Below are 57671 nucleotides of genomic sequence, written 5' to 3'. Positions count from 1 at the left end.
CGCCCGCCGACAGCGAGCTGATCGACCAGGGCATCGACCAACGCCGGCGCTGCCGCAGTGACCACGATGGCGTCGTACGGGCCATGTTCCGGCCACCCGATGCGGCCATCGTCATGCTTGCTGCGCACGTTCATGCCCAGATGGCGGAAACGCTTGCGCGCCTGCCGCAGCAGGTCGCCGATGCGCTCGACGGTGTAGACCTCCAGCCCCAGCGCGGCGAGGATCGCGCCCTGGTAGCCGGAGCCGGTGCCCACTTCGAGCACCTTGGTCGGCGCTACCTGCAGCACCGCCTCGGTCATGCGCGCGACCACCCAGGGCTGCGAAATGGTCTGCCCGTGGCCGATCGGCAGCGCGGTGTCTTCGTAAGCGCGCGAGGCCAGCGCTTCATCGATGAACAGATGGCGCGGCACGGTGCGCACCGCGTTGAGCGTGGCTTCGTCCTGGATGCCGGCCTCGCGCAGGCGCTCTACCAGCCGGTCACGCACGCGCTGGGAGGTCATGCCGATGCCGACCGACTCCGGTTGCAGCAGGCGCAGCCTCGGCGTCATGCCGGCGTATCCAGCGCAGCGGTCAGCCCGCCGACCCAGCCAGCCACCGTCTCCAGCGCCTGATAGCGGGTGAGATCGACATGGATCGGGGTGATCGAGATGTGGCCGGTGCGCACGGCATGAAAGTCGGTGCCGGGGCCGGCGTCCTGCTCCGGTCCGGCCGGGCCGATCCAGTACACGGTCCGGCCGCGCGGGTCGCGCTGCGGTACGCAGGGTTCGGAACGGTGGCGGTTGCCGAGCCGGGTGACTTCGAAACCGAGCACATCCGACCAGGCCAGATCCGGCACGTTGACGTTGAGGATGGTGTCGGCGGGCAACGGGTCGGCCTTCAGGCGCGCCACGATCTCCACCGCTGCGCGCGCAGCGGTTTCGTAGTGATGCGCTTCGTGGTTCTGCGTCACCAACGAAACCGCCACCGCCGGCAGGCCCAGGAAGCGGCCTTCCATCGCGGCGGACACGGTGCCCGAATAGATCACGTCATCGCCCAAATTGGCCGAGTTGTTGATGCCGGAGACCACGATGTCCGGGTCGTAGTCGAGCATGCCGGTCAGCGCCAGATGCACGCAGTCGGTCGGCGTGCCGGCCACCGCGCAGGTCTGCGCGTCGATGCGGCGGGTGCGGATCGGCAGATCCAGCGTCAGCGAATTGCTGGCGCCGGAGCGGTCGCGGTCGGGAGCGACCACCATCACTTCGTGACCGGCATGGCGCAGCGCCTCGGCCAGGATCTGGATGCCAGGGGCGTCGACACCGTCGTCGTTGCTAACCAGTACGCGCATGAGACTCCTCGGAAAACCGGACCATGATACCGGATGCGTCCGTGCCCTTCGCGCTTGATCTTCGCTTGCACCTGAGGTGGGGCACGTTACGCTGTGACCATGTCGCACCCTGAAGACGAAGACGACGGCGCGTTGTTCCGCGCGGCGATCGGCGCGGTCAAGCCGATTCGTGAAGTCGCGCCACCGGCCAACGTCAAGCCGCGCCCGAAGCCGCGTGCGCGCATGGCCGAGCGCGACGACGCCGAAGCACATACCGAATTCGCACGTCTGCTGCGCGACAGCGCGCCGTTGGAGGCAGGCGATACCGCCAGCTATCGACGCGAGAATCTTCCCACCCGTTTGTTTCAGCGGCTCAAGCGCGGTCAATTTTCGATCCAGGACGAACTGGATCTGCACGGTGCCACTGCCGCGCAGGCCGAATCCCTGCTGCGACAGTTTCTGCTCGAAGCGCATGCGCACGAACACGGTTGCGTGCGCATCATCCACGGCAAAGGCTTGCAGTCCGATACCGGCGCGCCGGTATTGAAGAATCTGATGGACCGCCTGCTGCGTCAGCGCAACGATGTGCTGGCGTTTCATTCGGCGCCGCCCACGCAAGGCGGCACTGGCGCGCTGCTGGTGTTGCTGGCACGGCGCTAGACCGATTGGGCAACGCTGCCGCATTGCCGCGTTGGAAGCCGCCTGCGCCCGCTGACGCGTCAGCGGGCTTGCCGATCGCGGCCTAGGCGGCTGCGACGCGCGAGGCAGCGCGCGCGAGGCAGCGGTCGCAAGGCGACATGGCACCAAGCAGATGCCAATCGTGACCGAGACTGCCTGCCTGCATGCATCGGCACGCCAAGATCCTCCTTGCTGACAGGCAGTGCGGCGGCAGCAGCCCGGCCGCCTTACGCGTCGGAACGCACGCTGACGTTGAGACGGCCAGCGTCGCCGACCTCGCCGAGTTCCCACAGCACCGCGGTGGCATAGCAGCCCGGCGGCAATGCGAATTCGATCTGCAGGCTGTGCGTGTCCAGCCAGCGGTACTGCAGCTGTTGCGGACGCAAACGCAATGCGCGGCGCTCCTGCTTCAAGCCGGCAGCTTCCAGCCCCTCTCGCAGCGCGCTGGATTGCGGATCGGACAATGCCCCCCGCTCCAGCGCCGCAGCCTGATCGGTCGGGCGCAGGTCGCCGACGCCCCACAACGGCCCGCTGGGATGGATATCGAAGCGCGCCAGGCGCTCGGCCAGCACATCGCTAAACGGCTCGGGGCCGAACACGCTGCGCGAGCCGTCCAGCATCCACGCCTCGCCCTCCAGCGCGGTGTCCCAACTGCCCTGCTCCACGCGTGCGGTGAGCACACGATTGAACAACGCCGAGCGCGCCGCCGACAGCAGCATCGAGCGCTGATCGTTGCGCAGCCGCCGCTTGGATGCAGGGGCCGCGGCCAACGTGCCGTCTGCAACTTGCATGTAGCCGAACATCGCCAACGCAGCGACCACGTTGCCGCCATCGCGGCCGAAGCGTTGTTCGCCGAACCAGTTGGGGATGCCGCGCGCTGCGATCGCCTGCAGGCGTTGCTCGATCGCCTCATGCGCGCCCTGCACCTGGCGCAGCGTCAGCTCGAAGCGATTGCCCGACAGTGCGCCGCGCTGCAGCTTGCGGTTGTGCCAGGTGCTGTCGATCACCTGCATGTCGTCGTCATCGAGCGTGGCGATTTCCGGCGCGATGCGCTTGGGCAGATGCACGCTGAAGCGCTGCGTGGTCACCGCATGGCGGTCTTTCAGCCCGGCGTAGCTGACGCCCATCTCGGCGATCCCGGCCCACTGCGCGAGCTTTTTGGCGATGTAGGCGGTGTTCTGGCCACGCTTGCGGATGGTGAGCAGCAAGTGCTCGCCCTCGCCGGAGGGTTCGAATGCAGGCAATTCGTCGACCTGAAAATCTTCCGGCGTGCTGCGCATTGCCGCGCTGAGGACCGCAGCGCCATGCGCGCGCGGCAGAACAAAGGTGTCGCTCATGTTGTGATTTACCCTCGCGCCGACAGGTCGAGCGCTGTATGCCGAATGCCTCGGCGCGGTGGTGTCGCGTTGCAACGCCAGGATCAGCCCGGCGCAGGTAACAGCGATTTGGAGCGGCTAGAAAACCTGGCCGGCAGTATCAGATGCGTATGGACGGCACGCTTGGAACCGCAGGGTATGCGTGATGATCGCCGTGCATAGCGCCGACCGCACCCGATCGGCGATGAGAGCAGGCGCTGTGTTAGCCGCCGTCAGGCAGCGATTTTGCCGAGCAATACCGCCGCTTGCGCAGCGATGCCCTCGCTGCGGCCGGTGAAACCGAGTTTTTCGCTGGTGGTGGCCTTGACGCTGACTGCATCGAGCTCGATCGCCAGCAGGCCGGCGATGCGTTCGCGCATGGCCAACGCATGCGGGCCGACCTTGGGACGCTCGCAGATCACGGTCACATCGGCATTGCCGACACGCCAGCCACGCTCGCGCAGCAACGCATCGCAATGCTGCAGGAACTGCGCGCTGTCGGCGTCCTTCCAACGCGCGTCGGAGGGCGGAAAATGCTGACCGATATCGCCCAGCGCCAGGGCACCCAGCATCGCATCGCACAGCGCATGCAACACCACGTCGCCATCGCTGTGCGCGAGGACGCCGTGGCTGTGTGCAACACGCACGCCACCCAGCATCACATGGTCGCCAGGACCAAACGCGTGGACGTCGTAGCCCTGGCCGATTCGAAAATTGAAAGACATGGCAAATCCGCAGGTGATTAAAGGGCGTCGGCGTCGTGGTTCGCACGGGCAGCCAGTGCTGCATCGCTGCGTGCGGCCTCGGACCCACCATGCGACAAGGCGACAGGCGCATCGGCCTCCATCGCGACGCCGCGCCGGGCGAGCTCGAATTCGAATCGCGCCAGATCCGATGGCGTGGTGACCTTGAAGTTGTCTTCGGCGCCTTCCACCAGCAACGGGCGCAGACCGAGCCGCTCCATTGCCATCGCCTCGTCGGTGACGTCCACAGCGGCGGCCGACGCCTCGGTGAGGCCGCGAATCAATTGATGTCGGCGAAACAGCTGCGGGGTCAATGCACGCCACAGCCTCTCGCGCGGCTCGGTGGCATCGATGCCGCCATCGTCGCCCGCGCGCTTGAGGGTATCGCGCACCGGTGCAGCCAGGATCGCGCCGACCGGATCGCCACGACCGATTTCCAGCAAGCGCTCCAGGTCGGCCAACGCCAGATTCGGACGCGCCGCGTCGTGCACCAGCACAAAGTCGTCCGCACGCACGCTCTCCGGGAGGGCCAGCAAGCCGGCCAGCACCGACGCGGCGCGCGTGGCACCGCCGACGCAGGTGCGCACCGGCTTGGACTGCACCATCGTCCAGCCCGGCCAGTCGGCATCGTCGGGCGCAATCGCCACCACGATGCCGGCCACCACCGGGTGCGCGGCCAGCGCCGCCAGCGTGTAGGCCATCAGCGGTTGCCCGCCTGCCTGCAGATATTGTTTGGGAACCTGCCCGCCAAACCGCGTGCCGCGCCCGGCCGCCGGCACGATCGCCCAGATCGAACCGGTCATGGCTGTTCCGCCGGCGCGTCCGCTGCAGGCGGCCCGTCCGATGGCGCGCCCACTGCGGGCGGTAGCGGCGGCGCATCCTCGACCACGCGATAGAACGTCTCGCCGGGCTTGATCATGCCCAACTCACTACGTGCGCGTTCCTCGATCGCCGCCTCGCCGTCTTTCAAATCCTTCACCTCTGCTGCCAACGCCTGGTTGCGTTGGCGCAGACCTTCGTTGTCCTGTGTCTGATGCGCGACCTGGGCTTCCAGCATCATCACCTCGCCGGAATTCCCGGGCCCGAACCAGAAGCGGTACTGCAGCCAAGCCAGCAGCACCGCCAGCACCAGCAGTAGCCAGCGCCAGTTGCGCACGGCTTATCGCTTGATCGAAACGAACGCGTCGCGGCCGGCGTAACGCGCGCCGGAGCCCAACGCCTGTTCGATGCGCAGCAACTGGTTGTACTTGGCCACACGATCGCTGCGGCACAGCGAGCCGGTCTTGATCTGGGTGGCGGTGGTGGCCACGGCGATATCGGCAATGGTGGTGTCTTCGGTTTCGCCGGAACGGTGCGAGACGATGGACGCGTAGTTGGCCGCATGCGCCATGGCGATCGCTTCCAGCGTTTCGGTCAGGGTGCCGATCTGGTTGACCTTGATCAGGATCGCGTTGGCGGTGCCCGAGTCGATGCCCTGCTTGAAGATCTTCGGGTTGGTGACGAACAGATCGTCGCCGACCAGCTGCACCTTCTTGCCGACGCGATCGGTGAGCAGCTTCCAGCCGGCCCAGTCGTCCTCGGCCAGGCCGTCTTCGATGCTGATGATCGGGTACTGCGCCACCCAGTCGGCCAGGAAGTCGACGAACTGCTCGCTGGTCAGGCGCTTGTTCTCGCCGACCAGGTTGTACTTGCCGTTGTCGTAGAACTCGCTGGAGGCCACGTCCAGGCCCAGCAATACGTCTTCGCCAGCGGTGTAGCCAGCCTTGCCGATCGCTTCGAGAATGGTGTCCAGCGCTTCGACGTTGCTGCGGAAGTCCGGCGCAAAGCCACCTTCATCGCCCACCGCCGTGCTCAGGCCGTGGCCCTTGAGCACCGACTTGAGCGCATGGAAGATTTCGGTACCGGCACGCAGCGCTTCGGAGAACGAGCTGCAACCGACCGGCAGCACCATGAACTCCTGGAAATCGACGTTGTTGTCGGCATGCGCGCCACCGTTGATGATGTTCATCATCGGCACCGGCAGCGCCACATCCGATTCGGTGATGGTGGACAGGTACTGCCACAGCGGCTGCTTGCGCGAGGCGGCTACGGCATGCGCGGCGGCCAGCGAGACACCCAGCAGCGCATTGGCGCCCAGGCGGCCCTTGTTCTCGGTGCCGTCCAGGTCGATCAGGCGACGATCCAAGCCCTGCTGGTCGGCGGCATCGAAGCCCTTGAGCGTGTCGGCAATGGTGCCGTTGACGTTCTGCACCGCGTGCAGCACGCCCTTGCCCAGGTAGCGGGTCTTGTCGCCATCACGCAGCTCCACCGCTTCCTTGGTGCCGGTCGAGGCGCCCGAGGGCACGGCAGCGCGGCCGAACGAGCCGTCTGCCAGCGTGACTTCGGCCTCCAGCGTTGGATTGCCGCGAGAGTCGAGGATTTCGCGGGCGAGGATCTTGGCGATAGTGGTCATAGGTCGATCGGTTACCAGTAAGGGGGAAGTACACCGGAAACAAGCTGCCGGATTATCGCTGCACACCGGTCCATTGCCAAATCGCATGGGGCCGGATGCGTGACTGACCGGCAAGACTGTGCAGCTAGGCCTTCAGGCCCAGCAGCGACAAGCAAAACAGCAGTAGCAAGAGCAGCAGCAGCGCCAAGCCCATGGCTGCAGCGCCCGGCTGGCGACGCAGCGAGAACGCGACCGGGCTGGCGACAAGACCGCCCAGCGTCACCAGCACGCCGACCAACAGCGTGACAAACATCGGAATGCGGGTGGCCTGCATCGCATGGTTGCCGTCGCCCGGCATGCCGATGCTGGCGGTCACCAGGAAGGCCATGACGGCCAGGCAGGCCCACGCAGCGAGCGACAGACCCAACGCAATCCAGCCCCAGGGCCAGTGCCGCCACTGCCGGCGTTGGCGATGCGATGCCGCCAACGCCCAGGGATCGGAACTCATGCGAAGCGCGCGAACCCGTGCTTCTTGGTCACTGCATCCAGTTCCATCAGCGTTTCGAGCAGCTCTTCCATGCGATCCAGCGGCCAGGCGTTGGGACCGTCCGACAAGGCCTTGGACGGATCCGGATGGGTTTCGGCGAACAGGCCGGAGATGCCCACCGCCACCGCAGCGCGCGCCAGCACCGGCACGAACTCGCGCTGGCCGCCGGAACTGCTGCCCTGACCGCCCGGCAACTGCACCGAGTGGGTGGCGTCGAACACCACCGGGCAGCCGGTGTCGCGCATCACGCTCAGCGAACGCATATCGCTGACCAGATTGTTGTAGCCGAACGAGGCGCCACGCTCGCAGACCATGATCTGCTCATTGCCGGTCGACTTGGCCTTGTCCACCACCGGCTTCATGTCCCACGGCGCCAGGAACTGGCCCTTCTTGATGTTGACCGGCTTGCCGGCGGCGCAGACGTTCTTGATGAAGTCGGTCTGCCGCACCAGGAAGGCCGGGGTCTGCAGCACGTCGACGACGGCGGCGACCTCGTTCATCGGGGTGTATTCGTGCACGTCGGTGAGCACCGGCACGCCGATCTGCTGTTTCACCGCATCCAGCACCTTCAGGCCTTCTTCCAGGCCAGGGCCACGGAAGCTGGTGCCGGAGGTGCGATTGGCCTTGTCGAAGCTCGACTTGAAGATGAAGTTGATCCCCAGCCTGCCGGTGATCTCCTTGAGCTTGCCGGCCACGTCGAGTTGCAGCTGCATCGACTCGATCACGCAGGGGCCGGCGATCAGGAACAACGGCTGATCCAGGCCGACTTCGAAATCACACAGTTTCATCAGGTCACCTATTGATTAAGCCCCTCTCCCATCAGGAGAGGGGTTGGGGTGAGGGTACGGTTGCTAGGCACTGGTAAAGCCAGATGGTTTGCCTTGGCTGGCGCGTGGCGACGCGTTCGTCGTGGCTGCCATCTTGCGGTGTGCTGCGGCGCCCCTCTCATCCGGCGCTTCGCGCCACCTTCTCCCGATGGGAGAAGGGATCCGCCACCCGTTTTTGATTTAAGCCCTTCTCCCGACGGGAGAAGGAACGGCTCATGCACGCGCTTCCTTCAACAACTTGCCGCCCGCCTTCTTCTCGCGCGCAGCGCGCACGAAGCCGATGAATAGCGGGTGCCCGTCGCGCGGGGTGGAGAGGAATTCCGGGTGCGCCTGGCAGGCCAGGAACCACGGGTGCGCCTCGCGCGGCAGTTCCACCATTTCCACCAGCGTGTCGTCCATCGACTTGGCGGAAATCACCAGACCGGCGTCTTCCAGCTGGGTGCGGTAGCGGTTGTTGAACTCGTAGCGATGGCGATGACGCTCGGCGACCACGTCCTTGCCGTATACCTCGCGCGCCAGCGTACCCGGCTTCAGGCGCTGCTCCTGCAGGCCCAGGCGCATGGTGCCGCCCAGATCCGACTTCTCGTCGCGCTTTTCGACTTCGCCGCTGGCGGTGCGCCACTCGGTGATCAGGCCGATCACCGGATGCGGCGACTGGCGATCGTTCTCGGTGCTGTTGGCTGCGTCCAGATCGGCCACGTGGCGCGCATAGTCCACCACCGCCGCCTGCATGCCATAGCAGATGCCGAAGTACGGCACCTTGTGCTCACGCGCGTACTTGGATGTCTGCACCTTGCCTTCGAAACCGCGATCGCCGAAGCCGCCCGGTACCAGGATGCCGTCGACATCCTGCAAGGCGGCCATGTCGCTGCCTTCCAGGTCCTGCGCTTCCAGCCACTTCAGGTTGACCTTGGTGCGCTGGCGCAAACCGCCGTGCCGCAATGCTTCGGCCACCGACTTGTAGGCGTCCTGGTGATCGACGTACTTGCCGACCACCGCAATGGTGACTTCGTCCAGCGGATGCTTGACCGCATCCACCACTGCGGCCCACTCCGACAGGTCGGCAGCGGCGACCTTGTCGCGCAGCTTGAACTGATCGATGACCAGCTCGTCCAGGCCCTGGCGGCGCAGCTCCAGCGGCATGCCGTACAGCACGTCGATATCGGGGCAGCTGATCACCGCGCGTTCGGAGACGTTGGTGAACAGCGCGATCTTGCGGCGCTCCGAATCCGGCACCGCCTGCTCGGACCGGCACAGCAGCACGTCCGGCTGGATGCCGATCGAGCGCAGTTCCTTGACCGAGTGCTGGGTCGGCTTGGTCTTCAACTCGCCGGCCGCAGCGATATACGGCACCAGCGTGAGATGCATGAACATGGCCTTCTCGGCACCACGTTCGGTGCGCACCTGGCGGATCGCCTCCAGGAACGGCAGCGACTCGATATCGCCCACGGTGCCGCCGATCTCGATCAACGCCACGTCGAAGCCGGCGGTGGCCTCGTCGATGCAGCGGCGGATCTCGTCGGTGATGTGCGGGATCACCTGCACGGTGGCGCCCAGATAATCGCCACGACGCTCCTTGCGGATCACGTTCTCGTAGATCCGGCCGGTGGTGACCGAGTTCTTGCGCGACAGCCGTGTACGCACGTAGCGCTCGTAGTGACCCAGATCCAGGTCGGTCTCGGCGCCGTCGTCGGTGACGTAGACCTCGCCATGCTGGAACGGGCTCATCGTGCCCGGGTCCACATTGATGTACGGGTCCAGCTTCATCATCGTGACCTTGAGGCCACGCGCTTCCAGAATGGAGGCAAGCGAAGCGGCGGCAATGCCCTTGCCTAGCGAGGACACTACGCCGCCGGTAACGAAAATCAGGGGGGTCATGGGGCTTGAAGCCTCCCGGAAAGCCATAGTTTAGCGGGTGACGGGCGAATGCCCAAGGGTTGTGTGACGCCGAAGCCATCCCGCGAGCGAAAGCTGCCGCGGGCGCATGCCGTAAATGCAGACGCCCCGGCCGAAGCCGGGGCGTCCGTGTGGCGCATCGCCGAGGCGCAGGAGCATCAGCGCGCCGGCTTTTCTTCTTCCTCTTCCTCGCGCGGAGCGCTGTCGGCCTTGGGCTTTTGCGCCGCAGCGGCGGCACGGCGCTCGGCCTTGCGCTCGGCTTCGGTCTTGGCCTTGGCGTCTTCGGCCTTCTGTGCGCTGGCGCCCTGACCGGTCTGCTGCGGGGCAGCCTGGGCCATGGCAGGAAGCGCGGCCACTGCGGCGGCACCGAGGGTGAGCATCAGGATGTGTTTGAACTTCATGGGTTCCTCCGGTTTCGGTGACATCCTCAGGTGGGGACGTTTGGTTCCGAATCCAGCGCCAGGGTATCCAGCCGCACCCAGCCCTGCACTGAACGCCTGTCGCGTGCAAAAAATCGCCCCAGCCCCCACACTTGCGCGTCGTTTCACGTGCCAACGAGATGCATGAACACCCGTTATAACGCCGCCGATATTGAAGTCCTGTCGGGTCTCGACCCGGTCAAGCGCCGCCCTGGCATGTATACCGACACTGCGCGCCCGAACCATCTGGCGCAGGAGGTGATCGACAACTCGGTGGACGAGGCGCTGGCCGGTCACGCCAAGCAGGTCGACGTGACCCTCTACAAGGACGGTAGCTGCGAGGTGTCCGACGACGGCCGCGGCATGCCGGTGGACATGCACCCGGAGGAGAAGATTCCCGGTGTCGAGCTGATCCTGACCCGGCTGCACGCCGGCGGTAAGTTCAACAACCGCAACTACACCTTCTCCGGCGGCCTGCATGGCGTGGGCGTGAGCGTGGTCAATGCGCTGTCGACCAAGGTCGAGCTGTTCATCAAACGCGAAGGCAACGAGCACCGCATGGAGTTCCGCGACGGCAACGCCGCCTCCAAGCTGGAAGTGGTCGGCACCGTCGGCAAGAAGAACACCGGCACCCGCCTGCGCTTCTGGGCCGACCCGAAATACTTCGACACGCCCAAGTTCAACGTGCGCGCGCTGCGCCATCTGCTGCGCGCCAAGGCCGTGCTGTGCCCCGGTCTGACCGTCAAGCTGCACGACGAGGCCACCGGCGAGCAGGACAGCTGGTACTTCGAGAACGGCCTGCGCGATTACCTCAAGGGCGAGATGGCCGAGCACGAGATGCTGCCGGCCGACCTGTTCGCGGGCAGCCTGAAAAAACACACCGAGATCGTCGATTGGGCCGCGGCCTGGGTGCCGGAAGGCGAACTGGTGCAGGAAAGCTACGTCAACCTGATCCCCACCGCGCAGCACGGCACCCACGTCAACGGCCTGCGCTCGGGCCTGACCGATGCGCTGCGCGAGTTCTGCGACTTCCGCAACCTGCTGCCGCGCGGGGTCAAGCTGGCGCCGGAAGACGTGTGGGACCGGGTCACCTTCGTGCTCAGCCTGAAGATGACCGACCCGCAGTTCTCCGGGCAGACCAAGGAGCGGCTGTCCTCGCGCCAGGCCGCCGGCTTCATCGAAGGCGCCGCGCACGATGCCTTCAGCCTGTATCTCAACCAGAACGTGGAGATCGGCGAGAAGATCGCGCAGATCGCCATCGACCGTGCCAGTGCGCGGTTGAAGACCGAAAAGCAGATCGTCCGCAAGAAGGTCACCCAGGGTCCGGCTCTGCCCGGCAAGCTGGCCGATTGCATCAGCCAGGATCTGTCGCGCACCGAACTGTTCCTGGTCGAAGGCGATTCGGCCGGCGGCTCGGCCAAGCAGGCGCGCGACAAGGATTTCCAGGCGATCCTGCCGCTGCGCGGCAAGATCCTCAATACCTGGGAAGTGGCGTCGGGCAGCGTGCTGGCGTCCGAAGAAGTGCATAACCTGGCGATCGCGATCGGCTGCGACCCGGGCAAGGACGACATCAGCGGGCTACGCTACGGCAAGGTGGTGATCCTGGCCGATGCCGACTCCGACGGCCTGCATATCGCCACCTTGTTGACCGCGCTGTTTCTCAAGCATTTCCCGGCGCTGGTGGCGGCTGGACACGTGTTCGTGGCGATGCCGCCGCTGTTCCGCGTGGATGTGGGCAAGCAGGTGTTCTACGCGCTGGACGAAGAGGAAAAGACCACGCTGCTGGACAAGATCGCGCGCGAGAAGATCAAGGGCCAGGTCAGCGTCACCCGCTTCAAGGGCCTGGGCGAAATGAATCCGCAGCAGCTGCGCGAATCGACCATCCATCCGGACACGCGCCGGCTGGTGCAGCTGACCATCGACGACGGCGAGCAGACCCGTTCGCTGATGGACATGCTGCTGGCCAAAAAGCGCGCGGGCGACCGCAAGCAGTGGCTGGAAACCAAGGGCGACCTGGCCTCGCTGGAAGTCTGAGCGCCGCTAAGCACGACGCCTGCGCAGCCGCCGGGCAGGCGTGCCGGTGCTCGGCATCGGCATGCACCACGCGTGCATTCGGGTTCCTGCGCGCCATGCGCACCCGCCTGGGGGCTGCTCGCGGCGCGCCGTTACCGGCTCCAAGACCAGCGAGACCCGCACGCCGTTGTCGCGTGCAGGCCATCTTCGAGACCAACCTGCGCGATCAAGCGAACCCTTGAGCGAGGCAGCCGCTCTTGCACCAAGCGCCAAAGCGACGCGCCGGACCCCGGCATTGCCCCATCCCGCATGCCCACGCCCCAGTCCCGGCCCCTCAGCGCTCGAACTTGGTGGACAGAATGATCGACGTGGTCGTGCGCTCCACGCCGTCGATGGCGCCGATGGCGTCGGTGAGCACGTCCATTTCGTTGACGCCGCCGACCACGCCCAGGGCGATCAGGTCGTAGGCGCCGCTGACCGAGTGCAGCATGCGCACTTCCGGGATATCGCGCAGCGCCTTGACCACCGCAGGCATCTTCCTGGGCAGCACCGTGATCAGGATATGCGCGCGGATGCGGCCCTGTTCGTAGGCGTCGTGGGTGCGCACGGTGTAGCCGCTGATCACGCCGTCGCGTTCGAGTTTTTCAATCCGGCTCTGCACGGTGGTGCGCGACAGCCCGAGCCGGCGCGCAATCTGCGCGGTGGAGGCGCGCGCGTCCTCGCGCAACAGCGACAACAAGCGTTCGTCGGACGGGGTGATTTTCACTTTTGCGTATTCTTTTCGGCGAATCGCCGAAAATACCGCACTTCCTGCCCAGATTCACGCTGCCAAACGCCGATCTCCTGCCGATAATAGAAAGACAACGCCACCGCTCAAGGAGATGCGCCATGTCCGTCCTCGCCCCGCTCGCCCCGCTGCGTGCCCATGCCGGCCGCCGCCTGACCGATGGCCTGGACGATGCCAGCATCGCGCGTCTGGCTCCCAATCACCCGGACCTAGCACAGGCCATCGCCGCCGCCGCCGCCGAATACACGCTGGTCCGCGACGACGTGACCGACCTGCTGGACCTGGATGAAGACGCGCAGATCAGCGCGGTGCAGGACGGCTACATCAACTTCTATGCCGACGATGCGGTGACCCCGTATGTGGCGCTGGCTGCGCGCGGCCCGTGGGTGGTCACGCTCAAGGGCGCGGTGCTGTACGACGCCGGCGGTTACGGCATGCTGGGGTTCGGCCACACGCCGGCGCCGGTGCTCGATGCCATGGCGCGGCCGCAGGTGATGGCCAACGTGATGACGCCCAGCCTGGCACAGCGCCGACTCGACCGCGCCCTGCGCGCGGAGATCGGCCAGACACGCGGCGGCTGTCCGTTCGCGCGGTTCATGTGCCTCAATTCCGGTTCCGAGGCGGTGGGCCTGGCTGCGCGCATCGTCGATACCAACGCCAAGCTGCACACCGATCCGGGCGCGCGCCATGCCGGCGCGACGATCAAGCGCGTGGTGGTCAAGGGCAGTTTCCACGGCCGCACCGATCGTCCGGGGCTGTATTCCGATTCCAGCCGCAAGACCTATACCAAGTACCTGGCCAGCTACCGCGACGAAGAGTCGGTGATCGCGATCGCCCCCTACGATGTGGCCGCGCTGCAGCGCGCCTTCGAGGAGGCTGCGCGCAACCACTGGTTTATCGAAGCGGTGTTCCTGGAGCCGGTGATGGGCGAAGGCGACCCGGGCCGTGCGTTGCCGGCCGACTTCTACGCCGCCGCACGCGCGCTGACCCGTACCCATGGCAGCCTGCTGCTGGTGGATTCGATCCAGGCCGGCCTGCGTGCGCATGGCGTGCTGTCGGTGGTGGACTATCCCGGCTTCGAACAGCTCGATCCGCCGGATATGGAAACCTATTCCAAGGCGCTCAACGCCGCGCAATATCCGCTGTCGGTGCTGGCGGTGACCGAGCATGCCGCGCAGGTGTATCGCAAGGGCACCTACGGCAACACCATGACCACCAATCCGCGCGCGCTCGACGTGGCCTGCGCGACGCTTGCGCTATTCACGCCGCAGGTGCGCGAGAACATCCGCCTGCGCGGCGCGCAGGCGATCGCCAAGCTGCAGGCGCTGCAGTCCGAGCTGGGCGGGCCGATCACCAAGGTACAGGGCACCGGGCTGCTGTTTTCCTGCGAACTGGCGCCGCAATTCAAGTGCTATGGCGCCGGCTCCACTGAAGAATGGCTGCGCCATCGCGGCGTCAACGTGATCCACGGCGGCGAGAATTCGCTGCGCTTCACCCCGCACTTTGCGATGGACGAAGACGAACTCGATCTGCTGGTCGGATTGATCGGTCGCGCGCTGAAGGAAGGTCCGCGTCAATCGCAGGCCGAGGCTGCGTGACGCCAGCGGTGTGAGGTGGCGATTGCGCATCTGAATCGATGCGCAATCGTTCGTTCGCCCCGAGGGGGCCCTTGCTCCGCGCCGGTGCCCGCGAACGATGGCGGTGCGCCGCATTGACCACGTCTGCGCATCGCCATCCGACCGCTCAAATCGGCACGGCGCTCAATTTGCGCCGCAGATAATTGGTCAGCGCGCGACGCGGTGATTTGCCGCGCCACGACGCCCAGCACAGATGCGAACCGACCGCGAGCGCGCCGCCGCGATGGCCCAGTCCGAACCAGGTCCGGTCCGGATGGAAGACATTGCGCGGCGGGAACACGATTCCGCTGAACCGGTCACCATGGGCGTTGTAGAAGCGGGTCAATCCGCGCGGACCGGAGATCATCGGAATCTGCCGGTGGTCTTCCAGCGTTTCCGGCGCATGCGCGGTGAAGATGTGCTCGATGAAGGCGCGCCAGAACGGATGCCCTGCCTCGGAGCCGAATACCGCATTGCCGATCTTGAAGTCTTCGTTGCTAGGCGCACCCTCTTCGATCGGCAGGACGCAGTGCTGAGACAGCACATCCGCACCGAGCGGACGCAGCAATTTGTAGTCGGTGTCGAAGTAGAAGCCGCCATGTGCGTGCATGTAGGCGCAACGCGCGATATCGGCCTTCATCACCCCGAAGCGGATTTTTTCGTAACGCTCGGCGAACTCGGGGAACGCACGACGCATCAACTCCGAATTGTCGGCATCGTCCCAGACATAACAGATCCAGTCCGGTAACAGCCGCTGCAGGCGCGCCTGGACTCTGCGCTCTTCCCACAGCAAATGCTTGGTTGGCGCAGTCAGATGAAAGACGTGGGGAATCATGGGGGCATCTCGGGAGCTGGGGGAACCAGACCCCACCGCAGCACCGCCCAACGCGGATTTCCCGGATGGAGATCCGGCTAAGCGCACCCTAGCTCAAACTTTTATGTGACGTAAATCTCATTTTTGGATCGGCATGCGCAATACAGATTCACAGAATCAATGGATAAGCGAAGTTTCATCACACTGACCTCATTCGCATCCACCGTCATGGCAACGCTCGTCACCGCATCGCAGCAGCCTCATTCCCAGCAGCGATCCGCCCGTCCTTTGAGCGTTGCACTGCGCGGACAGTCGCGCGGCGCGATGCGCCCTTCCTGGTGCTCGATCAGCCGTTTGCTGCCGGCGGTATCGCGCTTGAGTTCGAATGCATCGTAAAGCCGTCCGGTCGCGGTGCGCGATTCGTAGCTCAGCGACTGGGTGTCGATCCGCAGCACCTGATACAGCTGCGTGTCTTCGCCCACCGGACGCATGGTGTTGCGCGCCATCTCCGACAGCCGGTATTGCTTGGGCCCGGCAACGGAGACCACGAATACCGGCGTCGCCTGCCCGGCCTTGTCGCCACGCCGGCCATAGGTGTGGTCGTGGCCCTGCAGCACCAGATCGACCTTGTGGCGGCGGATCACCGGCAACACCTGCTGGACCAGCTTCTCGTTCTCGCGATCGGCACGCGGCGAAAAGAACGGCTGATGGATCAACACGATCGACCACGGATGCGGATTGTCGGCCAGTACCTTGTCCAGCCATTGCGCTTGCGCCGGGCCGGTGCCCAGATCCAGCGCCGAGGTTCCGTCGAGGACGGCAATGCGCACACCTTGATAGTCGAACCAGTAGCTGGTGCGCGCCGTGGCCGATGGCCCGTTGCGCGGCAGCGCGAAGGTCACCGGCCAATGGCTGCCGAGCACGCGCGTGGCCTGCGGGGTGTCTTCGCCTTCTTCGTGGTACTCGTGATTGCCCGGTGCCGGCGCCACGGCGGTGCCTTCCAGCAACCAGCGGCCGGCCTCGAACCACTCGGCCCATTCGTTGTCGTCCTGGGCATCCTTGCCGCTGACCAGATCGCCTGCGAACAGGGCCAGCCGCGCCTCCGGCGCCGAGCGCCACGCCTGGCGGATCACCCGCGACACCAGGCTGAGGTTCTTGTTCTGGGTATCGCCGAAATACAGCAGCGTCAGCGGCGTATCGGCGCCGGCGGCGGTGCGGAAATGATTCCACGCGCCCCAGCTGTCGTGGCCCTGCACGCGGTAGGCGTAGAGCGTGTCCGGCTTCAATGCATCGATATCGGCGCGGTGGTGGTGCGAGCTGCCATTTTCGCTGGCCAGTGTCGTGGTGCTGGCACGAATGCGGCGCGGGGTGCCCACGTCGGGCGAATCGCCGGCAATCACCAGCTCCAGCCACGCTTGGCTGACGCTGGCATCGGTGCGCCAGGCCACGGCGAAGCCGCTCGCTGCATCCTGCGCAGGCGTGGCGACGATGCGGTCCGGGAAGCCATCGGCGACATAGTGGGTGGAGCCGGCCGGCACCTGGGTATTCGGTTCGGCGGCGCGCTCGGCTGCCGGTAGCTGAGCGCTCGTCATCGCGACCAGCACCAGCAACGCTGCACGCGCACCACTCATGGCGCGCAATCTTTCAGGCGCAATGTCCGCGCGATATCGCGCCAATCGAACGCCGCCACCGCCTGGTCGTCATGCAATGCGTAGAACACGCCCCCCGGAAAGCGGGCATCGCCGCGCTGATCCAGCCACACGCCGTCGGTGTTGGCGGTCACCCGGCCAGCGAAGGCGCCGACGTGCGCCAGGCTCTGACGATCGAATACCTGGAACACGCTGCGGTCCTTGAACTGATCGGTGGCGATCCAGTACCCGCTCCCGTCCCTGCATTCCATCAGCGTCATGCCTTCGGCCTGCGCCTTGAACAAACCGGTGCCGACATTGCGGCCGCGATAGCGCCCGTCCATGCCGTATTCGCGTAGCTGCGTGCCCACCGCCACATCTTCTTCGGCGATCATCAAGCGCGCATTGGCTTCGTCGCCGAACACCGACTCGGCAATGCGCACCGCGCCTGCGTCGCTGGTATCGCCGAAGCTCTGGGTCAGCCGCGTTTGCCAGCCCTGCCCTGCCGTACTCACCTGATAGCGGCGAAAGCGCTGACCGAGGTCGGCCAACGGCGGCGGCACGTCCTTGTTGGCCGGCGACATGTAGTTGTCGCTGACCACCACCTCGTAGCCGCCGTCATGCTTGCGCACCCACAGCCCATAGGGCTCGCGCAGTTCCTCCTGGCCGAAGGCGGTCAACGGCTTGAAATCCGGCAACGCGAACACCTGCACGCGGCGGTTGTCGCGCTCGACCACGAACAGCAGGTCATCGACCACCGAGATGCCGTTCGGGCGATCCAGTTTGCCCAACGCCTTGCCCTTGCCGCCGACCACGCGCAAGCGCTTGCCGGTGTCGCCATCGAACACCACCAAGGCATGCGTGGCCTTGGCGGTGGCGATCAACCAACGACCACCGTCCGGTGCTCGCCAGCTGGCCGGCGAGTCCAGATTGTCGGACGGCGTCGGGGTCGTGATGAAGGCTTCCGGCACCACCGCGTGCGCCACCTTGGCCTCGCTGAGCAAGGGATCTTTCAGCAAGGCTTCGTCGGCTTCGCGGTCGGCGGCACCCGGTGCCGTGGCGCAGGCGCTCAGCGCGCCGATCAGTGCGAGCGTGCCGCACCGCAGGATGCCGGCCCTCACAGGTTCACCCGCAGGCCGATGCCGTAGGCGCGGCCGTATTCTTCCATCTGCTGGGTGTGCGAGCGCGTGCCCTGGTAGCGCTCCAACGGTTCGTCGAGCAGATTGGACGCCTCGAAGTACAGCTGTACATCGCTGGTCAATTGGTAGCTCAAGCTCAGGTCCAGCTGGGTATTGGGTGCCACGAAGATATCGTAGGCGCGCGACTGGCCCAGCTCGTCCAGATATTCGCTGCGATGCACGGCCGACACGCGGGTGGAAATGCCGTGTTTCTCATAGCCGAGGAAGGCGCTGTAAACGTTGCGCGAGGCACGCGGCAAGGTGAAGTCCTCGCCGGCACGATCTTCCAGGCCAGGGTCGAAATCGGTGTGCAACCAGGTGCCGCTGACGCCGGCCAGCAGACCGCTCCACACGCCCGGCAGAAAGTCGAACTGCTGCTGCCAGTTGAACTCGGCGCCGTACACCTTGGCCTTGTCGCCGTTGATGGCGGTGGTGACGTCGTACCCGGCGAACTCGGCATTGTTGTTGACGGTGGTGTTGACGATATAGCCGTCGATCGATTTGCCGAACAGGCCGAGCGAGACGATGCCGTTCTGGCCGATGTATTTTTCGAACGCCAGATCCAGATTGGTGGACTCGTACGGATCCAGCTGCGGATTGCCCAGCGTCACTTCGTTGTCGCCGGTATTGATGGTCGCGCTCGGCGCGATCTGCCCGAAGCCCGGCCGCGACACGGTCTTGTTCACCGACCCGCGCAGCGCCCAGCTGTCGCCACCGTCCCAACGCAGATGCAGGCCCGGCAGCACGTTGGTGTAACTGCTGTCGGCACGGCGCCCGGTCACGGTGAACGACTCGCCGTCATCGGCCACATCGACCTGGTTGCCGGTCGCGGTGAAACGGGTGCTTTCCACGCGCACACCGGCGATCACCCGCAGCGACGGGGTCAGGTCCCAGGTTCCCATCGCGTAGGCGGCCAGGATGTCTTCCTTGGAGGTGTAGTCCTCTGCCAGCTGCGCCACTGCATTGCTGCCCACATCGCCATCGTCGGCGCTGTAGAGGTCGCGGTTCTGGTTCCAGTAGGCGCGCATGGCCGAGGAACTCAGCGCCTGGCCAAGGCTGTTGCGACGATGCGCCGGTGGCGCCACCGTCCAGCTGGTCGGGTCCACTGCCGGACCTTCGGACAGCTCGATTTCATTGCCATCCACTTCGCGCTCGCGCCAGCGCCCGAGCAGGCCGACCTTGTAGCTGGCGTTGTCGGCATCGAAACGCGCGTTGATGCGTGCACTGCGCTCGGCATCGTCGGTCTGGCCCGGCGACAGCACGAATTTGTCGAACGCGTAGTTACCGTTGTCGATCCACGAGGCGTCGGCCATGCCGAAGACCGGCAGGCGGCTGTTCTGGTCGATGCTGCCGTCCAGATCGCCGTCGTAATCGAAGCGCGCTTCCATCTCGTCCTTCACCCGCTCGCGCGTCTTGGTATAGCCGAGCTGGTAATCGACCACCGCGCCGACCAGCCGATGTTCGGCACCGAAGCTCGTCGCCAGCGTGTCCTGGTCCTTGGTGCGATTGCGCACGCGCTTGCTGAGCGTGTCGTACGGCGCCGCGTAGGTGCCGTCGCCATTGGCCTGGATATCGTCGGGGTCGAACGCCAACACCGTGTTCTGGCGCGTTTCGGCATCCTTGAAACTGCTGAACAGGCTGCGCAGGTAATACCGATTGTCCTGGTCCGGATGCCAATCGAGATTGAGGTTGGCGCCGGCACGTTTGCGGTCCACGTAATATTTGCGGCGCTGCTGCTCGACCATGACCATGTCGCCATTGTCGATGGCGTCGTACTCGCCTTCGGTATTGTCCGACTGGAATTCGCGGTCCTGATAGTTCACGCCCAACGCCACCCCGAAGGTCTGATCGGCAAACAGATCGCTGTAGTTGAACGAGGCCTTGGGGCTGGTCTTGCCGCTGAGTTGCTGATGATTGGCTTCCACCTTGGCGCGGATGGCGCGGCCTTGGCGATCGAACGCCGACGCCGATTCGACCAGGATCGCGCCGCCGATCGAATCGCCCGGCATGTCCGGCGTGGGCGACTTCACCACTTTCAGCCGCTCGGTGGATTCGGAAGGAATCACATCCATCGGTGCGGCGCGGTTGTCGCTCTCCGGGGTGCCGATGGCGATGCCGTCCACGCTCACGCTGTTGAGTGCCGCATCCAGGCCACGCACCACCACAAAGCGCCCCTCGCCCTGGTCGCGCGTCACACTGACGCCCGGCAGGCGTTGCAGCGACTCGGCAACGTTCTTGTCGGGATAATTGCCCATCGCATCGGACGACACCGCATCCAGGATGGCATCGGAACTGCGCTTGAGATCGATCGCACGTTCCTGCGCCATCAGCTGCGGCAGCACCTTGACTGCATCCAGCGTGGTCGCGTCGGTTGCCTCGGCAGCACCGTCTGCTGCATGCGCCAGCGGTCCCCACGTGGCCGCAGCCAGCGTCAGCGTGATCGCCAGACAGAGCGGAGTCTTGTTCGACACGGTGCATCCCCAATCGGTTAAGAATGGGTGTGCACACTATGTCTACGACATTTCACTGACATGACATATGCCATTGCGGTCACACCCGATGTGTGGCGACGCCACGCACAGGTGCGGCACACTGTGTCTCTCTCCTGCCTGTCGCCGCCCCATGCATATCGTCGAAGTCCGCCACCCCCTCGTCCAACACAAGATCGGCCTGCTGCGCGACGCCGCGTTGAGCACCAAGGGTTTCCGCGAACTGGTCACCGAACTGGGCACGCTGCTGGCCTACGAGGCCACCGCCGATCTGGACACCGAATCGCACCTGCAACCGGGTTGGGCCGGGCCGGTGGAGGTGCAGCGCATCGCCGGTGCCAAGATCACGCTGGTGCCGATCCTGCGCGCCGGCCTGGGCATGCTGCCGGGCGTGCTGGCGCTGATTCCGACCGCCCGGGTCAGCGTGGTCGGCCTGCAGCGCGATGAAGAAACCCTGCAGCCGGTGCCCTACTTCGAGCGCCTGACCGGTCGCCTGGAAGAGCGCGATGCGCTGATCCTGGACCCGATGCTGGCCACCGGCGGCACCCTGATCGCCACCATCGACATGCTCAAGCGCGCCGGCGCGCGGCGCATCAAGGGCATCTTCCTGGTCGCCGCACCCGAAGGCCTCAAGGCGCTGGAAGCCGTGCACCCGGACGTGGAGGTGTATACCGCCGCGATCGACGACCATCTCAACGACAAGGGCTACATCCTGCCCGGCCTGGGCGACGCCGGCGACCGGATCTTTGGCACGCGGGTGGAGTGAGCCACACCCGCACTTAGCGCGTGTATACCTGCAAGGCAGCGGTCACATAGACCAGCGGCGCATTCCAGTTGATCGCCACTTCGTTGCTGGCATAACTGCATTCGTGATCCAGGTAGGACAGCGCCGGCAGCGTCGAGCGATAGGCGACGCTGCAATCGGCTGCGTCCTGCCGGCCCGGTTGTGGGCCGCCGACCAGCAGCCCCGGCACCGGCGCGGCGACGCCATCGGCCATCGAGATGTTCTGGTGGATGCGCAGCGGCGCGCGCGCGCCTGTTCCGGTGACGAAGGACATCCCCAGCGGATTGCGCCCCAGCACATAATCCAGTTGCGCTTGCGCCGCATCCAGATAGCGCCGCTGCGGCGATAGACGGTAGCCCTGCAGCAACATCATCGCCTGGTTCAACGCCACCGAATTGCTGCCCCATACGAAATCGCCATTGAGCATGCTGACCCGCCACGGCGATGTCTGCCAACGCTCGGCAAGGCGCTCACTGAGTGCGGTCACTTCGCTGGCGATACGCGCCTGATCGGCATGCGCGGTCAGCTGTGCACGGTGCGTGGCCAGCGACATCCAGGCCAGACCGGCGACATTGCCCCATGACGGCACACTGGCCGACACGTTGCGCGCGATCATCGCGTCGTAAAAAGCATCCTCGCCGGTGGCGATGTACAGCTCTGCAGCCGCCCAGGCAAATTCGTCGTTGAGCTGGGTATCGCCGTATTCGCCGGTGACGATATCGGCAGGCTGCCTGTAGAGCTTGATCGAATTCTGCCGGGTCCAGCCCCAGGCAGCGCGCGCGGCCGTCAGCATGCGTGCCGATGCGCCGGGATATTGCGCCTCGTACGGCGCATAGATGCGGCTGGCGGCGGCCATCACCGCAGCGAAGTCCAACGCCGCGGCGGTGGTCTTGGTCACCACATAGCGCGGTTTGGTCGCCTGCGCGGGCATCAGCTTGTAATCGAATTGCTTGTTGGTGAGCTTGTGATACACACCGCCATCGGCCGGATCCTGCATCGCCAGCATCCACTGCAGATTCCACCAGGTCTCCTGCAAGATGCCCGGCACGCCGGGCGCCTGATCGGGAATCTGCAAGGCCTGCGCCTGGAACAACGCCGGATGATGCTCGTAGGCGGCCAGCAGCGTATAGGTCGCGATGCCGGAATTGACGATGTATTTATTGTAGTCGCCGGCGTCGTACCAGCCCTTGGGCGCGGCGATCGAACTGCCCTCCGGACGCGTGGCCGATGCTGCAGAGGCGTGCACCAGCACCGTGGTATCCGGATGCCCGGCCGCACGCGCGTAGCTACCTGCGAACTGCTGCGGCAAGGCGGTGCTGGCGCGATTGAAGTAATACGCCTTCAACGCAGCGTCCAGCAGCGGCCGGTAGGCAGCCGCATCGATCGAGAACGGATCCGACAGCGGCAGACCGTCGACCTGCACCCGGTAACTGCCTGGAGAACGCAGTGCCGAAAAATCGGCCACCCGGGCCGGCATCGCGGCCGGCGACCACGTGGCGGACGGCTGCAGGCTGCCTTCCAGCACAGTCAGCCCCCGCGCATCCTGTACCGTGAAACGCGCGGCATTTCCCGCCCCACCGATCACTGCCATCTTGCCTGCAGTGGGCAGATACCCGACCTGATTGAGGTAGATCGCATCGGCCGCATCGGCAGAAGCAATGACCGACGATAGCGAGAGGAAGACCGTCAGCAGTAGGGGGCGCGCGTTCATGCCTGCATCGTCGCTGCGACCTCTCCAGACGACAAGACACGCCATCACAAAATCAACATGCAAGGCAATCGATGCGCATCGCGCTCAAGGTCTTACGTTCGCATCTGTCGGACGGCTGTCACAGAAACCAGCACTGCCCTGTGATCGATTGCCGCAGCGCAGCCGGCGATCACCGCGCTGGCCGATGCCCACATTCTGCAAATGATGCAAGCCCGACAAGACCCGACCGCTATCGCCGGAGCGCGACACGCGCGGCAGCGGGAACCCGATCACGCAGACGCTCACGTCTGCAGTGACCAAGCCTGCAATGCGGTCAATGGGTGGTTGGTGACGAACCGGCCTTTGGCATCGCGCGCCAGCCGCGCGAGTGCGCAATCTGGATCGTGGGTGAAAAACAGCTGCACGTCGCGTGCGAACGCGTCTTCCAGAAACGCACGTTTTTCATCGATCAACAGTTCGGCGTTGCGGTCGTATCCCATCGTGATCGGCACATGCACCCAGGAGCGCCCCGGGATCAGGTCAGTGCAAAATGCCACACCGCCATGGGCCTGCCCATCGGCGTGTCGGGCGCCGACGATTTCGGCGAGCATCAGTCCGGGGGTATGTCCGTCGCTGAAGCCGAAGCGCACCGTCTCACCCAATGTCTGCGAAAAAGGCCCCTCGACCAGTTCCAGTCGCCCGCTGGCTTCGAGCAACCCCGGCAGTTCTGGAATGAAGCTGGCACGGTCGCGCGCATGCGGTTGTAGTGCGCGTTGCCAATGCCTTGCACCGACCAGGAAGCGCGCGTTTGGAAACAGCAACGCCGGTGCCGCGCCCTCGCGCCACGGCGCCAGTAATCCGCCAGCATGATCGAAGTGCAAATGGCTCAACACCACGACATCGATATCGGTATGCGCAACACCGGCCTCGCGTAACGAATCCAGCAAGACGTGGCGCTCTTCCTGTATGCCGTAACGCGCGCGCAATGCCGGCGCAAAGAACGCGCCGACACCGGTCTCGAACAACACCGTTTTTCCGGCCAGGGGCCGGGCCAATAAGGCACGGCAGGCCAACGCGATCCGGTTGGCCGCATCGGGTGTGGCCCATTCCTGCCACATCGCCTTGGGCGCATTGCCGAACATGGCGCCACCGTCGAGTTTTTGCGTATTGCCTTGGATGGACCAGAGTTTCATTGGCAGTAAACGGGAAGTGGAAGAAGGCGCGCAGGCGGATCCGGTCATGGTAAGCGTGCATGCGGGCGCGACGCGGGAAAATTTGGCCATGGATCGGCGCCCAGACCGCATGAGGCAGTTCCGCCGGCGGCATGACTCGATGCCGCCACACGCCCATTGTGGCATTGCCTTGCGCACCGGCAAACGCGCCGCCCTCGGTTGAGCTCCTTTCAACGCATCTATCGCCTCGGCAGCGATCGCGCGCACTTTTTATGGCAGCTGCGTCGCGTTATTTCCGCACTGGCGCCGTGTTGTCCGCCCACACCGTGCAAATGCCGCCGATCTGCGTCAACACGCGGCGACATTCCATCGAAACGTCTGCAATTCCCGTGGTTTACACCAATTATTCGCCGCAACGCCGACCTACCGTGGCGTTGCGGCAACTGCCGCACGCAACACCGCAACGCTCCGCCCTGCCTGACGCTCCAGGCAGCTGCAGGCCCTGAAGCACAGCCTTTCTCACTGCCAAGGAATCAACCAATGACGACCCAACCGATCGCCTCCCTCTTTCGTCCCGACCGCAGCGCAGCTCGGCCGCATTCTGCGCAACGGCATCGACGCTTGGGCACCGGCGTCGCCGCAGTGCTGTCGCTGGGGCTGCTGAGCCTGAGTCAGGCCGCGCTTGCCACCAAGGTATGGAATGCCAGCCCCAATAAGATTCAGAACAACTGGATTTCCGGCATGTACGACAACATTACCGGCCCGCTGCAAACAACCTTGCGCCAATGCCAGAACGCGCCGCAGGCCACCTGCGAGGTGACGATTCAGGCAAATGGTGGCGTCCATACAAGTGCCAGCGACGACACGCAACACTTCACCCTGCGCTTCACAGGCAATGCCGCTCCCTACGCGGCTTGCCACATCTATCCGCTAGTGCCTGGCACTCCCGGCGATAAACGTCTGCAGGGCGCTACCTGCTACGACGCGCAGCACAACGGCACCTACATCAAACTCAACTGATGCAGGCCGCGGTCGTTTGCGGCCCACGGTGCAGACTCGCCGCAAGCCCGGCGTAGCCGGTCGCAGCCAAACGACGCAGGGCGGACGTTCGCCCGCCCTGCGTTGCCAACCCTCGTTACCGCGTGTCTCTGCTTGGGGAGTGCGCGCGGTAGATCTCCTTACCTCACTGCGCAGGCGTCGCCAGCTGCACCTGCGCCTTGCCCACCGGATTACGCGGATCGCTGCCGCCGCTGAGCACATTGCTGCGCTTGTCCCATTCCACCGTCTGGAAGTTGCCCCAGACGTGGCTGGACCCGCGCCCGCCGGCGGCAGTGTCGCCCGGCAGCTTGAGCGCATGGCCCATCGCTTCCAGCGCCTTGGCGGTTTGCGGCGAGAACGCATCGGTTTCGGCATCGATGACGTCCGGCAACCACTGGTGGTGATAGCGCGGCAACGCGGCGACCTGCTGGGCGCCAAGTCCATCGTCGTAGCCCAGGATGCCGAGCAGCACCATGGTGATGATGCGGCTGCCGCCGGGAGTGCCGAGCACGACGACCTTTTCGGCCGATTCCATGAAGGTCGGGGTCATCGAGCTGAGCATGCGCTTGCCCGGCTTGGGCGCATTGGCCGCATAGCCCATCACCCCGAACGCGTTGGGCGTGCCCGGCTTGAGCGCGAAGTCGTCCATCTCGTTGTTGAGCAGCACCCCGGTGCCCTTGGGAATCAGCCCTGAGCCATACAGCAGGTTGACCGTCTGGGTGGCGCCGACGCGGTTGCCTTCGCCATCGATGATGGAGAAATGCGTGGTCTCGTCGTCTTCCAGCGGGGTGGGATTGCCCGATAGCAGATCGCTCGGCGTGGCCTTGTCCGGATTGATCGTGGCGCGCAGGCCTTGTGCGTAATCCTTGCTGGTCAGCACGCGCTGCGGCACCTCGACGAAGTCGGGGTCGCCCAGGAAGAAGGTACGGTCGCGGTAGGCACGGCGCATCGCTTCCACCACCAGGTGGGTACGGTGCGCATCGTCCAGTTTGCGCAGGTCCCAGCCTTCCAGGATCTGCAGCATCGCCGCCAACGCAATACCGCCGGAAGACGGCGGCGGCGCGGTGCTGATCTTCCAGCCGCGGTAATCGAACTGGATCGGCGTGCGCTCCTTCACCCGATACCCGGACAGCTCTGACGCCTTCCACTGCCCGCCGGCCTGCTTCACGCCGGTCAGCAGCTTCTTGGCGGTCTCGCCCTTGTAAAAGCCGTCGAAACCCTTGTCGCCGAGCAGTTGCAGCGTATGCGCCAGCTCGGGCTGCTTGAAGATGTCGCCTTCTGCGATCGGCTTTCCGCCGCGCAGATAGACCTCGCGCGTGCCGGGATAGCGCTCCATCACCTCGCGCCGCGACGCATAGCCCTTGGCCATGCGCGCATACACCGGGAAGCCCTCGCTGGCGATACGGATCGATGGCGCCAGCGACTGCTGCAAGGGCAGCCGGCCATGTTTTGCCGCCAGTTCCACCAGCGCTGCAGGCAGGCCGGGAATGCCGGCCGACCACGGGCCATTGACCGAGCGGTCGCGGTCCAGCTCACCCTTCTTGTCCAGGAACTGCGCTTCGGTCGCCGACGCAGGCGCGGTTTCGCGCGCATCCAGCATCACGTCCTTGCCGGTCTTGGCGTCGTGCAGCAGAAAGAACCCGCCGCCACCCAACCCCGAACTGATCGGCTCGACCACCGCCAATGTGGAAGACACCGCCACCGCCGCATCGAAGGCGTTGCCGCCTTCGCGCAGAATCTGCAGGCCGGCATCGGTGGCCAGCGCGTGGCCGCTGGCAATCGCCGCACCCGGCGGATGCGCGGCCACCGGAGAGGTGGCAGCCGCCGCAGGTGTTGCGCCATCGGCAGACCAGGCCTGCGGCGCCAGCACAAAGGCCAGCAGCAACAGCGCGCGCGAAGAGACACGTCGGGGGAATACGCTCACGGGGCGGGAGGCTCCTGTTCGTAGAGTTCGGGGTGATCGCGCTGCAACTGGATCAGCTTGGCGAGCAATTGATCATGGGTTTCCGGGATGGCCGGATCCGGGTCGATGCATTCGACCGGGCACACCACCACGCATTGCGCCTCGTCGAAATGGCCCACGCATTCGGTGCAACGCGCCGGGTCGATGACGTAGATGGTTTCGCCCATCGAGATGGCCTGATTCGGACATGCCGGCTCGCAGACATCGCAGTTGACGCAGAGCTCGTTGATTTTCAGCGACATATCGGCAACACCATGCGATGCGAGGCAGCGCGATTCAACCGCAGTCGCTGGAACGCAACGTACTGCTGCAGGCGGGCGCACATGGCGCCGATCAACCAAGGGACAACGCCGTGGGCGCTGTCGGAGACCGGCCTGACACGACCGGTTCCGGTGGCACGCGAATTCAGCAGCATGCCGCTGGATCCGCGTACTGCGGCCGGATGCGCCCTCCCGCGCGTCCGGCCTGGTACGGCATTACTTGGCTTCAACGAAGGTGTATTCCACGCCCTTGGGCTGGACGATGGTCTGCACGCGAGCATTCTCGGCCGCATTGCCGATGAACAACACGCGCACGCCCTTCATCGAATCGGCCGGCACGTCCTTGAACGCAGCGTCGATCAGGTCGGCCATCTTGGTCGAGGCCGACGACCCGAAGGCCAGCATATTGCCCGGCTGCACGCCACGCGCGAGCGCGGTCTTGACGCTTTCCAGCTGACGCTCGTAGCTGCCAGCGAACTCGGCATCGGACTCCGGCGGCAAGTAGTACAGGAACGGGCTATTGGTGGTGGCGCCCAGGTTCTGGCCGACCACTTCCTGCAGGTATTTCTTCCAGCCGGCGTTGTCGTCCTTGGCCGGCGCCTTCAGTGCAGCAGGAGCGGCAGCAGCGGTCGGCGCCGGCTCTTCCTTCTTGCAGGCGGTGACCGCCAGAGCGGCGATCGAAGCGAGCGCCAGAGCGCGCATGGTGTGTTTCATGAAACTCCTCCCTTTGAAAAGCATGGTGATGGAACGACAGATGAGATCAGGCCTGCGCGCGGGACTCGCGCACCTGCCGCAAGGCCTCGACGACCGAAGCCGGAACGAAACCGGACACGTCTCCGCCCAGCCGCGCGATTTCGCGCACCAGCGAGGACGAGATGAAGCTGTACTGCTCGGCCGGGGTGAGAAACAGCGTTTCCACCTCCGGGATCAGATGGCGGTTCATGCTGGCCATCTGGAATTCGTATTCGAAGTCGGACACTGCGCGCAGGCCGCGCAGCAGCACACCGGCGCCCATGTCGCGCACGAAGTGGGCCAGCAACGTATCGAAGCCGCGCACTTCCACGTTGGTGTGGGCGGCCAATGCTTCCTGGGCCAGCTCCACGCGTCGTTCCAGCGGCAAGGCCGGCCCCTTGGACGGGCTATAGGCCACGCCGACCACCACGCGTTCGAACAACGGCGCGGCGCGGTTCACCAGATCGATATGCCCGTTGGTGATCGGGTCGAAGGTACCGGGATAGACGGCGGTGCGGCTGTTGGCCACGCTCATACGGAAACTACCGGGGTCGGATCGCCGTTCAGTGTAGCAGCGGCCCGGCGGTACAGCGCATAGCGCACCTGCTGGGTGGCGCCCTCGCGGTGCAGGTGCCAGCCGGCCGGCACCTGCGGCGGCACCTCGGCAGGGGCTTCCAGATACAGCCAGGCATCGGCCGCCATATGCGCAGGCAGGCGTTCCAGCACACTGGGCCACAGGCCGGCAGCGAACGGCGGATCGACGAACACGATGTCGGCCCTGGTCGCAGGCGCACGCTCCAGCCAGCGCAGCGCGTCTTCCTGCAGCACCTGCACCTGGCTGGCCGCGTCCAGTTTGGCCACATGCGCGCGCAACCGTTGCGCCAGGCCTGGGTCGCGTTCGATCAAGGTGGCATGGGCGGCGCCGCGCGAGACCGACTCCAGGCCCAGCGCGCCGGACCCGGCGAACAGGTCCAGCACGCGCGCACCGGGCAGGCGCGGCATCAGCCAGTTGAACACCGTCTCGCGGACGCGGTCGCTGCTCGGGCGCAGGCCTGGCAGATCGGGCACCGCCAGCTTGGTATTGCGCCAGCGCCCGCCGACGATGCGCACCTGCCCCTCCGTGCGCCCCGGCGCCTGCCCTACCGGGCGGCTCATCGCAGCGCTCCTGATGGATCGGAAACAGCGCATGACAGTGGCAGGACGCGTGGCGGCATGGAGCAACACGGAAAGTGGGGCCGCCATGATAGCGCCGCCGGGCCTTGCCGCCATTGCCACCGCCATTGCCACCCGTGCCGAACGCACACCCCGCCTTGAAAAATCGCCATGCGACCTCATCCCCAGGCCATCGGCCGCGTTGCGGCCTGGTCCACCACGGAGCGCGAACCCAATGACCGTTGATACCGACAAGCAGACGCTTGGCTTTCAGACCGAGGTCAAGCAGCTGTTGCAGCTGATGATCCATTCGTTGTACTCGAACAAGGAAATCTTCCTGCGCGAGCTGGTTTCCAACGCTGCTGACGCCGCCGACAAGCTGCGTTTCGAAGCCTTGGTCAAGCCCGAGCTGCTGGAAGGCGGCAGCGAACTGCGCATCCGCGTCGACTTCGACAAGGACGCGCGCACCGTCACCATCGACGACAACGGCATCGGCATGAGCCGTGAGGATGCGGTCTCGCATCTGGGCACGATCGCCAAGTCCGGCACGGCCGATTTCCTCAAGCATCTGAGCGGCGACCAGAAGAAGGACGCCAGCCTGATCGGACAGTTCGGCGTGGGGTTCTACAGCGCCTTCATCGTCGCCGACCAGGTCGATGTGTACTCGCGTCGCGCCGGCCTGCCCGCCAACGAAGGCGTGCATTGGTCCTCGCGCGGCGAAGGCGAGTTCGAAGTCGCCAGCGTCGACAAGCCCGAGCGCGGCACCCGCATCGTGCTGCACCTGAAGGACGGCGAAGACAGCTTTGCCGATGGCTGGACGCTGCGCGGCATCCTCAAGAAGTATTCGGACCACATCGGCCTGCCGATCGAGATGCGCAAGGAGCACCACGGCGAAGCGGCCGACGCGCCCGCCGAGCCGGAGTGGGAAGCGGTCAATCGCGCCAGCGCGCTGTGGACGCGGCCCAAGTCCGAGATCAAGGACGAGGAATATCAGGAGTTCTACAAGCACGTCGCGCACGATGCGGGCAACCCGCTGGCGTGGAGCCATAACAAGGTCGAAGGCAAGCTGGATTACACCTCGCTGCTGTTCGTGCCCGGCCGCGCGCCGTTCGACCTGTATCACCGCGATTCGGCCAAGGGCCTGAAACTGTACGTGCAACGTGTGTTCGTGCTGGATCAGGCCGAGCAATTCCTGCCGCTGTACCTGCGTTTCATCAAGGGCGTGGTGGATTCGTCCGACCTGTCGCTCAATGTCTCGCGCGAGATCCTGCAATCCGGCCCGGTCGTCGATTCGATGAAGTCCGCACTGACCAAGCGTGCGCTGGATATGCTGGAGAAACTGGCCAAGGACAAGCCCGAAGAGTATGTGACGTTCTGGCGCAACTTCGGCCAGGCCTTGAAGGAAGGCCCGGCCGAGGACTATGCAAACCGCGAAAAGATCGCCGGCCTGCTGCGCTTCTCGTCCACCCACGACACCACCGGCGCGCAGAGCGTGGGTCTGGCCGATTATGTGGGCCGCTTGGCCGAGGGCCAAGACAAGCTGTACTACCTGACCGGCGAAAGCTACGCGCAGATCAAGGACAGCCCGCACCTGGAAGTCTTCCGCAAGAAAGGCATCGAAGTGCTGCTGCTCACCGATCGCATCGACGAATGGCTGATGAGCTATCTCACCGAGTTCGACGGCAAGTCGTTCGTGGACGTGGCACGTGGCGACCTGGACCTGGGCAAGCTGGATTCGGAAGAAGACAAGAAAGCGCAGGAAGAAGTCGCCAAATCCAAGGAAGGCCTGGCCTCGCGCATCAAGGCCGCCCTCGGCGACGACGTGGCCGAAGTGCGCGTCTCGCACCGCCTGACCGACTCCCCGGCGATCCTTGCCATCGGCCAGGGCGACCTGGGCCTGCAGATGCGTCAGCTGCTGGAAGCCAGCGGCCAGGCCGTGCCGGAGACCAAGCCAGTGTTCGAGTTCAACCCGGCCCACCCGCTGATCGAAAAGCTGGATGCGGAACAGGACATGGACCGCTTCGGCGATTTGAGCCGGGTGCTGTTCGACCAGGCTGCGCTGGCGGCGGGCGATAGCCTCAAGGACCCGGCTGGGTATGTAAAACGGTTGAATAAATTGTTGTTGGAGTTGTCTGCGTAAGATTTACGACACATTGGCGATACACCAAGACCGGCGCATGCGCCGGTCTTTTTTTATGTCTATGCTGGCTCATGGAAGAAGCTTCATCGTCGCAGATCACTTAACCGCTTTGAAAGTCATCACCAGAGCATTGAGCGCGCACCAGTCGGCACTGTAAGTGCAGCAGGCATGCCACCTGCACTCGCGGCATGGCCAGCACACAAAACAATCGAATTGACCTGACTCCGGCGATGCAACAAGGCAGAACTGCAATGATGAACCATCGCTTCCTACTTGTCGTGCTCGCCGCTTCGGTCGCCGCATTCCCGGCATGGAGTTCGGATATCGGCGATCCGGCGACTTGGCAATCATCGCGTTCCGTCGAACTCAATCAGACGCGCGACTTGCCGAAGTTGACCGAAGCATTGATCGCCATGATCGATCCCGATGGCGAAACTGTTCCACCAACCGTCGGCGAAGCGCAATTCATCGATCTTGATGACGATGGCACGTTGGAGCTTGTCGCGCTGGTCGACTATTCGGGACGACCATTTTTCAGCACGATTATTGTCATCACGACCAGCGATGCAACGCCGGTCGTGGTGACATACCGCAGCAACGGCGCCAACATGGATCGCCTGGGCGAGCGCGTCATTACAGAACCTGGAAACACCAAGAAATTGATCGTCGCAGACCGTTTCATCGGTGGATACAAAGGGTCAATTGCAAGCGCCAAAGAACAGCGACTTCTGGAACTCAGATCGGCCACACTGGAAGATGTCAGCACGCAATATCCCAGCTACTACCTAACCAAGCGTCTACCCGCGCTGGAAAAACAGGCGCGCATGTCTGCTCCAGTCGATAAAGCAGACGACGTCGGGCTTGGCTCGATGAATGCCGACGAGAATAGGCGCGTGCTCAGGCAAGAGATAGAACGGGCTCGGGAACAGTCGCTAGGCAAGTGATGCATTGGTTCCATCCGTGCCTGGATTTGAGACGCTCCCATAGAGTATCCCCAGCTGCTGCGGCGTAGATGGATCGATTGGCTCGTCCACATGCCGCACCGCGTAGGTCGGGCTGTCGATGGGATGACTCCCTCTCATCGTGGATTGTGAGCTTGGGTCGGCACAAGTTCACGCCGACTCCAACACCCAACACCCGAACGCCGGGCCGGCCGAGTAGCCGGTCTCCGGTTCGATGCGAATTTGCAGGGTTGCGCGGCCTGCCACTGCTGCAGGCAAGGCGTAATCCACATCGACGAAGTCCAGGCCGCGGTTGCCGTCCAGGCGTTCGTTGGCGATGAGTTCGCCGTCGGCGAGGATGCGGAAGCGGCGGCGGGTTTCGTCGCCCCAGTAACGCAGGCGCAGAATGCGGGCCTGGGCGGTATTGCGCAGGGTGAAGGCGATGAAACCGCCGGTGCGGGCGTCGCGGCCGGCGCGGCGGCGGTAGCTGAGTGCGTAGGAGCTGTCGCTGGTGAGGCCGTGTGCCTTTTCCGATGCTTCGTCGCCCAGGGCGATGCGATCCAGTGCACGCGCGTCGAGTGCGCGTTGCGCCGCGTCGGCTGCCGCCTGCTCGGCCTGGCGTTGTTGCCAGGCAGCGGCATCGCGGTGTTCCAGGTAGACGGCGCTGCGGCGATCGAACTGGGCATAGAACGGGGAAAACTGCCATTGCTGGGCGCCATCGGCATAGGCGTAGTGGCCATGGGCCGGTAGCGGCTGCAGGCGTTGCAGGACGTCATCGCCACCGACCAGCGCCGGGGTCTTGTTGCTCCATGGCAACGCGGCGTCGCCGAGGTCGGCCGCCAGTACCAGCGGGCCGCGCATGACGGCCACCCATGCCGGGTCGTCGGGCGTGGGTTCCAGGCGCAGCGGCATCTCCAGCTGCAGCGACACGGTGTCGCCGGCCTTCCACACCCGTTCGATGCGCAGGTAACCATCCATCGGCTGCAGTGTTTGCAGCTGACCATTGACCTGCAGCGTGTGCGCGCCGGCCCAACCGGGCACGCGCAAGGCAAGCGTGCGTGCGTCCGCAGGCGCGGCGTCGATGCGCAGCGTCACCTGGCCTTGTTCTGGGAGCGTGCTGCGCAAGCTCAGTGCGAAGCCTGCTGCGTCACGTACGCTGGAGGGCACATACAGGTTGACGTAAACGCCCTGCCCGTCTTCCCAATAGATCGAGTCGCCGAACTGCGCATGTGCCTCCATCCCACTGCCAACGCAACACCAGAAATCGTCGAACGGCGATGACCAGCCGCGCGCTTCGCCGGCCAGCAGCGGTGTCATGTAGGTGAACATGCCGGTGCGCGGATGCTGCTGGGCCATCACGTGGTTGAGCAGCGTGCGTTCGTAGTAATCGAAATGCGCGGCTTGTGGGCCCCATTGATACAGGTGCCGGGTGAGCTTGAGCATGTTGTAGCTGGCGCAATGCTCGCAGGTCTGCTCGGTGAGAAACTTCGAGATGCTGTCCGGCTGCTGGAAGTATTCGCGGTCGCCGTTGCCACCGATCACGTAGGTGTGGTGGTCGGTGACCGTGTGCCAGAAGAAGCGCGCTGCCGCGCCGGACGCGGCATCGCCGGTGACCTCGTACTCGCGGGCAAGGCCGATCAGTTTGGGGATGTTGGTATTGGAGTGCTGGTGGACCAGTTCATCGCGCTGGGCGACCAGCGGGTCGAGCACGGCGTGATGATGCAGCCGCTGCGCCAGTGCCAACCACTGCGCATCGCCGGTTTGCACATGCAATTCGACGAACGATTCGTTGAGGCCACCGAATTCGCAGGACAACACCTTTTGCAGCTGCGCATCGTCCAACGCTGCGAAGATGCCTTGCAGGTAACCGGCCAGCCCCACCGCCACCTGCAGCGCCTGCGCATTGCCGCAGTGCGCATGCACATCGAGCAGGCCGGCGAACAGCTTGTGCCAGGTGTACAGCGGCGCCCAGCTGCCGTTGAGATAGAACGGCGCCGGGTCGATCTTGCCTTTCTTCAATTCATCGAAAACGGCGCGGCCGCTTTCGATCTTGCCTGCGGCGTTCTTGCGGGTGAAGCCGGCCACGTAGCCATCGCCTGCATGCGCCTGGCAACGCGCCAGTTCGCTCACCAGATACGCCGCACGCGATGCGCATTGCGCATCGCCGGTCTGCGCATGCATCAGCGCCAACGCGCTGAGATAGTGGCCGAGCGTATGGCCTGCGATGGTGTCCGCTTCCCAACCGCCATAGGCAGGCGCCTTGGGGTCGAGACCGGCGTACAGCACGAAGTTGTGCAATAGCCGGTCCGGCTGCAACCGCATCAGATACCGTCGATTGGTGTCGAGCGCATCCAGAAACAGCGACGGCGTCAAGCGGACCTGGGCAAGCGGCACCGCGCGCATGCGGCCCGGCTGGGCGGCATCGGCATCGACGGGAAAACGCAGGAAGCCCGCAGCCACTGCCAGGCTGCTCCAGGCCAGAAAACGCCGCCGCGACAGGGTCAGCGCGTGGTCGATGGTGCGCTCGGTACTGGATGGCTCGGTCATGAGGTCAGCTTAGCTCCTGCCGCTGCTTGCAGACTGCGCGCGCCGTTACAGCCCGGGCCGACAAGGGTGATGTAGAGCCCCTGCGTCACATGGTCTGCCACTGCGCGATCGGATCGGGCAGCGGGGCGATCAGACAGCGGCGCCGACAGGGCCGCACTCAAAACTTCACCGTGGCACGCGCCCAATAAAACCGACCAAGCAGATCGTAGGTCGCCACATCGGTGTTCGCATTGCCCACGTTGTTGGAGTAGTACAACGGTGGCTGCTTGTTGGCGATATTGTCCACGCCCACTTCAAAGCGCGTATGCCACGGCTGCACCTCGTAGCCCAGTTGCAGGTTGTTGTACACGTAGGCGCCGATGTTGCGCACCACACCGGGCGTGCCGGAGTCGGCCGACAGGCTCTGGCTCAGATCCGCATTGCCAATGGCGGTATGGCCCACATAACGGATGCGCCAGGTGGCGCTCCAGTCGCCCAAGCCCCAGTTGAGCGTACCCAGCGCACGCCAGCGCGGGAAGTTGCCGTAGGCCTGGGTGTAACGGCCGACATTGTGGATGGTGACCGAGCTGGGATCGGTGGTGTCGGGCAGCACGTCGTAGCGGGTGAGATAGGTCCCGTTGAGTCCGGCGGTGAACTTGCCCCAGGCGGTCTCCGGCAGGCGATAGGTCAGATTGAAGTCCATGCCCTTGGCCCACAGCTTGCCCAGGTTGACGGTGGGTTCTGCAATGTAATTGATGGTGCCGTTGCCGTTGCGATGGATCAGCGGACAGAACGCGCTGGCCGCATTGGCGAAGCACTGATTGAGCACCGTCTGCGCCGACACCGTGGTGATGGTGTCTTCCAGATCGATGCGCCACCAGTCCGCGCTCAGCGACAGGCCATCGATCCACTGCGGATCGTAGACAAATCCCACGTCGTACGACCTGCCGGTTTCCGGCTTGAGCTGATAGCCTGCGACCGCAGCGCCGGACACCTTGCCGCCGACCTGGCCATCGGATTGCTGATAGCTACCATCGGTCGGTACATTGGCGCACGCCACCGTATTGCCGCCGGTATAGCCATTGCATGGGTCGTTGACGGTGGCCGAATCGCCGGCCACGCCGGCATACAACTCGTTGATGTTGGGTGCGCGGAACACCTGCGACACGGTGCCGCGCACCAGCAGGTTCTCGATCGGGCGATACTCCAGCGACACCTTGCTATTGGTCTTGCTGCCCACCGAGCTGTAATCGGAAAAACGCGTCCCCAGGGTGATAGTGAGCGCGTTGATGCCGGGCAGATCCTTGAGCAACGGGAACAAGGCTTCGGCATAGGCTTCCTTGACGTCGAAGCTGCCGCTCAGGGTGGACGAACAGTATTCGATCACCCCGCACAGGCCGTTCTCGTCGCCGGTCCACAGCGCGTCCGATGCCGTCGTCGAGCGCTCCTTGCGATACGAAAGCCCGGCCGCCAGGCTCGCCGCGCCGGCCGGTAGTTCGAACAACGTGCCGTTGGCGTTGGCTTCGAATTGTTTGACCGTGTACACACTGGTCACGATCGGGTTGACCACCATGCCCTGCAACATGGCCAGGTTGGTGCTGTCGTTGAGGTTGAAGAAGTTCAGCGGTGTGCAACCTGCAATCGCCGCGCCTGCGCTACCGCACTTGACCACGCCATCGCTGTCCAGAAACGACGGCCCGATGGCTTGATTGAACACGGCGTAGTCCAGAAAGCCGTTATTGATCGACTTCTGTTTGACCTTGCCATAGTTGAAGTTGGCATCCCACTGCCAGGAACTGTCGCCGAAGCGGCCACGCAGGCCCGGGCTGATCTGGAAGTTGTAGGTGTTGTATTGATAACTGCGGTTGCCCAGGACCGTGGCGCGCGTATTGAGATCGTTGTAGGAGGTGCCGGTGGTGCGGTCGGTACCGAAGTTGACCCCGAACGGGTTGTAGTAACTCTGCGACGACACCAGGATCTTGTCGCTATTGGAGAAGATCGGGATCGGCGCGATGATCGAGGCCGACTCGGTTTTACTGAACCAGGTGTTGACGTAACCCTCGACGCTGTCGCTGAAGCGAAATGTGCCCAGCAGGAAGGCATTGGTGCGCTTTTGCGGTGTCTGCAGCAAATTGAACGGCTGGTAGTTGTAGGAATCGGCCGTGGAGTCGTAGCAGTGGAAGTCGCCTGGGCCGGCGCGGCCGCTGACGCCACCGTTGAGCGTCACGCGCGCGCAGCCGTTGGCCTGCCGAAGCTGCGTGGACTGATCCGAGCCATCGTTGAAATTGACCGTGCCGGTGGGCGTGGCAGAAGACCCCTGCTTCACCGGCACGCCATCGGTGAGTGCCAGCGCATCTTTGGAGTAGTCGCGTGCACCCGCCGGGACCGGGTCGATGTTGTGGTACGACAGCCCGCCGATCAGGCTGCCGCGCTCCCAGGTCTTGCCGGCGGTGAGGGCGAAATTGCGACGATTGCCATCGCCCTCGCTGCTGGTCCCGAAGTCGCTGCTGAACTGCACGCCGTCGAAGCGCGTGCGCAGGATGAAGTTGACCACGCCGCCGATGGCATCGGAGCCGTATACCGCCGAGGCGCCATCGCTGAGCACCTCGATACGCTCGATCATGCTGGACGGAATGGCGTTGACGTCGTTGTAGGCAAGCCGAATGCCGTTGACCAGCACCAAGGTGCGTTTGTCGCCGAGACCTCGCAACGACACCGCTGATGCGCCGGTGCCGCCGCCGTTGTTGGTGTACGGGTTGGTGGCGTTGCCGGCGATCGATGGCAGCTCCTGCAGCAGGTCGCCCACCGTGGCCTTGCCGGTGGCGGCGATCTGTTCCTGGCTGACGGTGACCACCGGATTGGCGGTTTCGGTATCCACACGGCGCAGGCGCGAGCCGGTGACCACCACGCTGTCGAGCGTCTGCGTTGCATCGCCGGTGCCGGCTTGCTGCGCCAGCGCAGGAACCGCTGTGCCGGCGGCGAGCGCCACCACCAGCGCGGTGGCAAGCGCGCTGCGCAGCGGGCGCGGCCCCGCGACGGTGCGGCGATGGAGGGGCAGCGACAACATCGACATGCAGGGCTCCTGATTCAAAAAAGGGTAACCGACGGGCAACACACGCCCGTACCGGCATGCACCAGTGCGGGAAACATCGAAGGCGGACACAGGCCACGGCGAGATGCTTCGCCGTGGCGACAACGCAGACGCAGAGACCCAGCGACGCGCGCGATCGGCATCGATCGCGTAACCACGCGTCGTCAGATGGAGATTGGTTCGGTCATGGAGTCGCCCATGCGCTCCAGTTTGATCATCTGATCACAATGTGCCTGTGCGCACGCGCCGCGTCTTGTCGCATTTGTCGACAGTGCATGCGGAAAACAGCATGGTTGCCATGCGTACTGCGCTGGGTTGACGCATTCCTGCAGCAAAACGGTATGCCGACGCCGCCTGCCCTCACGCTGCAAACGACGATCAGAATGGCTGCGACCGCCAAACAGGCACAGCTGGTGCGCGTTGCGGCATGGCGCGCATACATGGCGGTTTCGCAGTGCCGTCCGCACACACCCGGCGAGTGCTCTCAACGTCGTGGTGGTCGCCATCAGTCCCGGCGGCAGATCCAGACGCTGGACGTGCCGTCGGGCGCGCTCAACGCTGGAATATCAGCGCCTTGTCTGCACACCATCGCATCGGGCGCAATCGCTATCGATGACCGCCGTTGAAATGAATTGGCGCTCGCTGCATGCAGCCGCCACATCCACCGCGGACTGCGCGCGCAATCACGCTGGCGGCGGCGTGACCGGTGTGGTGGACGATGTGCGATTCCACGCCGGGGTTGCTGTCTGCTGCATCCAGCGCACGAAGAAATCCAGCAGACGCCGGCGGCCATAGTCGCCACCGGCGCCATGGTCGCCGCCCGGCACCACCAGCATGTCGAAATCCTTGCCGGCCTTGATCAGGCGATCGGCCACCTGGAAGGTGCTGGCGGGATCCACATTCCTGTCCATGTCGCCGGTGACCAGCAGCAGATGCCCTTGCAGGCGCGCGGCGTTTTCCACGTTGGACGATGCTGCATACCATGGCCCCACCGGCCAGCCCATCCATTGTTCGTTCCACCAGATCTTGTCCATGCGGTTGTCGTGACAACCGGAATTGGCCACGCCGGCCATATAGAACTCCGGATGGAACAACAACGCGCCCAAGGCGTTCTGGCCGCCGGCCGAGGTGCCGTAGATGCCGACGCCGCCGCTGATGTCGTACCACGGGTACTGCGCGGCCACGGCTTTGTGCCAGGCGATGCGATCCGGCAGGCCGGCATCCTTGAGGTTGCGCCAGGCCACGTCGTGGAAGGCGCGCGCACGATTATTGGTGCCCATGCCGTCGATCTGCGCCACCGCAAAGCCCAGCGCGGTCAGCGAGGGAGTGTCCGTGCTGAAGCTCTTCGGCACGAACGAACCTTGCGGGCCGGCATAGATGTCTTCGACCACGCGGTAGCGCTGCTGCGGATCCAGCTGCTGCGGGCGATGGATCACGCCCCAGATCTCGGTCTTGCCATCGCGCCCGGTGGTATGGAACGGCAACGGCGCCTGCCAGCCGGCGGCCTGCAGGCGGCTCAGATCGGTCCGCTCGATGGTGCGTGCCACGCTGCCGTCGGCGCTGCGCCGCAGCTCCAGCACCGGGCCCAGATCCACGCGCGAGTACAGATCCAGCAACCACGTTCCATCCGGCGAGTACTGCACGGCATGGTCGGCCTGCTGCGGAGTCAGCGCGGTGAGGCCACTGCCATCCAGGCCGATGCGATAGGCGTGGAGGTAATAGGGATCTTCGCCGGGTTGCATGCCGGAGGCGCTGAAGTACAGCTGCCCCGCCGCCTCGTCGATGCGATCGAGCTTGCGCACCACCCAATCGCCGTGGGTGAGCTGACGGATCACCGCGCCGGTGCGGCCGTCGTAGAGATATAGATGCTCCCAGCCATCGCGCTCGGAAGCCCAGACGATCTGCGCGCCATCGGCCAGATCGCGGCGCGCATGCTTGCCGCCGTCTTCGTGCTTGCCGCTGAGCTCGGAGTATTCGATGAAGGTGGGCGAGGTTTCTTCGATCAGGGTGCGCGCGGCGGCGTTGCGTGCATCCACCTCGATGACGCGATACAGCTGATGCCCGCGTGCGTTGTACTCGAAGGTGAAACCACGGCTGTCCTTCCACCACACCATCTCGCTCAAGGTGAAGGCATTGGGCAGCAACGTCATCGCCACCGGATGCGCGGCGCGCGTGGCGATGTCGAACAGCACCGGCTGCATCACCGGCAACACATCGCCCGGCTTGGGATAGATCTGCTGGTGCAGTCTGGGCTGCACGCGGTCGGCGGGGGCCGATTCGATGTAATAGACGATGCGCGGTGGCGGCGCCTTGACCCGATATGCGGCCAGATGCTGCGAATCCGGCGACCACACCAGGCTGTCCAGCGCGTAGTAGTCATCCGCCTTGCCGTCACGACTGAGCACGCTGCGCTCACTGCCGCTGACAGGTGCGATCACCACATTGGCCTGCTCCACCCAGGCGCGCCAGCGCCCATCCGGCGACAGCTTGGCGTTGCGCTCGCCCTGGACGAGCGGAAGCCGCATGTCCATCGACTCCGGCTGCGCATCGCGCTCGTGCAGATGCGCGCAGGAATAACGCGACAACGTGCACTGCCAGCCGACGTGGGCGAGCTGGAACGTCAGCCGATCCTGCTGCAGGGTCGGCGCCTGCAGTGCCAGCGCTGCCGCATCCACCTTCAGTGCGCCGGCCTGGGTCAATGCCGCCGCCAGGCGTGCATGGTCGAAAGCCACGGTATTGCGGCCGCTGGCGGCATCCACCATGCGGTATTCGATGGACGGCGGCTGACCGGCGCGGGCAACTCCGCGTCGATACAGGAAGTGCCCGGCATCGACCCAGGTCGGCGCGCTGGGTGCATGCTCGACCAGGGATGCATAGTGCTGCGACAGGCCGAGCGCACGCGCGTAATCCGCTGCGGTTGGCGCCGCTGCGGATGCGGGTGTCGGCATCGCTGTCGATGTCGCTGCGGCGGTGGGCGTGGCTGCAGCTGCGAGCGTGGATGCTGCCGCCGGCAGGACGGATGCGGCCGCCAACGCCAACTGCAACGGCCACACGGCGGCCACCCGCAACAGCGCGCGGCAATGGAGGGACAGACCGGGAATCGTGCGCACTGCAAGCCTCATGGTGGTTGGGTCATTCCGCTCACGGCGCATCGCAGCGGCTGCTGTCGGCGTCGCTGGCGGCCGGTAGACGTTGCGGCTGCGGCGCCAGCACTTCCCACTCCTGCACGGCCAGCGCGGCGTAACTGTCGGGTTTGCCGGAGGCATCCATCAGCAGGCGCACGCAGCGCGTGGTGACTGCTGCAAACGACACCGCCTCGAAGCGATCGGTATGGGTGCGGTAGCGATCGCGCGTCTGCACCGGATGCCATTGCCCGCCCTGGCGGTATTCCAGGTGCCAGCGCGCCGGCGGCGCCACACCGACCTGCGCACCGGCCGGATGGTCGGCCCAGAACATCACGCGCGTCCTGTCCAGCGTGACCGGCTGCGACCAGCTGTACTGGAGCCAGTGCCGAGGCGGATTGTCTTGCGTCCAGCTGCCCCACAGTTGCGGTGGCAGCGGATTGCTGTTGACCACGCCATCGTTGAGCGCGGCCATCCAGTACTGCAGCGGAATCTGCGGCCCGTTGGAGGCGGTGGCCACGGCAGACGGGGCCTGGTTGCGCTGCGGCGGCAGCGCTGGTTGCGGGCGCCTGGTGGGGGTGACGGTGCGGATGCTGGCTGGCTGGGTGCTGTCGTCCCATTGCAGCGGATCGATCGCCACGCTGCGACGAAAATGCCCACCGCCGCGCGCATCGGCGGTGTGATAGACCAGATACCACTGCCCCTTGAAGGCGACGATGCCCGGATGCGAGGTGGTCGAGGACACCGGCGGCAGCACGATGCCGCGATAGGTCCACGGCCCCAGCGGCGTCGGCGCGCTCGCATAGGCGATGCACGCGTGATACAGCGTAGGCGTACACGCCGACTCGCGGCCGGCAGTGTTGGCCGCATAGGCCAGGTAGTAGGTGCCGTTGCGCTTGAACAGCCACGGCGCTTCGAAAAAACCGGCCAGCGTGTCGACCGCTACCGGCGTGCCCTTGAAGGTCACCATGTCGCGCTCCAGCTCCACCCCGAACAACGCGCCGAAGGTGCCCCAGTACAGATACACGCGGCCATCGTCGTCGACCAGCACGGTGGGGTCGATGTTCTGGATGGTGTTGCGGTTGGGCACCGACTGCGACACCACCGGCCCTTGCGGGTGGGCATCGGTCCACGGGCCGAGCGGGCTGTCGGCCACCGCCACGCCGATCGCGAATGGATCGGGCGTGGATGCGTTGCGCTGCTGCACCGGCGCATACAGGTAATAGCGGCCATCCGGCCCCTGCACGATCTGCGCGGCATAGGCGTAGCGATCGTCGGCCCAGGCGAACACCTGCCGCGGGCGCAGCAGATCGCGGTAATGCGTCCACTGCCCGCTGGCCGGGTCGCTGCTGACAAACATCTGCCAGCCTGGCATGACGAAGGCGTTGCGACCCGGCGGCGCGGTGTCACGCCCGGCCAGGATGTACAGCGTGCCGTCGGCCACCAGCGGCGCCGGATCGGCCGAATAGCGGCTGCCATCGGCCAGGATCGGGTTGCCCGGTGCATGCAGCGGTACGCCCTGCGGCGGCACCGCACGGGCGGCAACCGCGGCCATCGACAACGTACCGGCCAGTGCCAAGATTCGCGCCAGTCCACCGATCATGGGGTCGACCCCTGCCGCTGGGTTGGCGTGCTGGCCGCCGTGATCTGCACGCTGAGGGGAACCGACACCGCCCCGGTGGGCGCACGCCCCTGCGCGGTGCCGGTCAGGCCGATCTGCCCGGGTTGCGCGTAACGCGCCGGCGCCAGCGTTGGCCACTGCACCGGCAGGCGCTCGCGCGAGCCGTCGTTGTATTGCACGCTCACAAAGCCCGGCAGCGTGGGCGCCTGCCCGGCCACTGCGCTCACCTCGGGCAAGGCCTGCACGGTGTTGATCTGCCCCGGCGGCGTGGCGCGTACCCAGACCGTGGCCTTGACCGGAACCACGCCCTCCACCAGCCCCTGCACCTCCACCGCACCCTCGCTGCCCAGCCGCTGCAGCGACAGATCCGGCCACTGCACCGCCACCGGCAATACGCTGCCATCGGCGAAGAAGGCATCGACCTGCTGCGGAAACACCGGCAACTGGCCGGGCGCGGTACGCAGATCGATCGCCTCCACACGCGTGGGCAACTCCGAGTGCACCTGCCATTCGTCCACGCCGATGGGCATGCGCCCGTCGGCCCCGGGCTGGGTGCTGAGCACCGCGCGCACGGCGGTGGTGACCACCGGCGCAAAGCGGGCCGTGCTGGCGGCGCCCATCGCAGCGGTGGCAATCGGGTAGCCGCCAGTGGCGACGATGTCCTGCCAGCGGCCGTCCTGCAGTGCCTGCAACGTCCAGCTGGCAGGCGCGGCCACCCCGCCACGGGGCTGGTCGTTCCAGAAATACAGCGTGCTGGATGACAACCGCACCGGCCGCGGCCACTGGTATTGCAGCCAGAGCGTGGCCGGTTGCTCGCTCCCGTAACTGCCCCAGCGCCGGCTGCCCTTCGGCCGGCTGCCCGCCGCAGGAACGAAGCCATCGTTGAGCGCCTGCACGCGGTACTGCGCGCCGGTGAGTTGCGCGCTGACCGTGGCCAGTGCGTGCAACGGCACGCTCTGCAGCGCTGGCGCGGCGGGCGCAAGCAGCTGCACATCGGCGTGGCCCTCCAGCGCACCGTCGTTGGCCGCCAACCGCACGGTGTAGGCACCCGGCCGCGTGAAGCGCACGGCGGTCTGCGTTGCCGCAGGATCGGCAAACACGGCATCGCCACCTTCCGGGCCTTTCAGCAGTTGCCAGCGCACCTGCAATGCGCCGTTGGGCAAGCCGTCGTCGCCTACCCGGCCATTCACCCTTACCGCGCCGTCGGCACCGGCACCGGCATCGTCCAGCTGCCACGCCTGCACTTGCGGCGGCGCGTTGCCGGCAACTGCAGGCGCAGCCATCCCGCTGTCGAAGACCTGCAGTTCCTTGATGCCGGTGCGTGCGCTACCGGCATGGGTCACCACCACGCGCAGCGCCTGCGCACGCAGCGCCGGAAAGCGCACCCGGTTGCGGTTGCCCACGGCAATCGCCGCATCGCGTACCTGCCCGGGAACGGTCTTCCAGTTGCCGGAACCGTCGCGGTACTGCACGGCATAGATCCACGGCGCGGCATAGCCGGGATAGGTGCCGGACGCAAAACCATGCTGCTGGCCGCCAGCCGAGGAGCTGCGATAGAAATACAGCACCACCTGATCCACCTGCCGGGGCTGGCCCAGGTCCAGCGCGATCCAGTCGCTGGCAGACGGCGAGCCGGCGGTGCCCCAGAACGGGGTATTCGCGGTGCTGCCGTCCACCGCCGCAGTGGCGGCAAACCCTGGCGCGGCAAAACTGGCGGTGACCTGCGCAGCGTCTGCCAGGTTGCGGTTGGCATTGGCCGGCAGCGTCACATCCACGCCGGCCTTGCTCAGCAGTTGCGCGATGCGCGCATCCGCGGCGATCGGCACCTGCGCCATCGACGCCAGCTGCGCCGGGTGCGACTCCAGTACCTGCGCCGGGCCGTTGCCATTGACCGCATCCGGCGCCGCGCTCACCTTCCCGCTGGCCGGGTCGTAGATCACATGCGCAAGCCGGTCCACGCGAAACGCCAGCCTGCCATCCAGATACACGCGATAGCCCTGCGCGGCCTTGCCCGGGTAATGGCGCCCATCGCGGTCCCAGACGATGCTCAGATTGCGATCGCGGTAGCGCAGGTTGTCGGCGGCAAAATGGTCCCAGCCGATATCGATGGGATACAGCTCGATCTTGTCGTCGTTGCGCGGGCGCAGGCCCATCGCATCCTCGATCATCGTGAAATTCGTCGCCCCCAGCTGGGTGTGGTGAATCCACGAGCGGTACGCGATCTTGCCGCCATCCGCGGCACTGCCCTTGGCCCAGAATTCGTTTTGATCCGGGTACCGGTTATCGCCATCGATGTAAGGCGCCCATGCGTTCCAGTACAACACCTTGCGGTAGCTCTGCGCGCTCAAAAACGGGCTGGGGTAATCGCGCAGCGCCTCGCCGAACAGGCGGAAGGCAACCGTCGCGTTGATGGTGGAAAAATTGTTGCTGCCCGAATCGGCATCACTGCCGCGCGCCTGCAGATCGACCTGGTTGGCGGTGTAGAACGGAAACAGCGGGTACTGCGCTGCATCGGCGAACAAGCGCAAGGCACGCACATACTTGGGGTCGTCATCGGCCTCGCCCTGCTTGGGCATCAGGCCCACGCTGAAGGGGTAGTAATTGTTGGTTTCCTTCCAGTCCACCGGCAGGCGCGGCCCCTTGGCCTGGCGATGCTTGAGCAGCTCGCCGTGCAGGCCTACCGAATCGGCACTGTCGCGATGGTCCTGCCACAACACGTCCAGCACTGCCTGGCGGATGCGTCGTGCGGTGGCCTGCATGCGCTGCGCGGTTGCGCCGTCGCCCGCCAGTTGCGCTGCCTGCGCCGCCGCCTGCGCGTTGGCGTAGACATAGGCGCTTTCAGTGCGATCCATGCGGATTTCGCCATGCTTGGCCGCCCAGTCGAACGACACCGCATCGGCGTCGTTGCCGGTCATCGCTGCCCAGTCGTATTCGATCAAGCCGTTGTGATTGAGATCGTAGGCAGCCAGCACGCCGTCCACATCGCCGCTGCCGTAGCGGGCCAGTTTTGCGGCCAGTGCCGGCGGGCCGCCATGCAACTGCATCGAGCGCCATGCGGCGGCGGTGATGTATTGCGCGTAGGAGTTGGACCAGTTTTCCGGCGAGCCGGGATTGTCGGTGTACTTGCTACCGCCCGCGGTCTCGCCTGCGCTGAGCCAGCTGCCGTAGGCGTAGCTCGGGTCGCGCAGGTATTTCAGATCGTCCAGGAACATGCCGGTGGTCAGCACGATGGCGTTGTTGTAGCCCAGCACGCCCTCGATGGCGACCGGAAACTGATAATCGTTGCCCGGCACGTTGGCGTCGAGAAAATTGAAGCGCAGCACCCACCAGCGATAGAACAGGCTCTTGGTGATGTTCTCGTCCGGCGTGTCCAGATACGGCACGTTGTCCACCCACCAGCGGTTGTAGCGGGCAACGTGCTCCTGGTAGGCCTGTTGCGGCGACTGCGCGGCGATGCGGGTGTACTCGGACTGCGCCTGCGGCAGTTCGTGTGTGAGCAGGCCCAGTTGCAGTTTCAGCGCTGGCGTCTCGCCGCTGGCAGGCACCACCACCTCGCGCACTAGCTGTTTGCCGTCCACCCGAAAGCCATCGCCCGACAGCCGCGGAAACACCGTGGTGATCGCGTTATACGCATCGAACGCGCCGGTCAGCGTGTTGCCATCGGCATGCTGGGCCAGCGGCGAAAGCGCCTGCACCGACAGCGTATGCGCCGTGCCGTCCAGGCTCGACAGCACGACGTTGGCCACCGCCACATTCTGCTCGGTGATGTACTTGACCAGCCGCATCCGCACGCCCGCGTCTGCATCCTCGAACACGGTGCTGAAATAGCTGGGCGTCTGACGGCGCTGCTGCGCGCGCTCGGTCCACTGCACCGCTCGCTCGCCCTGCGTGGAAAAAATGCGTAACAGCGCGTCGTAGTCGGTGGCATGCCAGTACGCCACCTGGCCGACGAATCCGGGAATCTCGGGTTGATGGGTGGCCAGAAAGGCCGCGCGGCCACGCGTGAACAGCCAGTTGTTCTCGTCATCGAAACCGCCACCGGTGCCTTCGCGCACCAGCATGCGATCGACCCAGAAATCGTTGCCCGCAGCCTGCCCTGCCCCGCGCGCACGATCGGCAGCGTAGATCCGCGCCAATTGCCCATCGGGTGCGAAGGCTACGCCGCTGTCGGGCACCGGATGCGCCAGCCCGTGAAACCGCGGATAGCCGATGTCCGCATTGGCGAGCGCCACGGGCGCGTGTGGCGCCGGCGTAGCGACCGCCAACGGCATCCCCACCACCGCGCCGGCCCAGAGCAACCCGGCCACACCGGCACGCATGCCCCGCCCCTGGCGACACAGCGACATCAACAAACGGGAGCTGCGCATGCAATGGCTTTAAAGAAGGTGCTGTGCATCGGCTTGCCCTGCAATTGGAACAGCTGCGCAACACCCGACGCCGAGCTGGCAAACCTCTGCTGGACCATGCCGTCGTATGGTCGTAAACACGCAACGCTTGTCCCGACCCGGCGACAACAGCCCGGCATAACGTCGCGCGCACCCCAAAGCTGGCCGCATGCGACGCGCGGCATGGACAAGCGCATGCCGCAGGGCCACCGGATGCATTCCGCATCGCGCACGAGAGCGGCACAGCGCATGATCCGCCGCGCTGCGGATGCAACTCTCATCCGGCTCAAAACTCCGCCCGCAGCCGCGCCCAGAACGAGCGTCCCAGGGTGTCGTAAGTGGTGGCATCGGTATTGGCGGCGTTGGAGTAGCTGTAGAACCGCGGCGGCGCGCGATTGCCGAGGTTGTCCACGCCGATGGCCAGCGTGCTGTGCAGGGTTTCCAGCTTTCGGCTCAGCGACGCATCGTGATAGACCATCGAGCCGATCCGGAAATAACGGCAGCTGCCGTCGACATTGGTGTCGGCGCAGAAGTCTTCGTATTGGCTGCCGTTGACGGTGTGGCCCAGGTAACGGGTGCTCCAGCTCGCATGCCACGGCCCCTTGTCCCAGGCCAGATTGGCTACCGCGCGCCAGCGCGGCATATTGCCCCAGCTGGAATTTTCGCCAACGTAGTTATGCGTTTCTCCAGCGAAGCGATAATCGGAGAAGAAGGTCGCGTCCAGACCGGCAGCAAAACTCCCCCACGCGGTGTCGGCCAGCGTGTAGTGGATGCCGGCATCGTAGCCGCGGATATCCACCTTGCCGGTGTTGTAGGCGAACGGCACCGACACGCGCGTCAGCTGCCCGGTCGCATCGCGCTGGATCAGCGGGCAAAACGCTGCATCACGCCCCTGGAAACAATCGTTGACCACTTGTTGCAGGCCGCTGCCGGTCAGCATGTCCTCCAGCACCACGCGCCAGCTGTCCACGTTGAGCGACAGGCCGCGCACCTGGTCGGGGTCGTACACCACCCCGACGTTGTAGGAGCGGCCACGCTCGGGCTTGAGCCGGAAGCCGACATTGTTGGCGCCGGAGGTCACCACGTTGAACTGCGCGGTGTTGCTGAAGCTGCCGTCGTTGGGCACGTTGGCGCAGGCCGGATTGGGCGCAGCGCCCGCATAGCCGTTGCATGGGTCCTCGAAATCGTTGGTGGTGTCGATCACCGCGTTGTAGGGCGAGCCATACAGATCGCCCAGCGCGGGGGCGCGGAAGACCTGCGAGCCGGTGGCGCGCACCAGCAGATTCGCGATCGGCCGCCACTCGATCGCCACCTTGCTATTGGTCGTGTTGCCCCAGGCATCGTATTTGGAATAGCGCGAGCCCAGATTGAGATTCAAGCTGCTGGCGAACGGTACGTCTTTGAGCAACGGCACCAGCAACTCGGCGTAGGCCTCGCGCACCGATTCGTCGCGGCCCTGCCGGAGGATGCAGCCATCGTTGTAATCGCAGTTGCCATCGGCATCGGCGGCGGCCACCTCGCTGCTGGTGCCCTGCGCGAACTTGTTGCTGCGATAGACCAGACCCACAGCTGCCTGCACCGCGCCGGCGGGGAGCTTGAACAGGTCGCCATTGGCGCTGATGTCGACAAACCGCATCTGGCTCTCGTCGATCAGGTCCACCGGCCGCTGGGTGCCGCGCAGCGCAGCGATGGTGGCCGGATCGTTGGGGTTGAAGATGTTGATCGGCGTGCAACCGGCGATCACCGCGCCGGGCGTGCCGCACTTGACCACCCCATCGCTGTCCAGGAACGAGGCGCCGGTGGCGTTGTTCAATGCCGAGGTGATGGAAAAACCGGTGCGCACCAGCGTGTCCTTGTAGCGTGCATACCCCGCTGCCGCATCCCACTGCCAACTGGTGCCTTGCACGCGCCCGCGCAGCCCGGCCACGATGTTGGTCTGGAACATCGTGGCGGTATAGACGCGCGTATTGGCCTGGGTGGAGCGCAGCAGATAGCGGTCCAGCTGAGCGCCGAACGGGTTGTAGTAGTTGTCGACCGCACCCTCCATTTCCATCCCGAAGGCGGGCAATTGCGAGGTGGTCTTGCTGCGCGTCCAGAACACGTCGGTATATGCCTGGATGTTCGGGGTGATGTCGAAGCTGCCGTGCAAGGACGCGTTGGTGCGCTCGATCGGCGTGATCAGATACTGCCCGTCGTAGGCGTTGTAGCTATCGGTCGCGGGATCGTACGGGCGAAATGCATCTTCGCCCACTGGCCCGGGCGGTACCCCGTCGACCGGCGTCACGCGGCGCCCATCGCTGAGGAAGGCACGCGTGTTGCCGCCACGGTTCTCGCTGACCTGGCCGTCGAAAAATTCCACCGACTTGGCGGCATAGCGGCGATCGCTGTTGAACACCGGGTTCATCGAAGTGCGACTGAGCCCGAGGATCAGCCCGCCGCGGTCCCAGCTCTTGCCCCACTCCACGCCCAGCGTGCGGCTATTGGCATCGCCATGCGTGCTCTGCGCGTAATCGGCGGTTGCCGCTAAGCCGTCGTACTTGTCCTTGAGGATGATGTTGACCACCCCGCCGATCGCATCGGAGCCATACACCGACGAGGCACCATCGGTGAGCACTTCCACTCGCTCCACCATCGCCACCGGGATCGCATTGACATCCACGCCCGGTGCCGACGCCACGCTGCTGGCCGGCCCGGCCATGCGGTGGCCGTTGACCAGCACCAGGGTGCGCTGGGGCCCCAGATTGCGCAGCGACACCAGCGCGCGACCGTGGCTGAAGCCGGAATTGAGCGCCGGGCCAGGCATGAAGCCGGACATCGCCGGGAGCTGCTGCAGCAACTGGCCCAGCGTGCTTTGCCCGCTGTCTTCGATGCGCTGGCGGTCGACCACGATGACCGGGCTGGCGGTTTCGGCATCCACGCGACGCAGATGGGTGCCGGTGACGTTGACACGGTCCAGGGTCTGGGTGGCACCGTCGTCGGTCTCGGCGCTTTGCTGCGCGAACGCCGGTGCGCTGGCGATGGACAAGGCCAGCACGATCGCATCGATCAGCGGACGACGCCGGGAAACACGGCACTGCGACAACGGAGCGAAGCGGCTTGGCGACATCGGAATTCCTTGTGCTTTCTAGGGGAAAACAGCAGACCTGCGCGCACTGTCACGCCGCACTGCGGCAGCGCAAGATGGGAGATGGACCACGACAAAGACGACACCAGTGCGCTGCCGCACGACGCGGCACTGGCAAGACAAGACGACGACACTGCCCTCCCCCTGAGAGCACGTCACCCATGCAGAGCAGGCCACGCAAAAAAAGCTTGCGACAATGCCGCGCTGGCGTCTTGACGAATTTATCCGGCACGCGTGCGGAAATTCACGTGCTTTTGCCACACTGTCGACATAAAGCGCGGTGGCACATCGCAAGCGGTTGTCGCAGGCACCTGGTGCCTGCCGGATCGAACCCACGTGCCCGATGGCCATGCAGTCGCGGTATGGGTCGCTTCAGGCCGGCGTGGTGGCGCGGCCACTGCAGGCGCCCTGGAAAAGTAACCTTGTTACCGATAGCGCATGCGACGGCGATCGTTGCCGATCGCCGAATTCAGTTCGCGCCGATTTTCGATATATGCACTGCAACAGCATGCATCACACGTACCAGGCCTGCACCTGCACCGCCGCGTTGCCGCGCGGCAACGCGACCCGATCTGCATGCGGGCCTTGCAGCGAAGCCGGTCGCCCATCGACCAGCACGCGTTGCAGTCGCGTGCCGGCTGGCGCTCGCAGCGTCAGCCAGATGCGCTCGGGAGTACGCTCGGGCAGTTGCACCTGGGCATCGATGCAGCGTGCCGCGGTATCGGTGCGCAAGCGCAGCGTCACCGCGCCCCAGCGGGTCGGCGCCGCCGTGATTCCCACCGCCTCGCCACTGCCCAGCCATGCGCGCGGCACTGCGCGCGCCAGAAACAACTGCTCGCCCGCGCTGTCGTCGCTGACCAGCATCCAGCGCAGCAGCAGCGGGATGGTCATCTGCGCCGGCATGCAGAACAGCGGCATGCCGCCGGTGATGCCGCTCACCTCGCCAGCCGTCCAGCTGCCACGCGTATGCACCTGATAACGGTGCGCGTAGACGAACAACAGATACTCTTCGATGCGATCCAGGCGCAGCAGTTGCTGCGCATAGCCGTAGGAAATGAAGCCCAGCAGATCGCGGCTACCCGGCTCGGGCGGTGCGATGTTGGCCACCACGCCGATGCTGGTGCCGCCGTGGCCGCGCAGGCAATCGATCACCAGATGGGCGAGGTCGTCGGGGAGCACATCGGCCTGCAGCAACTCGGCATAGGCGCGATGCGGCCACTGCTGCTCGCTGGGTTTTTCCTGCAGCAACGATTGTCGAAAGGTCAGCGTGGTGCCCGGCAACGGGCCGACGTACGGCGGCGACAACTCGCGGCGCACATTGGCACGCAGGCTGGCCTGCAGGCGGCTGCGCAACTGCTTGGCGCGGCGTTGCCATTGCGCGGCCTGTGCCGCATCGCCACCCAGCGTGCCCCAGACCTGGGCGATGTCCTCCCACCCGCGAATGGTCAGCGCGCTATTGGCGTAGTACGGCTTCCACCACAGCGAAGGATCCGGAAACAGGCACGCATCCGATTCGTTCCAGCCATGCAGCAGGCCGTGCCCGGACGCGCTACGCGGCAATGCCAATGCCTGGTCGTGCAAGTCGCACAAGACCTGCGCGGTGGCTGCGATCTTGGGTAGCAATCGACGCAGGCGCACCGCATCGCCGGTGTAGCGCAGATAGCGCGCCAGCAGCGACAGGGTCAGCCCGAACTGCCCCACCTCCGGCCCGCGCATGTTCGGCAGGCCATCGTCCTGTACGAACGCATCGAAGTAGTTGTCGAGCACCGCCGCGGCCTGCGCGAAGCGGCCCCATTCCAGATTGGCGTAGAACGAACTGGTGAAGGTGTCCTGGAAGCCGTCGTACTCGTTGCCGTAATAGTCGCGCTCCACCGCACCGTACTTCGGGTAGTCGCCACCGGGGCGCACCACTAGTTCGCGCGCGAAGGCGAATTGCGCCATGGCGTTCCAGCTGGCATCGGGCAGTTGCGCCTGCACCGTGCCCTCCAATGCCTGCTGCCAGTACGCGGCGAAGTCGATCAGCGCCGCATAGAACTGCTCGGCGGTGGCCGGCGTTCGCAGGCTGCCGAAGGCGGGATAGCTGTGCGTGTAGTGCACGGCCACGATCTGCCCGCCGCGGACCTGCATCGTGCGATGCCAGGTCTGCACCACAAAGCGGTCGCTGGTACGCACATCGGCAAATACCAGCACGTCGTACCAGGCGTCGGCATCACCCTCGCGGCGCATCACCTTGCGTACCGCCGGCATCCAGCCACCGAGCATGCCTTCTTCGCGCCGTTTGATCAGCGCCTCCTCGCCAAGCTCGGTGAAGGCATGCTCCGGGCGCGCCGTACGGCTGCGGCCATTGGGCAAGATCGGCATGGTGTCCAGCGCTTCGCGCGTGCCGACGAACGTGGTCCACGGCCAGCGCCCACCGTTGTCCTTGGGGTCCAGCAACGACGCCGGCGGTGGCGCGACATCGCGCACCTGTGCTTCGTCGGGGTCGCCGTCACGCAGCAGGCGATCGGCGAGCAGGTCGGCGTCTGCCATCGCCACCTGCGCCAGCGGCATGCCGAAGTACGGCTTGGCGTCGGCCGGATAGGCCGGCTCGGTGCGCTTGTCCAGCCGCAACATGCCGGCCTCGGTCCACAGCGTGAGCTGGCCCTGCGGGTCGTCGAGATGCTCGTAGACAGTCCACTGCTGCTGCAGGTGCTCAAAACTGCACAGCGTGCTGCCCACATGCGCAGCTGAAGGCAAGGCCTCCAGGCGCGGTCGCAATGCTGCAGGCGGCGCGGCCGCGCTGGCCGACGCCGCATGACCCGCCAGCGCCGCGCCGGCCCCCACCGCCGCGGTCGCTGCCATGCCTTGCCGCAGAAAGGTTCTCCGGTCCATCGTCGCGCCCTTGAATGGTCTTGAGGCATCCTGCGCGCATGCGCCCGCGACGTCTTGTGGCAACGCTCCGACGCGGGTGCGGAAATCTGCATACCGACCAAGCCGCTGGCGGGTGCCGGGAGTGCCTGCTACGACCCCGCGGCATGCAGGCACCAATGGCGCCAGCCGCATGGTCTGAGCACACCATCGACGACGCTTGTTGGCTCTACGTCGACTAGGCATTACAGGCAGTTCTTATGCCGCACAGCGGCCGAGCTCGCACCGCGTCGCACCGCGATCGATCATGCATGCCGGCGATGGATGGACCGCATCGATCACCGCAAGTAGCCTGTGTTGCGCTGGCGTTCTTTCATGCGCGATGTGCAAGCGCCATCTGCAGTCGACGCACGGCCTGGAGCACTTCCTCACCTCTTACCGGACCTGAGCACCGAGGTTTTGCACAGGGCGCTTGAAGCGCGCCGCAGTCGATGCCCCAGCACCGAGCAAGCACGACGTAGTACGCGCCCACGCCCCCCCTGCCATTTGGCTGCATGACTTTCCGGCCGGGTTCGATGCCTGCGGTATCGGCCACACTCGTTGCGCGTCTACTGCCGCAGGGTGGGCTTGCGGCGGCGTGGATGCGATTACCCACAAGGACTGTCATGCAGCCCCGAGCACCTCGCAATTCGAATGGCGTCGACGCGGCAGCGTCGCGTTCCGCTGCAGCGTCCGTCTCGACCACCCTGCTGCACTCCCGCCGGCTGTGCATCGCGTTGCTGACGCTCATCGCACCAGGCATCGCGCACGCGCAGGTGGACCTGTCGCAACTGGATGCCCAGATGGCCGCACCACGCACCCAGGTGCTGGTGCTCGGCAGCGTGCACCTGTCGCAATTACCCAAGGGCAGCGACATCAGTGCAGCACGGCTGCAACCATTGCTGGACCGGTTGGCGGCCTACAAGCCGACCATCATCACCATCGAAAACCTGTCCGGGGAAACCTGCGACCTGATGCGGCGGCATCCTGCGGTGTATCTGCCCGAGGACAGTGCGAGCTATTGCCCGGACACCAGCGAGGCAGCGCATGCGACCGGGCTGGATGTTCCGGCCGCCATCGGCAAGGTGCGTGCAACGCTCAAGACCTGGCCGAGCGCGCCCACGGCAGCGCAACGTCGTCAGCTCGCCGGGCTGTTCCTGGCCTCGGGCGATCCGTCGTCTGCCTTGGTGCAGTGGTTGCAGCTTGCGCAGACCGAGCAACGCCCTGGCGATGGCCTGGATGCCGCGCTGGTGGCACGCCTGCGCACGCTAGAGCATCGTCCCAACGAAAGTCAGCAGATCGCCGCACGCCTGGCGGCGCGTGTTGGCCTGCAGCGCGTCTACCCGGCCGACGATCACACCGGCGACAACGTGGACCTGGGTGACCCTGTCGCATATGGCAAGGCGATCCAGGCAGCTTGGAAGAACGCCGCGCCGCGTGCGCAGGCCATGCGCCAGCGCGAAGACCAACTCGCCAGCGAAGGCAAGTTGCTGGAGCTCTATCGCGCAATCAACCTGCCGGCCAGTCAGCAGTTGGCGATTGCGGTGGATTTTCGCGCCGCGCTGAGCGAGAACTCACCGCAACACTACGGCTATCGCTACGTCTCCGGCTGGGAGATCCGCAACCTGCGCATGGTGTCTAACGTGCGTGCCAGCTTTGCCGACCAACCCGGTGCACGTGTGCTGGCGGTGGTGGGCGCTACGCACAAGCCCTGGTTCGACAACTGGCTGGGACAGCTGCAGGGCGTGGAGATCGTCGATGCGGCGCAGGTGTTAGGCAGTGACGGGCAGTGAGTACAACGACTTCAGCATGACGCTCTAGATCAAAAGCCTAGTCAGTCGAGGGCGCGGTGCCCTCACCGTACCTGAGAGTCAATCGGTTGCTTTCTTGCAAGTAGAGTTAGAGCAGCTAACAAAACCTAGCGAGCGCCTGTCAGTGAGTGCAGTGGTTTTGTCGGCCGTATCTTGGTGGATGCCGTCAGAAGTCCAGATCAAACACTGAGTGGGTCGAATGCGCGGTGCCCTCACCGCTCGCGGGACACGCCGCAAGTACGTCCATGTAGGCTCGGTGGCGGCATCCATGCCGCCACACGGTCCCGCAAGCGGCGAGCACACCGGAGCAGAGACTCCGCTGGTTGCTTTGTTTAAACCCATGCATGCCGACCATCTCGACTGGTCCTTGCCCGCCCAGCGTCGCGGGACCTTACGCGGCATGGATGCCGCGTAAGAGCTTACAAGGACGTCCTTGCAGCGTGTCCCGCGATGGTGGGCGGGCAAGGGCCCTGCAGCAAACCCACAGATCAGCCTCTCTGCAACTGATCTACATGCACTGTCGAATCACGTCAACAATCGAAAGGACATGCGTTGGTGGCCGAGCTGGAACCAGGCGACGTCGAGTCATTCATCGACACTGGCGGCGAAGCAGCCAGCGATTTACCGACTCAACGACCTGCAGAGCCTGAGCTTCGAGCCAGCTACCACTAGGTACGGCATCAGGCTGAAGGCCCTGCACTCGATGCAATAGATCGACAACGGCCGTCGTCCACTCCGAGCTCTCAGCTCACTACGTCCAACAAGCTACCCAGCATCTCGTCGGAGCGCCGTAGCGCAGTGGCGTTGGCCTGGAAATCGTTGCGTGCCGATAGCCCTTCGACCAGATCGGTGGCCGGTGCCGATGGATCGGATACCGCATCGACCACGCTGGCCGACACACCGCCGTTGGCCTGGGTACTGGCGGCCACGGACTGACGCGGGCTGCTGTCCACCGGCTGGCGAGCTACATTGCTGGCGGCCACCTGCTGACGCAGCGCGGCGACCTGCATTCCGGAACTGGCGATGGGACTGATGCTCATGGTGGCTCCGCTGCAGAAACTGAGAAATAACCGATGACGTTTGTTTACCGACCAATCAGCACAATCGCTGCTGGCAATTGCGCCGTGCTGCTGTCGCTCTTACGCCAACCAAGGCGCGTGGCAAGCGTTCCTCACGTGAGGAGAATCGACGGACAGGAATTGCAATCTACGTGCCCCACGTACTGATTCAAGCCACGCCCGCTTTTACGGCCGCGTAGTCGCTTCAAGTACGCTCAATACGTCCCCACCCGCACATGCAACACCACAGGCACCTCACCCGCCGCAGTCACACGGCCGAAGTTGAGCCCGTAGTCGGTCTGGTCGCCGTTGAGCTGCTTTTCCACCTGCCAGCGCCCGTCGACGTACCGCCCCTGCTCCACCCGCAACAGTTGTCCATGACGGGTATCGGCCGCCTCGCGGAAAAATTCAATGCGCGCGGCCATGCCGGTGACCAGAAATTCCTCCGGCCCCAGCTGCGCCACCAACAGCCGCCCGCCGTGGTCGTCGTTGCCCGGCAGGATGGCCGGCGCATCGCCCCACATCGGCGCGCCGAACGACACCTTGGCCTGCCAATCGCCAAAGCGCAGGGTGCGTAGCGGCATGCCCGGCTGCTCGGCAATGCCTTGCAAGCGGCCGTCGAAGGCGGCCTGCGCCAGCACGCGCTGCAGCGGCGCCAACAACTTAAAATTGGCCGCATGCGCAGCGATCGCGGCGCGGTTGGCGGCGCTGTCCTGATTGCCATCCATACCGAACACCGAAAACCCAACCCCGCCCTGCCCCAGCACATGGAACAGATACGGCGCGGTGGCCGCTTCGAAGCCGGTCTCCGAGACCCAGGCCGGGTTGTCCGGCCGCGCGTACTGGCCGATGACCTTGGTGTACTCGTTGTAGTCGCTGGTGTAGATATCGGTGCCGATGAAGTCGATCGACGGCGTGGCCGCGCGCCATAGCGCGAACATGTTCACCGTCGCACCGCCGGACGGATAATCCAGCCCGGGATAACGCTTACCCTTGTAGCGCAGCCAGGTGTTGACGTAGAGCGGCAGCGGATACGCACGCTTGCCGGCGGCGGCCACCTGTTCGATATACGCCGCCGTTGCGTGCGCATTGAAGGCTTCCGCCGCCTCGGCACCGAACAGCTGCTGCCAACTGCCCTGCGGCTTGCCCAGCGCCTGCGCGATCGCCGCGGGCACCGGCTGCGCAAACGCCGCCTCGCCGGCCGGGCCGTGGTCGCGCACCGTGCCGATCGCGCCGGGCTCGTTTTCCACCTGTACCAGGATCACCGTGTGGCGGTCGCCATCGACCTTGCGCAGGTGCTGCATCAATGCGGTGAACGCACGCGCATCGGCCTGCACATTGGCGGCCACATGCGGCGACAGCACATCCACCGGCTCGCCATTGGCATCGCGCATGCGCGGGTAGGTGGCGTCGTCGCGCTTGATCCACTCCGGCACGTAATGCATCTGGCC

Annotated in this window: 40 protein-coding genes and 1 other RNA gene (2 of these 41 running past the window's edge); 9 read left to right on the top strand and 32 right to left on the bottom strand. The window is 65.2% G+C overall.

What is annotated here, in order from left to right:
* Both GGR61_RS12610 and surE read right to left on the bottom strand, forming a co-directional pair.
* A protein-coding gene (locus tag GGR61_RS12610; RefSeq protein WP_184408417.1) for a protein-L-isoaspartate(D-aspartate) O-methyltransferase crosses the window boundary here: on the bottom strand, positions 1–548 show its 5' portion. It extends 133 nt beyond the left edge of the window; the window shows 548 of its 681 coding nt (coding positions 1–548); it begins with the start codon at positions 546–548; the stop codon falls past the left edge of the window.
* Positions 545–1324, bottom strand: a complete 780-nt coding sequence (surE, locus tag GGR61_RS12605) for a 5'/3'-nucleotidase SurE (RefSeq protein ID WP_184408416.1) — start codon at positions 1322–1324, stop codon at positions 545–547. Before surE ends, GGR61_RS12610 begins: the two co-directional genes overlap by 4 nt.
* Positions 1325–1423: 99 nt before the next feature.
* Between surE and GGR61_RS12600 the strand changes: the two genes are divergently transcribed.
* Positions 1424–1963 carry a Smr/MutS family protein gene (locus tag GGR61_RS12600; protein ID WP_184408415.1) on the top strand — a complete coding sequence of 180 codons (540 nt, stop codon included), beginning with the start codon at positions 1424–1426 and terminating at the stop codon, positions 1961–1963.
* Between the two features lie 245 nt (positions 1964–2208).
* On the opposite strand, the gene truD is transcribed toward GGR61_RS12600, so the two are convergent.
* The 9 genes from truD to GGR61_RS12555 all read right to left on the bottom strand — a co-directional run bounded on the left by truD (position 2209) and on the right by GGR61_RS12555 (position 10181).
* Positions 2209–3318, bottom strand: coding sequence for a tRNA pseudouridine(13) synthase TruD (gene truD / locus GGR61_RS12595; protein WP_184621701.1), 1110 nt, complete (start codon positions 3316–3318; stop codon positions 2209–2211).
* A 251-nt stretch (positions 3319–3569) separates the two neighbouring features.
* The gene (gene ispF / locus GGR61_RS12590) at positions 3570–4061 is read right to left on the bottom strand and encodes a 2-C-methyl-D-erythritol 2,4-cyclodiphosphate synthase (protein ID WP_184621699.1); all 492 of its coding nucleotides are present in this window, start codon (positions 4059–4061) and stop codon (positions 3570–3572) included.
* Between the two features lie 17 nt (positions 4062–4078).
* Positions 4079–4882: a 2-C-methyl-D-erythritol 4-phosphate cytidylyltransferase gene (gene ispD, locus GGR61_RS12585; protein WP_184621697.1), complete on the bottom strand. Its 804-nt coding sequence runs from the start codon at positions 4880–4882 to the stop codon at positions 4079–4081.
* Entirely contained in the window at positions 4879–5235 is a 357-nt protein-coding gene (gene ftsB, locus GGR61_RS12580) for a cell division protein FtsB (protein WP_184408411.1), read from the bottom strand. Before ftsB ends, ispD begins: the two co-directional genes overlap by 4 nt.
* 3 nt (positions 5236–5238) lie before the next feature.
* Positions 5239–6531 (bottom strand): phosphopyruvate hydratase, encoded by a 1293-nt coding sequence (gene eno / locus GGR61_RS12575; RefSeq protein WP_184408410.1) that lies wholly within the window; start codon positions 6529–6531, stop codon positions 5239–5241.
* Between the two features lie 124 nt (positions 6532–6655).
* Positions 6656–7018 (bottom strand): hypothetical protein, encoded by a 363-nt coding sequence (locus tag GGR61_RS12570; protein WP_184621694.1) that lies wholly within the window; start codon positions 7016–7018, stop codon positions 6656–6658.
* The gene (kdsA, locus tag GGR61_RS12565) at positions 7015–7845 is read right to left on the bottom strand and encodes a 3-deoxy-8-phosphooctulonate synthase (protein ID WP_184408408.1); all 831 of its coding nucleotides are present in this window, start codon (positions 7843–7845) and stop codon (positions 7015–7017) included. The genes GGR61_RS12570 and kdsA overlap by 4 nt, the downstream gene beginning before the upstream one ends.
* A gap of 252 nt (positions 7846–8097) precedes the next feature.
* Positions 8098–9762 carry a CTP synthase gene (locus GGR61_RS12560; protein WP_184408407.1) on the bottom strand — a complete coding sequence of 555 codons (1665 nt, stop codon included), beginning with the start codon at positions 9760–9762 and terminating at the stop codon, positions 8098–8100.
* A 176-nt stretch (positions 9763–9938) separates the two neighbouring features.
* Positions 9939–10181 (bottom strand): hypothetical protein, encoded by a 243-nt coding sequence (locus GGR61_RS12555; RefSeq protein ID WP_184408406.1) that lies wholly within the window; start codon positions 10179–10181, stop codon positions 9939–9941.
* A 162-nt stretch (positions 10182–10343) separates the two neighbouring features.
* On the opposite strand from GGR61_RS12555, the gene parE reads away from it, so the two are divergent.
* A complete protein-coding gene (gene parE, locus GGR61_RS12550; RefSeq protein WP_184408405.1) occupies positions 10344–12233 on the top strand; it encodes a DNA topoisomerase IV subunit B in 1890 nt (629 codons plus the stop codon).
* Between the two features lie 61 nt (positions 12234–12294).
* Positions 12295–12370: non-coding RNA, sX9 sRNA (locus GGR61_RS12545), on the top strand.
* Positions 12371–12546: 176 nt separating this feature from the next.
* Here GGR61_RS12545 and GGR61_RS12540 read toward each other — a convergent pair.
* On the bottom strand, positions 12547–12978 hold the full coding sequence (locus GGR61_RS12540) for an Lrp/AsnC family transcriptional regulator (protein ID WP_184621692.1): 432 nt from the start codon (positions 12976–12978) through the stop codon (positions 12547–12549).
* Positions 12979–13100: 122 nt separating this feature from the next.
* On the opposite strand from GGR61_RS12540, the gene GGR61_RS12535 reads away from it, so the two are divergent.
* Positions 13101–14597 carry an aminotransferase class III-fold pyridoxal phosphate-dependent enzyme gene (locus GGR61_RS12535; protein WP_184408403.1) on the top strand — a complete coding sequence of 499 codons (1497 nt, stop codon included), beginning with the start codon at positions 13101–13103 and terminating at the stop codon, positions 14595–14597.
* A 145-nt stretch (positions 14598–14742) separates the two neighbouring features.
* Here the strand turns inward: GGR61_RS12535 and GGR61_RS12530 are convergent, their stop codons facing one another.
* The 4 genes from GGR61_RS12530 to GGR61_RS12515 form a co-directional block, all read right to left on the bottom strand.
* Positions 14743–15450 carry a glycosyltransferase gene (locus GGR61_RS12530; RefSeq protein ID WP_184621690.1) on the bottom strand — a complete coding sequence of 236 codons (708 nt, stop codon included), beginning with the start codon at positions 15448–15450 and terminating at the stop codon, positions 14743–14745.
* A 239-nt stretch (positions 15451–15689) separates the two neighbouring features.
* Positions 15690–17060 carry a metallophosphoesterase family protein gene (locus tag GGR61_RS12525; RefSeq protein ID WP_184621688.1) on the bottom strand — a complete coding sequence of 457 codons (1371 nt, stop codon included), beginning with the start codon at positions 17058–17060 and terminating at the stop codon, positions 15690–15692.
* Positions 17057–18178 carry a phytase gene (locus tag GGR61_RS12520; RefSeq protein ID WP_184621686.1) on the bottom strand — a complete coding sequence of 374 codons (1122 nt, stop codon included), beginning with the start codon at positions 18176–18178 and terminating at the stop codon, positions 17057–17059. The genes GGR61_RS12525 and GGR61_RS12520 overlap by 4 nt, the downstream gene beginning before the upstream one ends.
* Positions 18175–20706 (bottom strand): TonB-dependent receptor, encoded by a 2532-nt coding sequence (locus GGR61_RS12515; protein ID WP_184621684.1) that lies wholly within the window; start codon positions 20704–20706, stop codon positions 18175–18177. The genes GGR61_RS12520 and GGR61_RS12515 overlap by 4 nt, the downstream gene beginning before the upstream one ends.
* 151 nt (positions 20707–20857) lie before the next feature.
* Here GGR61_RS12515 and upp point away from each other — a divergent pair, with 151 nt between their 5' ends.
* Entirely contained in the window at positions 20858–21490 is a 633-nt protein-coding gene (gene upp, locus GGR61_RS12510) for a uracil phosphoribosyltransferase (protein ID WP_184408398.1), read from the top strand.
* Between the two features lie 13 nt (positions 21491–21503).
* Here upp and GGR61_RS12505 read toward each other — a convergent pair whose 3' ends face one another.
* Together GGR61_RS12505 and GGR61_RS12500 are read right to left on the bottom strand one after the other, a co-directional pair.
* Positions 21504–23219, bottom strand: a complete 1716-nt coding sequence (locus tag GGR61_RS12505; protein WP_184621682.1) for a glycoside hydrolase family 9 protein — start codon at positions 23217–23219, stop codon at positions 21504–21506.
* 281 nt (positions 23220–23500) lie between these two features.
* Positions 23501–24391: an MBL fold metallo-hydrolase gene (locus tag GGR61_RS12500; RefSeq protein ID WP_184408461.1), complete on the bottom strand. Its 891-nt coding sequence runs from the start codon at positions 24389–24391 to the stop codon at positions 23501–23503.
* Between the two features lie 519 nt (positions 24392–24910).
* Here GGR61_RS12500 and GGR61_RS12495 point away from each other — a divergent pair.
* Positions 24911–25390, top strand: a complete 480-nt coding sequence (locus tag GGR61_RS12495) for a hypothetical protein (protein WP_184621680.1) — start codon at positions 24911–24913, stop codon at positions 25388–25390.
* A gap of 163 nt (positions 25391–25553) precedes the next feature.
* On the opposite strand, the gene ggt is transcribed toward GGR61_RS12495, so the two are convergent.
* From ggt to rsmD, 5 genes are all read right to left on the bottom strand, one after another.
* Positions 25554–27332, bottom strand: coding sequence for a gamma-glutamyltransferase (gene ggt / locus GGR61_RS12490; RefSeq protein ID WP_184621678.1), 1779 nt, complete (start codon positions 27330–27332; stop codon positions 25554–25556).
* Positions 27329–27613: a YfhL family 4Fe-4S dicluster ferredoxin gene (locus tag GGR61_RS12485; RefSeq protein WP_011037531.1), complete on the bottom strand. Its 285-nt coding sequence runs from the start codon at positions 27611–27613 to the stop codon at positions 27329–27331. The genes ggt and GGR61_RS12485 overlap by 4 nt, the downstream gene beginning before the upstream one ends.
* Before the next feature lie 234 nt (positions 27614–27847).
* Complete coding sequence (locus tag GGR61_RS12480) at positions 27848–28345, bottom strand: hypothetical protein (protein WP_184408394.1); 498 nt, start codon at positions 28343–28345, stop codon at positions 27848–27850.
* Between the two features lie 46 nt (positions 28346–28391).
* Positions 28392–28898, bottom strand: a complete 507-nt coding sequence (gene coaD / locus GGR61_RS12475) for a pantetheine-phosphate adenylyltransferase (protein ID WP_184408393.1) — start codon at positions 28896–28898, stop codon at positions 28392–28394.
* Positions 28895–29518: a 16S rRNA (guanine(966)-N(2))-methyltransferase RsmD gene (gene rsmD / locus GGR61_RS12470; RefSeq protein WP_184621676.1), complete on the bottom strand. Its 624-nt coding sequence runs from the start codon at positions 29516–29518 to the stop codon at positions 28895–28897. The genes coaD and rsmD overlap by 4 nt, the downstream gene beginning before the upstream one ends.
* A gap of 232 nt (positions 29519–29750) precedes the next feature.
* Between rsmD and htpG the strand changes: the two genes are divergently transcribed.
* Together htpG and GGR61_RS12460 are read left to right on the top strand one after the other, a co-directional pair.
* Entirely contained in the window at positions 29751–31655 is a 1905-nt protein-coding gene (htpG, locus tag GGR61_RS12465) for a molecular chaperone HtpG (RefSeq protein WP_184621675.1), read from the top strand.
* A 188-nt stretch (positions 31656–31843) separates the two neighbouring features.
* Complete coding sequence (locus GGR61_RS12460; RefSeq protein ID WP_260287684.1) at positions 31844–32599, top strand: hypothetical protein; 756 nt, start codon at positions 31844–31846, stop codon at positions 32597–32599.
* A 168-nt stretch (positions 32600–32767) separates the two neighbouring features.
* Here the strand turns inward: GGR61_RS12460 and GGR61_RS12455 are convergent, their stop codons facing one another.
* The 7 genes from GGR61_RS12455 to GGR61_RS12425 all read right to left on the bottom strand — a co-directional run bounded on the left by GGR61_RS12455 (position 32768) and on the right by GGR61_RS12425 (position 53336).
* Positions 32768–35143, bottom strand: a complete 2376-nt coding sequence (locus tag GGR61_RS12455) for a glycoside hydrolase family 127 protein (protein ID WP_184621673.1) — start codon at positions 35141–35143, stop codon at positions 32768–32770.
* A 157-nt stretch (positions 35144–35300) separates the two neighbouring features.
* Positions 35301–38195 carry a TonB-dependent receptor gene (locus GGR61_RS12450; RefSeq protein ID WP_184621671.1) on the bottom strand — a complete coding sequence of 965 codons (2895 nt, stop codon included), beginning with the start codon at positions 38193–38195 and terminating at the stop codon, positions 35301–35303.
* 701 nt (positions 38196–38896) lie between these two features.
* Positions 38897–41161, bottom strand: coding sequence for a S9 family peptidase (locus GGR61_RS12445; protein ID WP_184621760.1), 2265 nt, complete (start codon positions 41159–41161; stop codon positions 38897–38899).
* Between the two features lie 193 nt (positions 41162–41354).
* Entirely contained in the window at positions 41355–42938 is a 1584-nt protein-coding gene (locus GGR61_RS12440) for a family 43 glycosylhydrolase (protein ID WP_184621669.1), read from the bottom strand.
* Positions 42935–47302, bottom strand: coding sequence for an Ig-like domain-containing protein (locus tag GGR61_RS12435; protein ID WP_260287734.1), 4368 nt, complete (start codon positions 47300–47302; stop codon positions 42935–42937). Before GGR61_RS12435 ends, GGR61_RS12440 begins: the two co-directional genes overlap by 4 nt.
* A gap of 325 nt (positions 47303–47627) precedes the next feature.
* A complete protein-coding gene (locus GGR61_RS12430) occupies positions 47628–50447 on the bottom strand; it encodes a TonB-dependent receptor (RefSeq protein WP_184621665.1) in 2820 nt (939 codons plus the stop codon).
* A gap of 531 nt (positions 50448–50978) precedes the next feature.
* Positions 50979–53336, bottom strand: coding sequence for a Tat pathway signal protein (locus GGR61_RS12425; RefSeq protein WP_184621664.1), 2358 nt, complete (start codon positions 53334–53336; stop codon positions 50979–50981).
* Between the two features lie 641 nt (positions 53337–53977).
* Here GGR61_RS12425 and GGR61_RS12420 point away from each other — a divergent pair.
* Positions 53978–55144 (top strand): DUF5694 domain-containing protein, encoded by a 1167-nt coding sequence (locus GGR61_RS12420; RefSeq protein ID WP_221237378.1) that lies wholly within the window; start codon positions 53978–53980, stop codon positions 55142–55144.
* 761 nt (positions 55145–55905) lie between these two features.
* Here the strand turns inward: GGR61_RS12420 and GGR61_RS12415 are convergent.
* Both GGR61_RS12415 and GGR61_RS12410 read right to left on the bottom strand, forming a co-directional pair.
* The gene (locus tag GGR61_RS12415) at positions 55906–56202 is read right to left on the bottom strand and encodes a hypothetical protein (RefSeq protein ID WP_184621663.1); all 297 of its coding nucleotides are present in this window, start codon (positions 56200–56202) and stop codon (positions 55906–55908) included.
* A 233-nt stretch (positions 56203–56435) separates the two neighbouring features.
* A protein-coding gene (locus GGR61_RS12410) for a DUF5597 domain-containing protein (protein ID WP_260287732.1) crosses the window boundary here: on the bottom strand, positions 56436–57671 show its 3' portion. It continues 342 nt past the right edge of the window; the window shows 1236 of its 1578 coding nt (coding positions 343–1578); its start codon lies off the right edge, out of view; its stop codon occupies positions 56436–56438.

Origin of the sequence: Xanthomonas sp. 3058, assembly GCF_014199765.1 — a bacterium.
GTDB lineage: Bacteria > Pseudomonadota > Gammaproteobacteria > Xanthomonadales > Xanthomonadaceae > Xanthomonas > Xanthomonas campestris_B.
This window is presented reverse-complemented; position numbering and strand designations above follow the sequence as displayed.

Bases quoted from the DNA above. Each gene is read 5' to 3' on its own strand.
- kdsA (WP_184408408.1), bottom strand. From the start codon at position 7,845: ATGAAACTGTGTGATTTCGAAGTCGGCCTGGATCAGCCGTTGTTCCTG.
- eno (WP_184408410.1), bottom strand. From the start codon at position 6,531: ATGACCACTATCGCCAAGATCCTCGCCCGCGAAATCCTCGACTCTCGC.
- GGR61_RS12455 (WP_184621673.1), bottom strand. From the start codon at position 35,143: ATGACCGAGCCATCCAGTACCGAGCGCACCATCGACCACGCGCTGACC.
- GGR61_RS12460 (WP_260287684.1), top strand. From the start codon at position 31,844: ATGGCCAGCACACAAAACAATCGAATTGACCTGACTCCGGCGATGCAA.
- GGR61_RS12485 (WP_011037531.1), bottom strand. From the start codon at position 27,613: ATGTCGCTGAAAATCAACGAGCTCTGCGTCAACTGCGATGTCTGCGAG.
- GGR61_RS12570 (WP_184621694.1), bottom strand. From the start codon at position 7,018: ATGAGTTCCGATCCCTGGGCGTTGGCGGCATCGCATCGCCAACGCCGG.
- parE (WP_184408405.1), top strand. From the start codon at position 10,344: ATGAACACCCGTTATAACGCCGCCGATATTGAAGTCCTGTCGGGTCTC.
- GGR61_RS12555 (WP_184408406.1), bottom strand. From the start codon at position 10,181: ATGAAGTTCAAACACATCCTGATGCTCACCCTCGGTGCCGCCGCAGTG.
- GGR61_RS12425 (WP_184621664.1), bottom strand. From the start codon at position 53,336: ATGGACCGGAGAACCTTTCTGCGGCAAGGCATGGCAGCGACCGCGGCG.
- GGR61_RS12600 (WP_184408415.1), top strand. From the start codon at position 1,424: ATGTCGCACCCTGAAGACGAAGACGACGGCGCGTTGTTCCGCGCGGCG.
- GGR61_RS12500 (WP_184408461.1), bottom strand. From the start codon at position 24,391: ATGAAACTCTGGTCCATCCAAGGCAATACGCAAAAACTCGACGGTGGC.
- GGR61_RS12415 (WP_184621663.1), bottom strand. From the start codon at position 56,202: ATGAGCATCAGTCCCATCGCCAGTTCCGGAATGCAGGTCGCCGCGCTG.
- GGR61_RS12530 (WP_184621690.1), bottom strand. From the start codon at position 15,450: ATGATTCCCCACGTCTTTCATCTGACTGCGCCAACCAAGCATTTGCTG.
- htpG (WP_184621675.1), top strand. From the start codon at position 29,751: ATGACCGTTGATACCGACAAGCAGACGCTTGGCTTTCAGACCGAGGTC.
- surE (WP_184408416.1), bottom strand. From the start codon at position 1,324: ATGCGCGTACTGGTTAGCAACGACGACGGTGTCGACGCCCCTGGCATC.
- GGR61_RS12450 (WP_184621671.1), bottom strand. From the start codon at position 38,195: ATGTCGATGTTGTCGCTGCCCCTCCATCGCCGCACCGTCGCGGGGCCG.
- GGR61_RS12495 (WP_184621680.1), top strand. From the start codon at position 24,911: ATGACGACCCAACCGATCGCCTCCCTCTTTCGTCCCGACCGCAGCGCA.
- truD (WP_184621701.1), bottom strand. From the start codon at position 3,318: ATGAGCGACACCTTTGTTCTGCCGCGCGCGCATGGCGCTGCGGTCCTC.
- GGR61_RS12480 (WP_184408394.1), bottom strand. From the start codon at position 28,345: ATGAAACACACCATGCGCGCTCTGGCGCTCGCTTCGATCGCCGCTCTG.
- GGR61_RS12535 (WP_184408403.1), top strand. From the start codon at position 13,101: ATGTCCGTCCTCGCCCCGCTCGCCCCGCTGCGTGCCCATGCCGGCCGC.
- ispF (WP_184621699.1), bottom strand. From the start codon at position 4,061: ATGTCTTTCAATTTTCGAATCGGCCAGGGCTACGACGTCCACGCGTTT.
- GGR61_RS12445 (WP_184621760.1), bottom strand. From the start codon at position 41,161: ATGCCGACACCCGCATCCGCAGCGGCGCCAACCGCAGCGGATTACGCG.
- GGR61_RS12525 (WP_184621688.1), bottom strand. From the start codon at position 17,060: ATGAGTGGTGCGCGTGCAGCGTTGCTGGTGCTGGTCGCGATGACGAGC.
- upp (WP_184408398.1), top strand. From the start codon at position 20,858: ATGCATATCGTCGAAGTCCGCCACCCCCTCGTCCAACACAAGATCGGC.
- GGR61_RS12440 (WP_184621669.1), bottom strand. From the start codon at position 42,938: ATGATCGGTGGACTGGCGCGAATCTTGGCACTGGCCGGTACGTTGTCG.
- GGR61_RS12435 (WP_260287734.1), bottom strand. From the start codon at position 47,302: ATGTCGCTGTGTCGCCAGGGGCGGGGCATGCGTGCCGGTGTGGCCGGG.
- GGR61_RS12560 (WP_184408407.1), bottom strand. From the start codon at position 9,762: ATGACCCCCCTGATTTTCGTTACCGGCGGCGTAGTGTCCTCGCTAGGC.
- GGR61_RS12420 (WP_221237378.1), top strand. From the start codon at position 53,978: ATGCAGCCCCGAGCACCTCGCAATTCGAATGGCGTCGACGCGGCAGCG.
- GGR61_RS12430 (WP_184621665.1), bottom strand. From the start codon at position 50,447: ATGTCGCCAAGCCGCTTCGCTCCGTTGTCGCAGTGCCGTGTTTCCCGG.
- rsmD (WP_184621676.1), bottom strand. From the start codon at position 29,518: ATGAGCCGCCCGGTAGGGCAGGCGCCGGGGCGCACGGAGGGGCAGGTG.
- ispD (WP_184621697.1), bottom strand. From the start codon at position 4,882: ATGACCGGTTCGATCTGGGCGATCGTGCCGGCGGCCGGGCGCGGCACG.
- coaD (WP_184408393.1), bottom strand. From the start codon at position 28,898: ATGAGCGTGGCCAACAGCCGCACCGCCGTCTATCCCGGTACCTTCGAC.
- GGR61_RS12505 (WP_184621682.1), bottom strand. From the start codon at position 23,219: ATGAACGCGCGCCCCCTACTGCTGACGGTCTTCCTCTCGCTATCGTCG.